We start from the raw sequence: 57,671 nt of genomic DNA, 5'->3' as shown, positions 1-57,671 counted from the left end.
CTTTGCGTTCAAATTCCGGCATTTCATCTAAAAATAAAAGTCCATTATGGGCCAATGAAATTTCTCCAGGTTTCGGCACTGAGCCACCACCAACTAAGGCCGCCATTGAACTGGAATGATGGGGAGTACGAAAGGGACGATTAAGCCAGTTACCTTGATGTAAAGATTGTTGGGTTAATGACGCAACCGCAGCGGTCTCAATCGCTTCTTGGTGGGTCATTGGCGGCAATAGATCTCGTAATCGAGATGCCAACATGGTTTTGCCGGTTCCCGGCGGCCCCAACAATAATAAATTATGGCTTCCTGCAGCCGCGATTTCTAATGCTCGCTTACCTTGTTGCTGCCCAATAATATCTTGCATATCACGCTGTTCATTTACTGCCGCTGTCGTTGCTGTTGAGCGTGGCTGCTGGTGTAATTGCAACTGTTGTTGGCCACATAAAAACCCGCAAACATCCAATAATGTTGGTGCTGATTTGTGTTTATTTTGCGCCACCAACGCCACTTGATCACCATTTTGATCGGGCACAATTAAACAACGTTTGGCTTTTAAAGCCGCTAATGCTGCTGGTAATGCACCTTTGACTGGCCGTAAATCACCTGATAGCGCCAGCTCACCAATAAACTCATGTTGCTCTAATCGCTGCGACGGAATTTGCCCTGATGCCGCTAAAATTCCCAATGCAATCGGCAAATCAAATCGCCCACCTTCTTTGGGTAAATCTGCTGGGGCTAAATTAACTGTGATTCGGCGCGATGGAAATTCAAATTGGGCATTAATAATTGCACTCCGCACGCGATCTTTGGCTTCTTTGACGGTGGTCTCTGGCAAACCGACTAAGGTAAAACTTGGCATCCCATTACTTAAATGAACCTCAACGGTTACAGCAGGGGCTTCAACGCCCACACAGGCTCGACTATGAACAATCGCAAGTGTCATTGGTGACTCCCCATTGACTGGTAATACATACCAGTGGGTTAATGAAATTTATCGAAGGTGTTACATCAAAGCCCCATTAATGCAGCGAGTTTGTCTATAAAACCAAATTTTTTTCTTGTCATGTGACGCAGATCTGTGTTACCACTTAGGTATAGCAACAACTAAACAATAAAAATTGGACAATTATGCGCACAACTGCAACATCCCTAATACTCATTATTAACGTCATCGTGGTGGTTATCTCACCGCGCAGGGGATTTGCAGGCGTAAGTTAACGCTACCAAGACACAGCAAAGCCCCCGCACTGAGAAGTTCGGGGGCTTTTTTAAATCAACTAATTTAGTGACAAAATCAGGATCGATTTTTATTTAAATTTTATGTCAACCACATACGCAAGGAGCAGCGATGACAGGGGCAGAGTTAGTCGTACAAGCGCTGCAACAGCAGGGTATAAAAACTATTTTTGGCTATCCCGGTGGCGCAATCATGCCCATCTACGATGCGCTTTATGATGGTAACGTTGAGCATATTTTATGTCGTCACGAGCAAGGGGCGGCAATGGCAGCCATTGGTATGGCACGTGCTACTCAAAAGGTTGCTGTGTGTATGGCAACATCAGGCCCGGGTGCGACCAATCTAGTCACCGGCTTAGCCGATGCATTTATGGATTCAGTGCCATTAGTCGCGATTACAGGTCAAGTAGCGAGCTCACACATAGGTACCGACGCCTTTCAAGAAATGGATGTGATTGGAATGTCATTGTCGTGTACCAAACACAGTTATTTAGTCACTGATATTAATGAACTTGCACCAACATTAGCCGAAGCGTTTGTGGTTGCTCAAACTGATCGTCCAGGGCCGGTCATCGTTGATATCGCCAAAGACGTCCAACTTGCAACAGCACCCACAGCCTTATTAGCACCGATTACCCCTCCCGCATTACCGATTGCTGACACTGCCGCGATAACGACCGCACAACAACTATTGCGTCAATGTCAGCGACCAGTATTGTATGTCGGTGGTGGCGTACAAATTGCGCAAGCAACCGCAACCTTACGCCAATTTCTACTCAATAATCCGATGCCGTCAGTCAGCACACTTAAAGGCTTAGGCTCTGTCGCTCGTCATGATCCCCATTACCTTGGCATGTTGGGAATGCATGGCACCAAAGCGGCGAACCTTATTGTTCAAGAAGCCGATTTATTGATTGTGGTTGGGGCCCGTTTTGACGATCGCGTTACAGGCAAACTTGATACTTTTGCTCCCCATGCCAAAGTGATCCACATTGATATCGATGCCGCAGAATTTAATAAGCTCCGCCATGCAAACGCGCCTTTACGTGGTGACATTAATACCATTTTGCCCCAACTCGAATTAGGTCAAGATATTAGCCGCTGGTTAACCCACAGTGAGCATTTACGCAAAATTGGTAAATGGCGCTATGACCATCCTGGTGAGTTAATTTATGCACCGTTACTGCTAAAACAGCTGTCTGACATGATGCCTGATAGCAGTATGGTATCAACCGATGTTGGCCAACATCAGATGTGGGCAGCGCAGCATATTCAACCACGTGAGCCACAGAACTACATTACTTCTGCCGGACTTGGCACCATGGGCTTTGGTTTACCAGCCGCGATGGGAGCCAGTGTTGCCCGTCCAGATGATCAATCGATTCTGATCTCCGGCGACGGCTCATTTATGATGAATGTTCAAGAACTAGGCACCCTTAAACGCCGCCAAATTCCAGTCAAAATGGTCCTGATTAATAACCAACGCTTAGGCATGGTACGTCAATGGCAATCACTGTTTTTTGATGGCCGCCATAGCGAGACCATTTTGGATGATAATCCAGATTTTGTGATGCTGGCACGGGCGTTTGATATTCCAGGAAAAACCATCACTCGCAAAGAAGAAGTCGCACCAGCATTGGCTGAAATGCTTGCCAGTAAAAGTGCCTATTTATTACATGTCGTGATAGATGAAGAACAAAACGTATGGCCATTAGTGCCACCGGGCGCCGCTAATCAAGATATGTTGGAGAACACCTGATCATGGAAAGATATTTACTCGACATCAAAGCTAACGACAAACCGGTGTTACTTGAGCGTATTTTACGGGTTATTCGCCACCGTGGATTTGTGATCAAGAAAGTGGATGCAACTCAAAATCACCATAGCAATATCGCCACTATCGCTATCATTGTTGATAGTGATCGTCCGATTAGCATTCTAATCAATCAAATAGAAAAACTCTGGGATGTAACCACGGTTACCACCTCACAAATCGACAATTTGGATACAATTTAAGAAGGGAACTCATCATGGCAAACACAGCTGATTATATTTGGTTTAACGGTAGTATCGTACCTTGGGCACAAGCCAATGTTCACGTTCTTACCCATGCAATGCACTATGGCACTTCTGTTTTTGAAGGTATTCGTTGTTACAACACTCCTAAGGGACCGGCCGTTTTTCGCCACCCAGAACACATGCAACGATTACTTAATTCGGCCAAAATTTATCGTTTTCCCATTCCTTATAGCTGCGATGAGCTAATGGAAATCTGCCGTGAAACCATTCGCGTCAACAAACTTGATTCAGCCTATATTCGACCATTAGGTTATGTGGGTAACGTTGGTTTAGGTGTTTGTCCTCCGGTTGATACCATCATGGATCTGATTGTTGCTGCATTCCCATGGGGCTCATACCTTGGTGAAGAAGCGTTAGAGAATGGGGTCGATGCGATGATTTCAAGCTGGAACCGTGCTGCACCCAACACCATTCCAACCGCAGCTAAAGCGGGGGGAAACTACTTATCATCACTACTGGTTGGTAGCGAAGCTCGTCGCCATGGTTACGCTGAAGGGATTGCGTTAAGTGTCGATGGTTACCTTTCAGAAGGTGCGGGTGAAAATATTTTTATCGTTCGTAACGGCATCCTATCAACGCCACCAACAACCAGCGCTATTTTGCCAGGCATCACCCGTGACACCATTATGACTCTAGCCAAAGAGCGTGGCTATGAGGTTCGTGAAGAAAATATTGCGCGTGAAGCGCTATACCTTGCCGATGAAATATTCATGACTGGCACTGCCGCTGAAATTGTTCCTGTACGTAGTGTGGATCAAATTACCGTAGGTTGCGGTAAACGCGGACCGATCACTCAACAGTTACAACGCGATTACTTTGGGCTATTTAACGGTGAAACCGACGACAAATGGGGTTGGCTAGACTACGTATACCCAGCTAAATAAGCGACACAGCTCAAGTTAATAAATAGCTTCAGCCATCACCATAAGGGCTGAACCAAAAAGGATTTTTATTTATGCCTAAGTACCGCTCAGCAACCACCACCCACGGCCGCAATATGGCAGGCGCACGTGCCTTATGGCGCGCAACTGGGGTTAAAGATCAAGATTTCGGGAAACCGATTATCGCCGTAGTAAACTCATTTACTCAATTTGTTCCCGGTCACGTTCACCTAAAAGATCTCGGTCAATTAGTTGCCGAACAAATTGAACAAGCAGGCGGTATCGCCAAAGAATTTAATACCATTGCGGTTGATGATGGCATTGCCATGGGTCACGGCGGGATGCTGTATTCATTGCCATCACGCGAATTAATTGCTGATTCTGTTGAATACATGGTCAATGCCCATTGTGCCGATGCGATGGTGTGTATTTCCAACTGTGACAAAATCACGCCAGGAATGTTAATGGCGTCATTACGATTAAATATTCCGGTAATTTTTGTTTCTGGTGGCCCAATGGAAGCTGGAAAAACCAAGCTTTCAGAGCAAGTGATCAAACTTGATTTAGTGGATGCGATGATCCAAGGTGCGGATCCGACGGTTTCTGATGAGCAAAGTGAGCAGATCGAACGTTCAGCATGTCCAACTTGCGGATCCTGCTCTGGAATGTTTACTGCCAACTCAATGAACTGTTTAACCGAAGCGCTAGGGTTAAGCCAGCCCGGTAATGGTTCAATGTTGGCCACACACGCCGATCGCGAGCAGCTATTTATTAATGCTGGTAAACGTATCGTTGCTTTAACTAAACGCTACTATGAACAAGACGATGACACCGCATTACCGCGTAATATTGCCAATAAACTCGCGTTTGAAAATGCGATGGCGCTGGATATTGCGATGGGCGGTTCAAGTAATACCGTATTGCACTTATTAGCAGCAGCACAAGAAGGTGAAATTGACTTCACCATGGCGGACATTGACCAAATGTCACGTCGCGTGCCGCAGTTATGTAAAGTCGCGCCTTCCACGCCTAAATACCATATGGAAGATGTTCACCGCGCAGGTGGCGTTTACGCGATTTTAGGAGAGCTTGATCGCGCCGGTTTATTACACAATCAATGCCATAATATTTTGAGTGAAACTTTTGCCGAAAGCCTGCGCCATTACGACATTATGCAAACCCAATCTCAAGCTGTAAAAGATTTCTTCCGCGCCGGTCCTGCGGGTATTCGCACCACCAAAGCATTCTCGCAAGATTGCCGTTGGGACACCCTTGATGATGATCGCCAACATGGCTGTATTCGTAGTCGAGAATTTGCGTTTAGTGATGAAGGCGGATTAGCTGTGCTATCAGGCAACATGGCCCTTGATGGCTGTATCGTTAAAACCGCAGGCGTTGATGAAAGCTGCTTAACCTTTACCGGCCCGGCGGTGGTATTTGAAAGCCAAGATACGGCTGTCGAAGGTATTCTTGGTGGAAAAGTCAACGCTGGTGATGTAGTCGTTATTCGTTATGAAGGACCAAAAGGCGGGCCGGGCATGCAAGAAATGCTCTATCCGACCACCTATTTAAAATCGATGGGGCTGGGTAAAGAGTGCGCCCTGATCACTGATGGCCGCTTCTCAGGCGGCACCTCAGGATTATCGATTGGTCATGTTTCACCAGAAGCTGCCAGTGGCGGTACTATTGGCTTAATTAATAGTGGCGATATGATCGCAATTGATATTCCTAATCGCAGTATCAAATTACTGGTTGATGATGCCACGCTCGCCACTCGCCGTGCAGAGGTTGCATTACGCGGCTGGAAACCTGTCGATCGCGTGCGTCAAGTGTCATTAGCACTTAAAGCCTATGCGCTACTTGCGACCAGTGCCGATAAAGGTGCTGTACGTGATAAATCCAAGTTAGAAGGATAATCGAATGGCCGAAGTGAACCCTGTCAGCGATCAATATTTACTTAGCGGTGCAGACTATCTGCGCAATATTTTACGCGCCCCAGTGTATGAGGTTGCGCAAGTTACTCCTCTACAAAATTTAGCTCGCCTCAGTGCTCGTATCGGCAATCAGGTGCAATTAAAGCGAGAAGATCGTCAGCCTGTACATTCGTTTAAATTGCGCGGCGCCTATAATATGATGACTCAACTGACAGCGCGTCAACGTCAGGCTGGTGTCATTGCTGCATCTGCAGGTAATCATGCCCAAGGATTAGCACTATCAAGCCAAAAGTTAGAAGTTAGCGCCACTATCGTCATGCCGCGTACCACACCCGATATTAAAGTCGATGCTGTACGTGGATTTGGCGCTAATGTGGTCTTGCACGGCAATAACTTTGATGAAGCCAAAATCCATGCTGAAATGCTGGCGCAGCAACATGGCTATACTTTTATCCCTCCGTTTGATCATCCAGCCATCATTGCCGGACAGGGCACGATTGGTATTGAACTGGTGCAACAAAATGGTCATCTTGAGTATGTGTTCGTTCCTGTTGGCGGTGGCGGTTTAGCCGCGGGCGTCTCGGTATTATTAAAACAACTGCTACCTGAAATTAAAGTTATCGGTGTCGAAGCCGAAGACTCGGCCTGTTTAAAGGCGGCTTTTGATGCCGGACAACCAGTAACACTTGATCAAGTGGGTATGTTTGCCGATGGCGTCGCAGTGAAACGTATTGGCAGTGAGACCTTTCGTTTATGTGAACAATATCTTGATGATGTGATCACCGTCAGTAGCGATGAAATTTGCGCGGCGGTGAAAGATATCTTTGAAGATACTCGCGCAATTGCTGAACCGTCAGGGGCATTATCATTGGCTGGTTTAAAAAAATATGCTGAGCAGCAGCAATTACAACAATGTCATTTAGCGGCAATTTTATCGGGAGCTAACCTTAACTTTCATGGACTGCGTTATGTGTCTGAACGCTGCGAATTAGGCGAGAAACGCGAAGGGCTATTAGCGGTGACGATTCCAGAACGTCCAGGGGCATTTCTAGACTTTTGTCACCTGATTGGTGGTCGTGCTGTGACCGAATTTAACTACCGCTATAATGATGACAAACTCGCCAATGTATTTGTCGGGGTACGATTACTTCAAGGCCAACAAGAGCTGGAACATATTATTGCTGATCTGCGTAAGGGCGGTTATCCGGTGATGGATTTATCCGATGATGAAATGGCTAAAGTGCATGTGCGCTATATGATTGGTGGCCGACCATCAAAACCATTGCAAGAACGATTATATAGCTTTGAATTTCCAGAATACCCAGGCGCACTGACTAAGTTTTTATCTACCTTAGGCGGTCAATGGAATATTAGCCTATTTAATTACCGTAACCATGGTGCTGATTATGGCCGAGTATTATGTGGGTTTGAATTAGCTGAACATGATTTGCTGTCGTTTACCAACCACCTGCGTAAACTGGGTTATCATTGGCATGATGAAACTGACAGCGCGGCATATAAGTTCTTTCTCGCCCAATAAGCTCAAATAGCTTTATTTTATCAAGCAGCGTTAACAACGCTGCTTTTTTATTACGATCACTGGCGATGAGTCAGGGTGCGAGTATATTCCGCCATATACTGCGCTAATTGAATGCTCTGTTGTAAAATTATTTGGCGAGCAGAGTGAGGAAGACAGCCAAAGCACTGAACTAATTTATCGATCTCTTCTTTGTATTCACTCTCGATAATATCGAGCCCTAAATCACCATAAATAAACCAGGTTAACGGCCGTTCGGTTAGCTCTGAAATCTCAACCAATAATCGTACTTTTGGCTCAGTTTTACCGGTTTCTAAATCTAAATAAGTTTGACGTGCAACTTTCAACTGTTGGGCCATATAAACTTGAGTTAAGCCTTTCCATTCACGCGCTTCTTTGATCCGTAGCGCCATTTGTTGTTTACGATCTGTCATCATCTACTCCAAAAAACCGTTGTAAGTATCAGTACTACAACAATCCCTTGCAGATGATGCGCCAAGTTTTTTAACCCATAGTTACGATAAAATCAGACAATTACTCTTTTAATGGTCGCTATTGTTTGTATTTTGAATTGCAGTTCGTCAGTTTGCATACTGCTATTTTTATTTCGCAAAAAAAATTAGTGATACATGTCAACATAACTAGGCTCAAAGATTCAATACTGACAACTAAAAAAGGTGCCTCAAATGGCACCTTTTTTGATATCGAGTAATCAGCTAATAACCTGTTTAATGGTTATTCAACCGTTACCGCTTTGGCCAGATTACGTGGCTGATCGACATCTGTACCTTTAATTAAAGCAACGTGATACGCCAATAACTGCATTGGAATGGTGTAAAAAATCGGTGCAATAATCTCATCAACTTTAGGCATGGTAATGATCTTCATACCATCACAATCATCAAAATCGGCTTCATTATCGGCAAAAACATACAATAACCCACCACGCGCACGCACTTCCTCAATGTTTGATTTTAGTTTCTCAAGCAAATCATTGGTCGGGGCCACCACAATCACTGGCATTTCAGCATCCACTAACGCTAATGGACCATGTTTAAGCTCACCAGCCGCATAAGCTTCAGCATGAATGTAAGAAATCTCTTTCAATTTCAATGATGCTTCAACTGCAATCGGATAAAACTCACCGCGACCTAAAAATAACGCATGCTGTTTATCGGCAAAATCTTCTGCTAATGCCTCAATCGGCTTATCAAACGCTAGCGCTTGTTCGATGTAGCTTGGCAGCTGCTGCAATGCTGCCACAATGTGTTGTTCTTGCACTCGATCTAACGTGGCTTGTTGCTTACCAATGGCTGTTACTAGCATCAATAGTGCCACCAGCTGAGTGGTAAACGCCTTAGTTGATGCCACCCCAATTTCAGCCCCCGCACGAGTCATAAAGGCTAAATCAGACTCACGTACTAACGATGAACCCGCAACATTGCAAATGGTCATTGCTGCCATATAGCCTTTTTGTTTAGCAAGGCGCAATGCTGCCAGTGTATCAGCCGTTTCACCTGATTGAGAAAGGGTGATCAGTAAGCTATTTGGACGGGTAACAAATTTACGATAACGGAACTCAGAGGCTATCTCGACATCACAGCTTATTCCAGCGATGGATTCAAACCAATACCGTGCCACCATGCCTGCATTATAAGAAGTACCGCAAGCAATGATCTGAATATGTTCAACTTTATCAAGGATCGTTGCCGCATCACTGCCGATACTTTCGATGATCACATGATCATCGCTAATTCGACCTTCCATGGTGTTGATCAATGCACTTGGCTGCTCAAAGATCTCTTTTTGCATATAATGACGATATTGGCCTTTATCTGCTGCATCATGCTCTACTGTTGATTCGCTCACTTTACGCTCAACGGCCTGACCTTGACTATCAAATACTGATATTTTACGTCGTGTCACTTCGGCAACATCACCTTCTTCTAAGAACATGAAGCGGCGAGTGACATTTAATAATGCCAGTTGATCAGAGGCGATAAAGTTTTCGCCAACCCCCAGTCCAATCACTAATGGGCTGCCAGAGCGCGCAACAACTACTCGTTCAGGATCGCGACTGTCCATCACAACGGTACCGTAAGCACCTTCAAGTTGAGTAACGCTATTCTGTACTGCCGTTAATAAACAATCCGCCGAACGCAGCTCCCAATCAACTAAATGGGCAATCACTTCAGTATCAGTCTGCGAGCTAAACACATAACCACGCTCACGCAATAACTCACGTAAAACCTGATGATTTTCAATAATACCGTTGTGAACAATGGCAATATGTTGACCAGAAATATGTGGATGGGCGTTAGCTTCTGATGGCTCACCATGGGTTGCCCAGCGAGTATGCGCAATGCCAGTACCACCGCATAAATCGATACTCTCAACCGCATCAGCCAACGCTTGCACCTTACCTAATTGACGCACGCGCTGCAAAGTATTATCAGCAGCCACCACCGCAATACCAGCAGAGTCATAACCGCGATATTCTAAACGGCGTAAGCCTTCAATCAGAATTTCAGCCACATCACGTTGTGCTACTGCACCCACTATTCCACACATAATAATTCCTTTACTACAGCTTTGGTTATTTCAAGATTACCCATTAACGACGGCACGAATCACTCGCACCCCATGTTGTTCAATACTGGCTTTATCGCTATCACTTAAGCCTTCATCAGTGATCAAAGTACTGATCCCTTGCCAGGCTAATTCAAGGTTGGGGATTTTGCGCCCGACTTTGTTTGATTCAACCATCACTACCACTTCACGCGAGACTTCAGCCATTACTCGACTTAACCCCATTAATTCATTAAAGGTGGTGGTACCACGGGCAACATCAATGCCATCAGCACCGATAAACAGCTGATCAAAATCGTACGAACGTAATACTGATTCTGCGACCTGACCTTGAAAGGATTCAGAATGGGGATCCCAAGTACCGCCAGTCATTAATAGCGTCGGTTCATTTTCAAGTGCATTGAGGGCATTAGCGACATGAAGCGCGTTGGTCATCACAATCAAGCCTTGCTTGTCACCCAATAACGTAATCAATGCGGCAGTGGTACTGCCACTATCAATAATAATGCGATGGTGATCGCGAATTTGCTCAGCGGCAGCTTGTGCGATCGCTAACTTACACACTGAAACTTGCTCGGTGTGCTCGGTCGTGACAATTTCGCTCGGCATCGCAATCGCACCACCATAGCGACGCAATAATGAACCAGTGATCTCTAAGGCAGCTAAATCCTTACGGATAGTAACTTCTGAGGTAGAAAAATGATGCGCTAAAACATCAACGCTAACCTCGCCTTGCTCACTGACCATAACGGCAATAGCATGACGACGCTGCTGAGTATTACGTTTCGACATGAAGGTTAAACAACAAAATAAGTTTCGATTTGAAACTAGTATAGCGTTACTAAAAACGATTCTGCAATACCCTTGAAATAATTTTCATCACAAAATAATGCAGCAGAGGGATAATATAGATAGCACTAAAATCGCAGTAAAAGACCAAAATTTAGCCATAAAAAAAGCAGAGCTTGCGCTCTGCTTAATAATATATCGCTCTTTAAACTGACATTTTTTCAGTTATAGAATAAGCCTATTTTTTGGTTGGGCGTTTCCAACCTTTAATCGTACGTGCTGGTGTACGAGTGATCACCAACTCATCTTCACCAACATTGCGGTTAATGGTTGAGCCTGCGCCAATGGTGGCACCACTTGCTACTTTTACAGGAGCAATAAGTTGAGTATCAGAGCCGACAAACACATCATCGCCGATTTCAGTCTTAAACTTATTGGCGCCATCGTAGTTACAAGTGATTGTCCCGGCACCAATATTTACATTAGTACCAATCTCAGCATCACCTAAATAGCTTAAATGACCTGCTTTAGAACCAACACCTAAACGGGCTTGCTTCATTTCAACGAAATTACCTACATGGGCTTGAGTCATTAACTCAGCACCAGGGCGTAAACGTGCAAATGGACCGACCGTACAAGATTCACCAACAATCGCGCCTTCAATCACACTGTAAGGACTAATAATACTGTTATCATCAATCTCACAGTTTTTCAGCACACAACCAGCACCAATAATCACGTTATCACCAATGCTAACACTGCCTTCGATAATAACGTTAACATCGATTTCAACATCAGTACCACATTGCAGTGAACCGCGTAAATCAAATCGAGCCGGATCACGCAGCATTACACCTTGCTCAAGTAAACGCTCCGCCTGCATCGATTGGAATGCTCGTTCTAGACGCGCTAACTGCACACGGTTATTGACCCCTTCAACTTCAATCGCTAACGCAGGGTGAACCGCTTCAACCGCACGACCTTCGTTATGGGCAATTTCAATAATGTCAGTTAGGTAATATTCGCCTTGCGCGTTCTCATTCTTAAGCGATGCTAACCAACGCTTAAGATCGCCGCCATTAGCCACCATCACGCCAGTATTGATTTCTTTAATCAACTTTTGTTCTTCTGTGGCGTCTTTTTCTTCAACGATCGCCACTACAGGGCCATTACGGCGCACGATACGGCCGTAGCCCATCGGGTTATTCAGAACGACAGTCAATAATGCAATACCGCCACTTGGCTGAGCATCAAGTAGATTCTCTAACGTTTGCGCGCTAATTAACGGCACATCACCATATAGGATCAACGCTTTCTCATCATCAGCAAGATTTGGCACTGCTTGGTTAACCGCATGCCCTGTACCTAATTGTTCAGCCTGTAGTACCCAATTAACATTTTCTTTGGCTAATACTTGCTGCATGGTATCGCCACCATGACCATAAACAAGATTGATACTGCTTGAACCAATATCATTACAGGTATCAATAACATGTTTAACCATCGGCTTACCTGCAAGGGTATGAAGCACCTTAGGTAAGTTAGAGTACATACGGGTGCCTTTTCCCGCGGCAAGAATCACAGCACTAAAGCTCATGATGAGTATTCCTCTGAATGCATATATAGTTTGTATATCCCTATTGTACCTGTAGATGCACATAGGTTTAAGATGAACTGCACATTTTAACTAAAAAATAACCAACCAAAAAACTCTGTATAGATAATATTTATTTATACATGAACAAAAATAGACCCTTTATCGCACTATCATCTATTGGAGTTATCGATAAGATAAAAAATACTATTCGGCCATAAAAAAAGCGACCCTAAGGTCGCTTTTTATGATGCTGCTATTAAATATGATTAACGTGAACGTTTGGTCAATTCAATAACGCGTAACTGAGCAATTGCTTTTGCTAGATCACTGGCTGCTTGGGCAAAATCGATATCGCCATGCTGATTATGAATTCTCTCTTCAGCTTGGCGCTTTGCTTCTTCAGCTTTCGCAGTATCTAAATCAATACCACGAATAGCGGTGTCAGCAAGTACGGTTACGATACCAGGTTGTACCTCAAGCATGCCGCCAGAAAGATAAATAACATCTTCTTCGCCACCTTGCTTGATAATGCGTACCATACCGGGAGTAATCGCACTCAACAACGGCGTGTGACCGGCATGAATACCAAGTTCACCTTCGCTACCTGTAACCTGAATACTTTCAGCACGACCAGAAAACAAACGTTTTTCAGCACTGACTACATCCAGATGAAAGGTTATCGCTGCCATATTGCCTCCTAATTAGCTTACAGTTTTTTGGCGTTTTCTAATACGTCTTCAATCGCACCACAGTACATAAATGCCTGCTCAGGGATATCGTCGTATTCACCAGCTAAAATACCTTTAAAGCTACGTAACGTATCTTTAAGTGATACGTAAATACCAGGAGAACCGGTAAATACTTCTGCTACGTGGTAAGGCTGTGTTAGGAAACGTTCAATCTTACGCGCACGAGATACAGCTTGCTTATCTTCTTCAGATAGCTCATCCATACCTAGGATTGCGATGATATCTTTCAGCTCTTTATAACGCTGCAGTAAGCTCTGAACACCACGCGCGATGTCGTAATGCTCTTGACCTACTACCAATGGATCAAGCATACGTGATGTTGAATCCAGTGGATCGATCGCAGGGTATAGACCTAGCGATGCGATTTGACGCGAAAGTACAACAGTTGCATCTAAGTGAGCAAAGGTTGTTGCTGGTGATGGATCCGTCAAGTCATCGGCTGGTACGTATACCGCCTGCACTGACGTGATAGAGCCAGACTTAGTTGACGTGATACGCTCCTGAAGTACACCCATTTCTTCTGCAAGTGTTGGCTGATAACCTACCGCAGATGGCATACGACCTAGCAATGCCGATACTTCAGTACCAGCAAGGGTGTAACGGTAGATGTTATCGATAAATAACAGTACGTCACGACCTTCGTCACGGAAACGCTCAGCCATTGTCAAACCAGTCAAAGCAACACGTAGACGGTTACCTGGTGGCTCGTTCATCTGACCGTAAACCATCGCTACTTTTGATTCTTCAGGCTTCTCAAGGTTAACAACCCCAGCTTCCTGCATTTCAAAGTAGAAATCGTTACCTTCACGTGTACGCTCACCAACACCGGCAAATACCGATAGGCCAGAGTGTTGCAGTGCGATGTTGTTGATAAGCTCCATCATGTTAACGGTCTTACCTACACCTGCACCACCAAATAGACCGATTTTACCACCCTTAGCAAACGGACAAATAAGGTCGATAACCTTAACGCCTGTTTCTAACAGTTCGGTTGCATTTGATTGTTCTTCGTAGCTTGGCGCTGGACGGTGAATAGCGTAACGCTCTTGCTCACCGATTTCACCACACTCATCAATGGGTTGACCTAGAACGTTCATGATACGTCCTAGAGTCGCTGTACCCACTGGTACTTCAATAGGGCGGCCTGTATTTTCAACAGACAAACCACGACGTAAGCCATCAGAAGTACCCATTGCGATACCACGCACAATACCGCCACCAAGTTGCTGCTGAACTTCCAGTACTAATGTACCGTTCTCTTTCGCATCAACATGTAGGGCATCATATACTTTGGGTACAGAGTCCTGTGGAAACTCTACGTCGACTACTGCACCAATGATCTGGACGATCTTACCTGTAGCCATCGTTAATCCTCTAAACTTATTAATTCTTTGCCTTAAACAGCAGATGCACCAGAAACGATTTCTGATAATTCTTGTGTAATCGCCGCCTGACGAGCTTTGTTGTACACAAGTTGCAAGTCATCAATTAGATCACCTGCGTTATCGGTTGCAGCTTTCATTGCCACCATTCGTGCCGCTTGCTCACTGGCAAGGTTCTCAACCACGCCTTGATACACTTGTGATTCGACATAACGAACCAATAAAGCATCAAGTAACGGTTGTGGCTCGGGCTCATAAATATAATCCCAAGAATGGTTGCGCTGCATCTCTTCGTCTTCTGACTTAGGCAAAGGCAACAATTGATCAATCACTGGTTCTTGAACCATGGTATTTACAAACTGGTTGTATACTAGGTACAAACGATCTAATTGACCTTCATCATATTTCTTCAGCATTACGCCAACAGTACCGATCAGCTCATCAACCGTTGGTGAATCACCAAGGCCTGATACTTGAGCCGTTACGTTGCCGCCGTAGTTATTAAAAAATGCCGTTGCTTTTGCGCCAATTAACGCAAGATCAACCTCTGCACCTTTTTCAGACCATGTTTGAATATCGTTAATGGCTTTTTTAAACAAGTTAATGTTTAAGCCACCACACAGACCACGGTCAGTAGAAACAATGATGTAACCGACGCGCTTGGCTTCACGCTCTTCAAGATAAGGATGCTTATACTCAAGGCTACCAAGGGCGATGTGACCGATCACTTTGCGCATAGTTTGTGCGTATGGACGTGATGACTCCATCGCTTCTTGCGTTTTACGCATTTTAGAAGCTGCCACCATTTCCATCGCTTTGGTGATCTTCTGTGTATTTTGAACACTGCCGATCTTGTTACGAATCTCTTTTGCGCTGGCCATCGTCACTCTCCGTTAGAAGGTGATCGCTAAGCGATCACCAACCAATTACCAAGTTTGGGTCGCTTTGAAATCTTGCAGCAGTTTTGAGAACTGCGCTTCGATATCATCGTTGTAAGCACCCGTTTCATCAATTTGAGCTACTAACTCAGCAAATTGACCTTTGGCAAATGAAAGCAACGCAGCTTCGAAATCAGCTAACTTGGCAAGTTCAATATCACCTAAGAAACCTTTTTCGGCAGCAAAAATAACAATCGCTTGCTCAAATACAGACATTGGCGAGTATTGCTTTTGCTTCATCAACTCAGTCACTTTCTGACCGTGATCAAGCTGCTTTTTAGTTGCATCATCAAGGTCTGACGAGAACTGAGCAAACGCTGCTAGTTCACGGTACTGTGCTAGGGCAGTACGAATACCACCTGAAAGCTTCTTGATAACTTTAGTTTGGGCAGCACCACCTACACGCGATACAGAAATACCTGGATCAACCGCAGGACGAATACCCGCGTTGAACAGTTCTGTTTGCAGGAAGATTTGACCATCGGTGATAGAGATAACGTTAGTCGGTACGAACGCCGATACGTCACCTGCTTGAGTTTCAATGATAGGTAGCGCGGTTAAAGAACCTGTTTTACCTGTCACTTCACCGTTCGTGAATTTCTCAACGTAGTGCTCACTAACACGTGATGCACGCTCAAGAAGACGAGAGTGAAGGTAGAAAACATCACCAGGGAATGCTTCACGACCCGGTGGGCGTTTTAGCAATAGTGAGATTTGACGATAAGCAACGGCTTGTTTAGACAAGTCATCGTATACGATCAGTGCATCTTCGCCACGGTCACGGAAGTATTCACCCATTGCACAACCTGAGTAGGGTGCAAGGTATTGTAGTGCAGCAGCTTCAGAAGCAGATGCAACCACAACAATGGTGTTTTCCAATGCGCCGTGCTCTTCAAGTTTACGAACCACGTTCGCAATCGTTGAAGCTTTTTGGCCAATAGCCACATACACAGAGTAGATACCAGAATTCTTCTGGTTGATGATGGCATCGATAGCCATCGCGGTTTTACCCGTTTGACGGTCACCGATAATCAGCTCACGCTGACCACGACCGATTGGAATCATCGCATCAACTGCTTTGTAGCCCGTTTGCACAGGTTGATCAACAGATTTACGATCGATTACGCCCGGTGCAATTACTTCAACAGGAGAGAATGTCTCTGTTTCAATTGAACCTTTACCATCGATAGGCTGACCCAGGGTGTTTACAACACGACCAAGTAGCGCAGGACCTACAGGTACTTCAAGAATACGACCAGTACCGGTTACCTTCATGCCTTCCTGTAGCGAAGCATAAGGGCCCATTACAACTGCACCAACCGAGTCACGCTCAAGGTTAAGTGCTAAAGCGAATAGTCCGCCTGGTAGTTCAATCATTTCACCTTGCATTACGTCAGCAAGGCCATGGATTCGAATAATACCGTCGCTTACAGAAACGATAGTACCTTCGTTACGCGCTTCACTTACAACGTTGAAGTTTTCAATACGTTGTTTGATCAGTGCGCTAATTTCCGTGGAATTAAGTTGCATGCACAATTCCCCAAATCAAGACAGCAAAGTATCGCTCAGACGGTTCAATTTTCCCCGTACAGAGTTATCGATAACAAGGTCTCCAGCTCTAATTACAACCCCAGCAATCAGGGTCTCGTCTACACTGCAGGTCAACATCACTTTACGTGCTAAACGCTGCTCAAGTTTGGCGCTGATCGCATCTAACTGGTTTTCATCAAGAGCAATGGCAGAGATCACCATAGCTTCGATGGTTTTTTCATGCTCATGTTTCATCAGCATGAATTCACCACAGACATCGGGTAGCGCATTGAGGCGTCCATTAACGGCCATGACTTTAATTAAGTTATGGCCGAATTCGTCGAGTTGCTCACCGCACACTGAAACAAATATTTCAGCGAGCTTGTCAGCGGCATAGCCACTATCAAGAATATCTTGCATAGTGTCATCAGTTGCCACAGCACCCGCAAAAGTTAGCATTTCTGCCCACTGTGCTAGTGCATTATTCTCGACCGCAAAGTCAAATGCTGCTTTAGCGTAGGGGCGTGCGATAGTAGTCATATCCGACATGTGCTTGCCCCTTTAATTACAGTTCTGCAGTGACTTTGTTAAGAATATCAGTTTGCGCTTCCATATCGATGGAACGCCCAATGATCTTCTCAGCACCAATCACAGCTAGAGTTGCAACTTGTTTTCTTAACTCATCACGAGCACGATTACGTTCAGCTTCAATTTCAGCCATACCTTGAGCAAGAATTTTCTCACGCTCAGCTTGGGCTTCAATTTTCGCATCATCGACAATTTGAGCTTTACGCTTATTTGCCTGTTCAATCAGCTCACTCGCGGCGCGTTTCGCTTCTTTTAATTGATCAGAAGCATTAGCTTGTGCAAGGTCCAGGTCTTTGGCAGCGCGATCTGCAGCTGCCAAGCCGTCAGCAATTTTTTTCTGACGTTCTTCAATCGCTTCCATAATTGGCGGCCATACATATTTCATGCAGAACACGACAAAGAAGAAGAAAGCGATAGCCTGACCCAGCAAAGTTGCATTCATATTCACAACGCATCTCCTTAAAAAGGGTTGCTAGGGTCCATTTACTCTGGAGTCAGCCTTCTTGAGAAAGGCTGATCACAGCGGTTTATTAGCCAGCTAGTTGGCCAACAAATGGGTTTGCGAATGTGAATAGCAACGCGATTACGATACCGATCATTGGAACCGCATCCAGTAGACCTGCGATGATGAACATCTTAACTTGCAGCATTGGCGCCATTTCAGGTTGACGTGCAGCGCCCTCAAGGAATTTACCACCAAGAATTGCGAAGCCGATCGCTGTACCAAGGGAAGCAAGACCTACAATGATGCCCACGGCAATTGCAGAAAAGCTTAGTAAAGTTTCCATCACTATCTCCAGTTTATAGTTGTCGGCTAAAGTGCCAATAAAAAATATAAAAGTTACAAATAATCGTTAATGATTGTCTTCATGTGCCTGAGACAGGTACACGATAGTTAACATCATGAATACGAATGCTTGAATTGTAATGACTAGGATGTGGAAAATAGCCCACGGTACCGAGCCTAGCCATTGAGCCCACCACGGCATCAACGCCGCGATAAGGATAAACACCACTTCACCAGCAAACATGTTACCGAATAAACGCATACCTAATGAAATTGGCTTCGCAATCAGCGATACCACTTCAAGCAGTAAGTTAAACGGAATCATAATTGGGTGATTGAACGGGTGAAGAGCCAGTTCTTTTGCAAAGCCGAGTAGACCTTTCACTTTGATGCTGTAGTAAATCATCAATGCGAATACACCTAACGCCATTGCCATAGTGATGTTAACGTCAGCACTTGGAACCACTTTTAAATAAGGAATTCCAACACTTTGTGCGGCATACGGAAGAAAATCAATTGGCACAAGGTCCATGATGTTCATCAGTAAAATCCAACAGAAAATGGTTAGTGCTAACGGAGCAACAAGTGGATTGCGGCCATGGAAAGTATCTTTAACGTTGGTATCAACGAATTCAACTACCATTTCAACAAAACATTGTAACTTGCTTGGTACTCCTGATGACGCCTGTTTTGCTACCTTGCGGAATACCCATAAAAAGAATAATCCGGTCAGGACAGAAAAAATAAGGCTGTCGATATTTACCGTCCAAAAACTTCCTTCACTCGCCAAACCAAGCTTATCAGTTGATAAGTTAGTAAGGTGGTGAGTGATGTAGCTTGACGGCGTTAGCGCTTCACCTGGCGCAGCCATAACTGATCCTATTTGTTGTTGTTAATGAATAAAACCGGTCCAAAAATATTAATACCAAGGACCAGCAAATAGGTTAGTTGGAGGGGAACAAGTTCCACCCCTTTATACAGGTAAGCTGCGGCAAAAAGGATGACTGTTATGAGGATTTTGAGCACTTCTCCGCCATAAAATGACGCCATGACTAGTCGTGCCTTCCTGGCACCACTAAACATAAACGCACACATAGCAAATACAGTGTTGGCAATTACAAAAATGCCGCCCCCGATAAGTGCAGATATTCCCCAGTCAACATTGACAGCGAAGACTGCCGTTAATGCCGTAGCTACTACGACGCCAGATTGTAGTAACAGCAACCGTTTTGCCAATTGGCGTCCCGGTTTCACTAGCGCCGATACCATGTATTCGTTCCTCGAGTCCATTCCTCGACACATGAGTGCGGGAAATACAGCGAAAATTATACGGCTGAATAGATTGAATGCAATCTTATTGCAGCAAAAAAAACATTTATATTTTACAACAAAATAACCTAACTACCACAGGGTAATCGTCTAATCAAAAATTACCGCTAGCAGATCACAGTTCGTGGCCTAACATTGCAAGAATTTGCGCTAATTTATCTTGTTGGTCGTAATTAATAACAATTTTACCTTTACCATTTTTATTTTGATTAATGGCAACTTTGGTACCAAAACGCTCACTCAAACTTAATTGTAATGCGACAGTTTGTGGCTGTGGTGCCGACTTGGCTGGCGTTGCGGTTGGATTTAATAGTGTTTTAACTAGCTTTTCAGCCTCACGCACAGTTAACAACTTATTGATGATAATTTGTGCTGTAGCTAACTGTTGCTGCTCATCTAAGGCTAATAAAGCCCTTGCATGACCCATTTCTAACTGTTTTTGTTCAACCAGTTGTTTGACGGCATCAGACAATTGATTCAAACGCAGTAAGTTAGAAACAGCAGCACGTGATTTACCCACAGCATCAGCAACTTGCTGGTGGGTTAATGAAAACTCTTGCTGCAAACGTTCTAAAGCACGCGCTTCTTCGATGGCATTAAGATCTTCACGTTGAATATTCTCAATCAATGCGATAGCAACGGTGGCACGATCATCAACATTTTTGATAATACAAGGAACGGTTTGTAATCCTGCTTGACGCGCTGCTTGCCAACGACGCTCACCGGCAATAATTTCATAACGCTGGTTATCAATACGGCGCACAACAATTGGCTGAATAACACCTTGAGCACGAATCGAATCCGCTAATTCCGTTAATGCATCAGCAGCCATTGTTTTACGAGGTTGATATTGACCAGAGCTCAATGCTGATACTGCAATTTGGCATAACTCACCATCAATAGCTGTTTGCTGTGAGGTATGCTGATCACTTTGTTGTTTCTTTGCTTGAGCAACATTGCTGGTGGCTAGTAGGGCATCAAGGCCTTTGCCCAAGCCTCTTTTATTGAAATTCATGGAAAACCTTACGCTTCAACCGGAGTGGCTTGCAGTGCTAATTCATCACGGCGAATCATTTCACCGGCTAACGCTAAATACGCCTTAGCACCACTAGAATATTTGTCGTAATACATTGCTGGACGACCATGACTTGGAGCCTCAGCAAGACGCACATTACGTGGAATAACTGTACGATATACTTTATCACCAAAATGCTTTTTAAGCTGCTGTGATACCTCATTTGAAAGTCGGTTACGAGGATCAAACATCGTCCGTAACAAGCCCTCAATTTTAAGATCACTGTTAACAACGGCGGTTAACTTACTGATGGTATCCATCAATGCGGTTAAACCTTCAAGGGCAAAATATTCACACTGCATTGGTACTAATACCGAATCAGCAGCAGTCATTGCATTGATAGTTAACAAGTTTAAAGATGGTGGACAGTCAATAAAAATATAATCGTAATTATCACGAACCGAAGCTAACGCATTGCGTAACCGCGTTTCGCGAGCAAACACTTCCATTAATTTAATTTCAGCGGCAGTGACATCGCCATTGGCAGCTATCAAATGATAGCCACCCGTCGTTTCGTTAATAACAACTTGATTAAAAGGAGTCTCATCAACTAAAAGATCATAAGCGCTGGCTTCAACTTGGTATTTGTCGACGCCACTGGCCATGGTCGCGTTACCTTGAGGATCAAGATCGATCACCAATATTTTACGCTGAGTAGCAGCCAATGAAGCAGCCAGATTGACACACGATGTTGTTTTACCAACACCACCTTTCTGATTTGCAACAGCTATGATTCTTCCCACAAAAACCTCAACAATTAATCTTTGGCTGTTAATACAACTAAATGACGCTCGCCTTCGAGATCAGGAACCTGTAACGATTTAACTTCAACAACAGTACACCACTCAGGAAGCTCTGCTGCTTCATCTTGATTATACTGGCCTTTCAGCGCGAAGAATTGACCACCTTGTTTCGGTAAATGGTGACACCAATTAACCATGTCAGACATTGAGGCAAAAGCACGGCTTAGCACCGCATCAAAACCTTCACCGGGATCAAATTCTTCAACACGACTTTGAACAGCAGTCACATTAGTAATTTTTAGCTCATGGATCACTTGACGTATAAATCGAATCCGTTTACCTAAGCTATCAAGCAACGTAAATGATTTATTCGGGCACATAATCGCTAACGGAATGCCAGGTAACCCCGGCCCCGTACCAACATCAATGTAACGCTCACCGTCTAAATATTGGCTAACCACAATACTATCCATAATGTGTTTAACTAACATTTCATTCGGATCGCGCACAGAAGTCAGATTATACGCTTTATTCCATTTGTGCAGCAGTTGCACGTAACCGATCAATTGATCAAGTTGTTGTTCTGTGACCTGAAGATCAGTTTGAGCGATAAGTTCTATCAAACGTTGTTTCATTATCTAACCCTTATTCGCCTTTTTTAAGCAAGCCATGTTTTTTCAAATAAACTAATAGCAATGAAATCGCCGCAGGCGTAATACCAGAGATACGAGATGCCATACCAACAGATTCAGGCTTGGCATCATTAAGCTTAATCACCACTTCATTTGATAAGCCTTTCACCAAGCTATAATCAAGATCAAACGGTAGTTTAGTGGTTTCATGACGTAATGATTTTTCTACTTCATCACGCTGACGGTCAATATAACCTTGGTATTTAATTTGCGTTTCAACTTGCTCACGCGCTTCAATATCATCGTGGGCAGGCGCAAAAGTTTCAATACTGGTTAATTGCTCATAAGTCACTTCAGGGCGACGAAGAAGATCTTCACCATTGGCTTCACGCACGATCGGTGATTTAAGGATCTTGTTTAAACTTTCAATATGATCAGAGTTTGGATTAACCCAAATATCTTTCAAGCGCTGGCGCTCTTGTTCCATATTTTCTAATTTTTGATTAAAACGCGCCCAGCGTTCATCATCAACGAGACCTAACTCACGACCCATTGGGGTTAAACGTAAATCAGCATTATCTTCACGTAACAACAAGCGGTATTCCGCGCGTGACGTAAACATACGGTAAGGTTCTTTAGTACCAATGGTTGATAGATCGTCAATCAATACGCCCATGTAAGCTTGATCGCGACGTGGGCTCCAACCTTCTTTGTCTTGCGTTTGAAGAGCGGCGTTCATACCCGCCATTAGGCCTTGTGCGGCAGCTTCTTCATAACCGGTAGTACCGTTAATTTGGCCCGCAAAGAATAACCCATCAATGTATTTATTTTCATAGGTTTGCTTAAGGTCGCGCGGATCAAAGAAATCATACTCAATCGCATAACCTGGACGCATAATGGTCGCATTTTCAAAGCCTTTCATTGAACGTACAATTTGCATTTGAACGTCAAAAGGTAAGCTGGTTGAAATACCATTCGGATAAAGTTCATTAGTGGTTAAGCCTTCAGGCTCAATGAAAATTTGGTGGCTATTTTTATCCGCAAAACGCATCACTTTATCTTCAATCGAAGGACAGTAACGCGGACCAATACCTTCAATCACACCAGCATACATTGGGCTACGATCAAGGTTATTACGAATCACTTCATGAGTACGCTCATTGGTGTAAGTAATAAAACATGGAATTTGACGTGGGTGATCAGATTGCTTACCCATGAACGAAAACGTTGGGGTTGGGTTATCACCGTGTTGAGTTTCAAGCACGCTAAAATCAACACTACGCGCATCAATGCGTGGTGGAGTACCAGTTTTCAAGCGATCAACACGCAATGGTAATTCACGTAGGCGATCAGCTAAGGCATTTGATGCCGGATCGCCCGTACGACCACCGCTATAATTTTCTAAGCCAATGTGAATTTTGCCGCCAAGGAATGTACCTACGGTCAATACCACGGCTTTAGCATGGAATTTTAATCCCATTTCAGTAACCACGCCTGTGGCGCGATTATTTTCAACAATAAGATCAGTTACAGCTTGCTGGAAAATCATTAAATTTTGCTGATTTTCTAATACGTTACGTACTGCTGCTTTGTACAGTGCACGGTCAGCTTGTGCACGTGTTGCCCGTACTGCTGGGCCTTTGGAAGAGTTGAGGGTGCGGAACTGAATACCGCCTTTATCGATGGCACGCGCCATCAAGCCGCCAAGGGCATCAACTTCTTTAACCAGGTGTCCTTTCCCGATCCCGCCGATAGCTGGGTTGCACGACATTTGGCCCAACGTATCGATATTATGGGTCAACAGTAAGGTTTTTTGTCCCATTCGGGCTGCTGCCAGTGCCGCTTCTGTACCGGCATGACCGCCACCCACAACGATGACATCAAATTTTTCCTGGTAAAACATGAAACTTCCTCAGGTATTTAAATAGCCAGTGAGTTAACTCGAGCAAAGGGCGGACATTCTATCCTGTTTCTTGGCAAGAGAGAATCTTTCATCAAGATCATTTGATCGGCCATTTTGGTTGTTTAAATATATATAAGATCTTTTTAAAGAGATCTTCTATTAGATCTACTATTAGGATCCACTGATCGTGTGGATAACCGCTAAATGATCCTTATGATCATGCATTTAATGAAGATCATTTACTGTGGAGTAGCTTGGATCTTTCAGAGGATAGGCTGGGATCAAAATAGCTACTTATACACAGGGCACGTCGGCCATATAAGTTATTAAATGGATAACTATGGGTTGATCACCGTTTAGATCCATAGTTATCCACAGAAAAAACCATTAAAGAACAGGAATAATTGAGTAACTATTGACCGTTTTTTAACCGTTAAAGCAATTTTGCCACTCTTCAAGCCAGATTTCAGCTGGTTCTTCAGGTACAGGTGTCATCGATACATCAATATCCAGTCGTTGAGCGATGGGTGTAGCACCTAATTGAACCAATAACGCTTCAATATTTTTGCCTGCAGCACAAAAAGTGTCGTAGTTACTGTCTCCAAGTCCAATAACAGCAAACTTTAACGCCTCTAGCGTAGGTTTTTGATCATTGAGCGCATTAGCAAAGGCAATAAAGTTATCTGGGTAATCACCCGCACCATGGGTAGAGCAAATAATTAGCCAAATAGAATCTTGATTTAGCTGCTCAAGTTGAGGTTGGTTGATGATATTGGTTTGATGGCCTTGTGCTGTTAATAATTCAGCGACATGATCGGCGACATATTCAGCACCACCAAGAGTGCTGCCTGTGATCAGAGTAATAGTTGACATAATTATCCTTAGAGTGAGCGCTTTGATGGGATCATCGACATCAAACGAAATACCTAGCGAATATTGTACTGAGATCAAACCCTATAAAGATAGCCTTTATGGTATATGAAGGCCGTTTTATTCACTGAAAGGCTATTATTTTTATCCACCAGCTAAGAATGGGGATGAAAGTGGGAGAAATTGTGGGTATTTGTGACTAAATAGCAGTAATTATAATGGCTAACACGATCATTATAGAGTTGTCATCACAAGAGTTTGTGATGATTAGAGATGATCTTACCCACATGATCCCCTTATCATTCACACAGAGTTATGATCGTTGTTTTTCCTGATCCAAACGTTGATCGCGTTGCTCAGGGGATCGAGTGGCGTTGCGGTAAAATAACCAGTTTTTGGTTGTCTGGATAGTGAGTGACACTAACGTGGTGTTGATAAAGCGCGGTGATTTGTTGCGGGGTTAATACCTTTTGAGGGTTATCAAAGGCAATTTGCTGGCCGTGTTCTAGTAATAATAAGCGGTCGCAAAAGGTGATCGCGGTATTAAGATTATGAATGGCGATTAAGGCACTTTTACCTTGCTGGCAATGGTGGCTGAGAATATTAAGTAATAATGATTCATGACCAATATCGAGGCTGGCAGTTGGTTCATCAAGTAGCATGACAGCGGCATTTTGAATTAATAAACGGGCAAAATGAACCCGTTGTTGTTCGCCGCCAGAGAGCTGGTTTATCGGTCTATTTAATAGAGGCTCTATCTGTAACTGATTAATAATATTATTTATTTTGTGTTGTGATAGTGCTGCTGATTGGTGATGACCGTAATGAATAATATCGTTAACCACAAATCCAAATGCAGGTTCTGTGTATTGCGGTAAATAACTTAATTGTTGAGCTCGCTGTTGATGACTATAGCTGTTAAGTGGCTGGTCAAATAAACGAATGCAGCCTTTAGTGGGTGTGATAAACCCACTGAGACATTTAAGCAGGGTACTTTTACCTGCGCCGTTAGGGCCAATAATACCCACTAATTCGCCTGGATTAATGGCAAAGTTAATATTTTGCAATAACGGCTGTGATCCTTGATGGTAACTTAATTGGCTGATCACAAGTGGTAGGATCATGATTGTAATCCTTTATATTGGCTACGAATTAATAAAATAATAAAATAGATCCCGCCAATAATCGCGGTAATAATTCCAGTTTTTAATTCGTTAGGGGCAATGACGGTACGCGCAATAAGATCACACCCCAAGAGGAACATTGCGCCAAATAAGGCCGAAAATGGCAGTAAAATACGATTATTGGGCCCGACTAAGAGTCGAGCTAAATGGGGCACGATTAAGCCAATAAAGCCAATTGGACCCGCTACAGCAATTGCCATCGCAGTGAGTAAGGTGGTGAGTAGCAATAATAAGCGGCGGCTGTGACTGACATTGACGCCCATGCCATGGGCATTTTGTTCACCTAAAGCGAGCAGGTTTAACGTTTGTCCGTGGCGTAACAATACCCACGCAGCAATAATAATTATGGGGGTTGGCCATAGTAATTGTTGCCAAGTACGCGCATCTAGGCCGCCCATGGTCCAGAATACAAATTCACTGACTTCATATTGCTGAGCTGTTAATAATACTCCCATGGTTAATCCGCCCAATAAACTTGATACTGCTAAGCCCGCTAAAATGATGAACAAGCCATGTTGCTGGGTTTGACGGGCAATCAGATACACGATAGTAGCAGTAATCAAAGCTCCAACTGCGGTGACAGCAGGCAATAAAGCGGGATTAACCACGGTTAAGCCACTGACGATGGCGACCACGGCGGCAAAACTACTACCGGCACTAATGCCTAAGATATCGGGGCTAGCAAGGGGGTTTCTAAATAATCCTTGGCTACAGGCCCCCGCTAACGCTAACGCACTACCTGCTAATATAGCGGCACAAGCACGCGGTAAGCGGATCTGTAATATGATCGCCGAGGCGAGAGGATATTGTTGTTGGGCTAACGCCTCGCCACCATGGATATAGCTGTTGAACATGGCAAAAATGTCATCAATAGGGATCGAAACTGAGCCAAGACTAAGGTAAATAATTAGCAGCACTAATAATCCGATTAATGCTGTAATACCTTGTAGTGGTTTAATGTATTGATGACTGAGCATGGGGCTGATAAACCTTATGATTAAGGTAGATGATAGCGTCGGCAATATATTGGCTATCAGTTGAACGCAGTGAATGTGGCAAACTGATCACGCGGCGATCACGAATAGCGGTTAATGTTTGCAGGGCAGGATCATGGAGTAACTGTTGCTTAAAACCATCACTGTCCACCCCTGGTATGATAATCACATCAGGGTTAAGCACTAATAGTTGTTCTTTAGCAATCGGTACTTGGCCAAATTTATCGCCACTGGAATACGCAATCACATTTTTGAGTTGAGCGTGACTAATAATGGTATTGATAGTGGAGTTATGGTTACTGGACGCTCCCCACGAAGTGTATTCAATCGCGGTTAGTGGCTGTTTAGGAACAATAACCTGTTGCTTAAGTTTTTGCTGCATCGTTTCAACTAATGCTGCTGCGGCAGTATTTTGATTAACCAGTTTACCGACTAATAAGATGTTTTTTTCAATATTTTTAAGGCTATAAACCGTTTTAATCACAAATACCGTAATACCCGCTGCTCGTAGTTGAGCTATTTTAGGGCTATCACTCCAACTGGCGACGAGAACTAAATCTGGGTGCTCGGCAATAATACGTTCAACATTAAGATCGCGTAACGCTAGGGTAGCTGGAATTTTGTTAGCAATAATGGAATAAGTGCCATCCTTGCTTAAGCGGCTTAAACTGGTGATATGTTGGAGTGGTAGCAATGCCATGATAACTTGATCGCTAAACATGCTTTTAGAATCGACTCGAGTCGGCATTTTCGTCAATGTAACTGCGTGATTACTGGCATCTATAACCGTTATTGGGTAGACAGTTTCAGCCCCAAAGCTGATTGAACTACGGCATAAACAGCCAATGAAAAATAAATATTTACATAGTTGGTACATAATTTTCCATACGTCGTAGATGATGAGCTTGCAACATCCCTAGCAAGCAAAATTTGCGGACATAGTTAGTGATTTTTGGAACGCTGTCAATGACAGTCTACTGGTAGAATTGGCCATATTTAGTAAGGACGAATAAAGTCATGGTATTAAAGTTTTCTGGCGATATTGACGAACTCGCTTATCCGTTCATTTTTGAAGATTCACCCTTGTGTGATTTTGAAATTCTCACTGATGAATTGTGTACCTATATTGGCTTGGTGATCTCACAATTAGACGATGGGGACATGCAACAATCATTACTCTGGCTGCAACCACGAATTTTTCATTTGAACGGTTCGATTCGAGGTAAATGCGGTATTTTTGAGGCTGATATTAGTAAGCTTAAAGCGGACTATCATTACTTTCGCGATCAAGTAACAGACAGCAATAAACGGTTTGTATTACCGCGAGGGGTTGGGGCGGTGGTGCAATTACACCAATGCCGAAGTTTAGCTAAAAAGGTAGTAAGGCAATTGGTTAAGGTCGATGCAGTGGGTAAAAAAGTGCCACCCACATTGCCAAGATTCAGTAATTTGTTAGTGAATTATTTGTTTGCGTTAACGCGAGTACTTAATCAGCAGGCTGGGGTTGAAGAGCCTGAATATATCAGCATAAATTACCCTAAACCAGTATCTAAAAAATAATAAAAACGCCACATATCAATAATATGTGGCGTTTTTGTAGCGTAACCATCAATGTGAGTGCAATGTTAGTCGTTACTTACCAATACAGAATGAGGTAAAGATACGCCCCAGTAAATCGTCCGAGGTAAACTCACCGGTGATCTCACTTAAGTGCTGTTGAGCAAGACGTAATTCTTCGGCCAGAATTTCACCCGCCATAAAACCTTCAAGCTGTTGTTTACCGATCTCTAAATGTTCGGCTGCACGCTCTAGCGCATCTAAGTGACGACGACGCGCCATAAAGCCGCCCTCGGTCGTACCTGCAAATCCCATACATTGCTTTAGATGTTCACGTAAGTCGTCGACACCTTCACCTGTACGTGCAGAAAGGCGAATTAAGGTTGGGTTATTAACATGACATATACCGGCTGGCTCACCTGTTAGTTCTGTTTTATTACGAATAACAGTTAGACCCATATCAGCAGGTAGGCGCTCAATAAAGTCTGGCCAAATCTCTTTAGGATCGGTGGCGTCGGTGGTGGTGCTATCAACCATGAATAACACTCGATCGGCATGTTCAATTTCAGCCCATGCGCGTTCAATACCTATTCGTTCTACTTCGTCGGTTGCTTCACGTAAGCCGGCGGTATCAATGATGTGCAGTGGCATGCCATCAATGTGAATATGTTCGCGTAACACGTCACGGGTGGTGCCAGCAATGTCGGTCACAATTGCACTGTCTTTACCCGATAACGCGTTGAGTAAGCTTGATTTACCGGCATTAGGGCGACCAGCAATCACCACTTTCATACCTTCACGCATGATCGCGCCTTGATTGGCTTGTTTGCGTACATCTGCTAAGCGAGCCATGATGTTATTGAGATCACCACTGACTTTGCCGTCAGATAGGAAATCTATTTCCTCTTCAGGGAAATCAATCGCAGCTTCGACATAAATACGTAAATGAATTAAGGCTTCAACTAATTCATTCACTTTGTTTGAGAATACACCTTGTAGTGATTTAAAGGCACTTTTGGCGGCCTCTTCTGAGCTGGCATCAATTAAATCAGCAATGGCCTCTGCCTGGGCTAAATCAAGCTTATCGTTCATAAACGCCCGTTCAGAGAACTCACCAGGACGGGCTGGACGAATACCATCAATATTAAGAATACGACGGATCATCATATCCATTAATACTGGGCCACCGTGGCCTTGAAGTTCTAATACATCTTCGCCGGTAAATGAATTGGGGCCTTTAAAAAACAGCGCGATCCCCTGATCAAGGGCGGTTCCATCTTCATTTTTAAATGGCAGGTATTCAGCGTAACGGGTTTTTAACTCACGACCAGCAACGGCAAGGGCTACTTCTTTCGCTTTAGGACCTGAAACGCGAATGATGCCGACGCCGCCACGGCCCGGTGGTGTTGCTTGTGCAACGATAGTATCGATATGTTGATTCATAACCTTGGCTTTGCTTTAAAATGACTTGATGATTGTAAACCACTGTGAGGGCTTACGCCTAATCTGCCCCATAAAAAAAGGCGACCCTAAGGTCGCCTTTCATTCACAGGCAGTGCTTATTTAGCTTTGCTGTGTAAACCTTTCTTTTCCAACGCGCGGAAAATAATAGTTTGTTGAATCAGGGTCACAACGTTTGATACTAACCAGTACAGAACTAGACCTGATGGGAACCATAGGAAGAAGAAAGTAAACATAACCGGCATAAAGGTCATGATTTTCTGCTGCATTGGATCCGTGACTGTCGATGGGCTGTTCTTCTGAATCAGGAACATTGATACACCCATAAGAACAGGTAGGATGTAGTACGGGTCTTGTGCTGACAGATCCTGAATCCAACCGAAGAATGGCGCATGACGCAATTCAACTGATCCCATTAGTGCCCAGTACAGTGCAATGAAAATTGGCATCTGGAGCATGATAGGTAAACAACCACCAAGTGGGTTTACTTTCTCTTTTTTGTACAGCTCCATCATTTCTTGGCTTTGACGTTGACGGTCATCACCTAAACGCTCACGCATCGCCTGAATCTTAGGCTGTAGCATGCGCATTTTCGCCATTGAGGTGTACTGTGCTTTTGTTAGTGGGTACATCGCACCACGAACAATTAGCGTTAGGATGATAATTGCTACACCCCAGTTACCTACAATACCGTGAATGAAAGAAAGCAATTTATGCAATGGGCTTGCAATGAACCATAACCAACCATAATCAACCGTAAGGTTTAGGTTCGTTGCTGTTGCTGCCATTTCTTTTTGCAACTTAGGACCAAGCCAAAGTGTTGCTTTGATTTCTTTTGTTTGACCAGGAGCTACAGTCTCTAACGGCATACGTACGCCGATGTAACCTACACCGTTGTTATCGCTGCTGTAGACTTGAGATGTCTGATCTGCGCCATCACGAGGGATCCATGCTGATACGAAGTAGTTCTCCATGATCGCAACCCAGCCGTCATTTGCTGACTGGTTAAGGTTCTTCTCTTTGATGTCATCAAAACTGTATTTTTTGTACTTAGTATCGTTAGCTGAGTATGCCGCACCGTTGTAGGTGTGCATTGCCATGCCTTGAATACCGCCGCCAGTTTTGCTTTCTAGGCGGTGACGTAGCTGTGCGTACATTTGTACTGTTGCTGCTTTGTCAGTTTTGTTGTCGACAGTGTAGTCAACGTTAACCGCATAATCGTTGCGCTTGAAAACAAACGTTTTAATGTAGCTAATGCCATCTTTAGTAAATGTCATTGGTACACGTAGTTCGTTTTGATCAGGTGCCATCACAAAGCTTTTTGCTGTCACGGCGTATTGTGCGCGGCCATGTGTTTGTGAATCAGAACCGTTAGTGCCAATTAAGCCTGATTGCGCGATATAATCACGGCCATCAGTATCACTTAATAAAACAAACGGGTCTTTAGAACCGAGAGTATTGTCGTATTTAAGTAGTTTTGCATTGATAACATCACCACCAAGCGTGTCGACTGTTAATTCCAGTACATCCGTTTTAATGGTAATTAAGTTAGTTGAAGTTTTCTGGTCAGTCAGTGGTTGATTATCACTTGAATGTGATGGAATACCACTATTGTTATTGACTTGCTGCGCTACACCCGGCTTCGTTGGTTGCTGGTTCTTGTCGCCATGCCATTGCTGAAATAGCAAGAATGAGACAAACAGTAGGGCAATTAACAGAATATTACGTTGGGAACCCATGGTTAATGTTCTCTGTCGTTATGCTTGGTTGGCGGAACGGGGTCGTAACCACCGTCATTTAAAGGGTGACATTTTAATAGACGTTTCGCCGCTAACCAACAACCTTTTCGCGCTCCATGCGTTTTTACAGCTTCGATCGCATATTGAGAACATGTAGGGGTGAACCGACAGCGTGGCCCAAGAAGCGGGCTGATTGCCAGTTGGTAAAAGCGGACTAGTCTTACGACTAGCCACGCGACGGGCGAGACAGGCGATGCCATAACTTATCTAACAACGTAAATAGTTCTTCGTTACTCAAATCATTGGCTGATTTCTTAGCGATGACTACGAAGTCACAGGCTGGAAGCTGATGTTGTTTTAAACGGAAACTTTCGCGAACAACGCGTTTGAAGCGGTTTCTGTCGACAGCAGTTTTAATCTGTTTTTTAGGAACAGCCAGACCGAGACGGGGGTGGTCGAATTCGTTAGAACGGGCAAGAATAGTCAAGTGAGGAGAGCCAGCACGATGAGCTTGCTGGAAGACAGTTTTGTAATGTTCGGGAGTTAACAAACGTAACTCCCGAGAAAAAGCGTACTTATTCAAAATAATCGTCGATGATTACTTAGAAAGACGCTTACGGCCTTTAGCGCGACGTGCATTGATTGTTGCACGACCGTTCTTAGTTGCCATACGAGCACGGAAGCCGTGACTACGCTTACGCTTAAGAACAGAAGGTTGGAATGTGCGTTTCATGGTTTTACCTTAAATTAACTGATCAGTTTTTAAGTTTGTTAGATGTAATTGGCCATAATTGGACAATTACCACGAACAAAGAGGCGGAATTGTAATCACTGACCAACAAAGAGTCAATAATTATACCCACATCTAATGACGGGCGCTGCATTATACGTTTTATAGCGCGAAGTTCAAGGATCCTTATTGGATCCCTATTTGAGTCAAAAAAGCCTTTAGTCGCGGATCGTTAGGGTGATTAAAGATCTGCTGTGGCGGTCCTTGCTCTACAAATTGACCGTCGGCCATGAAGATCACTCTGTCGGCGACTTCGCGCGCAAACTGTAATTCATGGGTGACGATCAACATGGTTTGTTGCTGCTGTGCCAATTGTTTGATCAAGTTTAGCACTTCATTTACCCACAGTGGATCCAGCGCTGATGTGGGCTCATCTAGCAACAGTAATTCTGCATCTAACGCCATTGCACGACCAATACCTACTCGCTGTTGTTGACCACCAGAAAGGGCTGCGGGGTAATGATTGGCTTTATCAGCTAAGCCAATATCGGTCAAAATACTCAGTGCTCGCTGTTGTGCTTGTTGATTGTCGAGTCCTTTAACAACTTTTAGCCCCTCACTAATATTTTGTTGGGCGGTAAGGTGATTAAATAACGCGTAATTTTGAAACACAAATCCGGTTTGGCGGCGCAGGGCTAAAATGTCATTTTTGTTAGGTTGTTGGCAATTAACCTCGACATTATTAATAGCAATAGTGCCGCTGTTGGCACTATCAAGATAATTAAGGCAACGTAAAAAGGTTGATTTTCCTGTCCCTGATGGACCGATAATCGCCACGATTTCGCCCTGGTTAATCTGCAGATCGAGATCGCTAAAAACCGTGTGTTCGCCAAAGCGCTTAGTAAGTTTTTTTATATTTATCATCGTACATAGGCCCTGTCTAAACGGGTTTCAGCTAGCTGTTGTAAGCGAGTAAGCACTATCACTACAGCCCAGTATATTATTGCAACAGCAAGGAAAGCTTCAAAGAATTTAAAGCTTGATGAGGCTTCCATTTGTGCTTTTGCCATGATTTCAGGCACCCCAAGCGTGAAGGCAAGTGAGGTTGATTTGATCATATCAATGAAATAATTCATCAATGAGGGTAACGCGATACGGGTCGCTTGCGGCAATATAATTCGGCGCATGGTTTGCGATTCTGTCATACCAATCGCCAAGCTGGCTTCTCGTTGGCTACGATCTACGCCAATAATGGCGGCGCGAATGCTTTCTGCCATGTAAGCGGCAAAATGGAGGCTAAGACCAATCACTGCAGCGCTAAAGGCATTCAGTCCTACCAAGCTCGGCATCACTTGTGGTAAGCCGTAATAGAGTAAAAATAGCTGCACCAGTAACGGTGTACCACGGAAAAAACTGATATAAAGCTGCGTTAGCGAGTTCAGCACTGGCAGCTGATAAATACGAATTAAAGCGAGAATTAAGCCAAGTATCAGGGCAAAAACAGCCCCAAGTGCAGCCATAGATAATGTCGTTGGTAGGTATTTCAACAAAATAGGCATCAACGACAACATATAATTAAAATCAAAACCCATAATGGTGATCCGTTTTACTGATTAAGCAAGGTGAGACAGACTCCACCAGTGACAATTATTATCAATGGTGGAGTGAAGATTATTGAGTGATATCGCTATGGAACCATTTGGTTGAGATCGTTTTTAAGGTGCCATCATCACGCATAGCCGTTAATGCCTTATTTACTTGTTGTTGTAATAACTCACCTTTGGCGTTATTTAAAAATGGCCATGCATTTTCAATGGTAGCAAAGGGTTTTCCGGCTAATTGTAACGGTAGTGGTTTACTATTAATGATCGCTAGTGACGATAAACGATCCATTACAAAGGCATCTGTGCGACCTAACGCCACATCTTGTTCAATACCACTGTCATAGGTTTTGATATTAATTTGCTTAGCATTGGGTAACTGGCGCAATAACTGCTCATAGTTGGAACCGAGATTAACCCCTACTGTTTTTCCATCTAAATCTGCAGGTGAGTGGATGCTCGTATTACCTTTACGAACCACAAGTTGTGCACCGTCAATGACATAAGGTTGGCTGAATAAAAATTTGGCTTGGCGGGCTGGTGTAATAGTAATTTGGTTAGAAATAGTATCAATTCGTCCTGTTTCTAGTTGACCAAATAAACCCGAAAAACTCGCAGTAACAAATTCAACTTGGTAATCGTTACGTTTGCCGATTTCATTCCATAGGTCGACTTCAAACCCCTGTAATTTATCTTTACTTACAAACGTGAATGGAAAATAACGACCAGACATGCCCACTTTAACTGTGGTTGCTGCCATGACACTCGTCGTTGTACAAGCAAGTAGTGTACTTGCAATCACAAGAGGTTTTATCCAGTTTTTCATTCGGTACATTCCTTACCTTGATAGATATTTATTTGGTGAGGCTATCCTACCTTGGTATTAAATGATAAACATAATAATTAACAGTTATTTGAAATAACCATTTGTTTGGCGTATGACATATTACACTTCAATGTCATGCTTTTTTCGGCATACAGAAAGCGTGTAATTGGCATAAAAGGTTACCCACAACGATGAGTTTTCTCTGTGGATGATAATTGATGGTGATTAAATGGACATTATTAAGCAAAAACAGCATTAAACGGGGAATGAGCGACTTATATTTGTGATAGCTGTGTTAATATAGCTGTGGGTAAAGGTGGGTTAAATTGTGCTGATCTTGCATTTTATTGTGCGATCTATGTGCATAAGTTCGATCTTATTCACTGGATCTGCGATCTCTTTACTGGTGATCCTTGTTCAGCACGTATAAAATTATCCTCCTTTTATGTTTTGTTTATTCAGTGTGGAGTCTACCTTGTCATCTTCGCTATGGTTGCAGTGCCTTCAACGCCTTCAGGAAGAACTCCCTGCGACAGAATTCAGTATGTGGCTGCGTCCGCTTCAGGCTGAATTAAATGATCATACCTTGACATTATTTGCCCCTAATCGATTTGTATTAGATTGGGTGCGTGATAAATATCTTAATAACATTAATCGACTGCTGAATGAATTCTGCGGTGCTGATGCGCCGAGCCTGCGATTTGAAGTCGGTAGTAAACCGGTTGCGGCACCGCCACAACATGTTGCGCCGCCAGTATTCACTTTGCCACAATCAAAACCGCGTACAGAGCCAGAACCGGTGCATTACGAGCCTGCGCCGTCACCGGTACAAGCTGAATCGCCAGGGGGCTATCGTTCAAATGTAAATCCTAAGCATAATTTTAATAATTTTGTTGAAGGTAAATCGAACCAGTTAGGCCTTGCTGCATGCCGTCAGGTATCTGATAACCCAGGTGCAGCGTATAACCCATTATTTTTATATGGTGGTACCGGTTTAGGTAAAACGCACTTATTGCATGCGGTGGGTAATGCTATCGCTAATCGTAAACCCAATGCTAAAGTGGTTTACATGCATTCAGAGCGTTTTGTGCAAGATATGGTGAAAGCGCTGCAAAATAACGCCATTGAAGAATTTAAGCGTTATTACCGCAGTGTCGATGCATTATTGATTGATGATATTCAATTTTTTGCTAATAAAGAACGTTCACAAGAAGAATTTTTTCATACCTTTAATGCGTTATTAGAAGGTAATCAACAAATAATTCTTACTTCTGATCGTTACCCGCGTGAAATTAACGGGGTAGAGGATCGCTTAAAATCGCGTTTTGGGTGGGGATTAACGGTAGCGATTGAACCGCCCGAGCTTGAAACTCGCGTTGCTATTCTAATGAAGAAAGCCGAAGATCATAATATTCGATTGGCTGATGAAGTCGCGTTCTTTATCGCTAAGCGCTTACGTTCTAATGTGCGAGAGTTAGAAGGGGCGTTGAATCGCGTTATTGCCAATGCTAATTTTACTGGACGTGCAATTACGATTGATTTTGTGCGTGAAGCGTTGCGCGACTTGCTCGCATTACAAGAAAAGTTGGTAACCATTGATAATATTCAGAAGACGGTTGCTGAATATTATAAAATAAAGATGGCAGATATGCTGTCTAAGCGTCGTTCTCGTAGTGTTGCTCGTCCACGTCAAATGGCGATGGCACTGGCGAAAGAGCTGACAAACCACAGTCTTCCTGAGATTGGCGATGCCTTTGGCGGTCGCGATCACACTACCGTGCTCCATGCTTGTCGTAAGATCGAGCAATTACGTGAAGAAAGCCACGATATTAAAGAAGATTATTCAAACCTAATTAGAACGTTGTCGTCTTAATATGAAATTTACTGTTGAACGTGAACATTTATTAAAACCTTTGCAACAGGTAACTGGTGCATTAGGTGGTCGTCCATCATTACCGATTCTAGGTAATATTCTGCTGCAAGTTGACAATGGCTGTTTGTCGATGACAGGCACCGATCTTGAAGTCGAATTGATCGCTAAGATTGCATTGGAAGGCGATTTTGAAGCTGGTGCAGTAACAGTACCGTCACGTAAATTTTTAGATATCTGCCGTGGTTTGCCTGATAGCGCCACCATTGCGGTTATCTATGAAGGTGATCGCGTTTTAATTCGCTCTGGTCGTAGTCGTTATACGTTAACAACTTTACCAGCTGCTGATTTTCCCAATATTGAAGATTGGCAAAGTGAGGTTGAGTTTACCCTTGAGCAAGGGCGTATGCGCCAACTGATCGACAGTACTCAGTTTTCAATGGCAAACCAAGATGTACGTTACTACTTAAACGGAATGTTATTTGAAACCGATGGTCAACATTTGCGTTCTGTTGCAACTGATGGTCACCGTATGGCGGTATGTGCGATTAATACCGGTCATGATTTACCCACCAAACAAATTATTGTGCCGCGTAAAGGGGTACTTGAATTGGTGCGGTTGTTTGATAACCCTGAAGCCTTAGTCAATATTCAAATTGGTCATTCAAATTTACGCGCGACAGTGGGTAATTTTGTGTTTACCTCAAAGCTAGTTGATGGCCGCTTCCCTGATTATCGTCGTGTAATGCCCCAAAATAGCACCAAATTTGTGGAAGCAAATTGTGATGAGATGCGTAAAGCATTTGCGCGAGCGGCTATTTTATCTAATGAAAAATTCCGGGGTGTTAGAGTTGGCTTGTCCAACGGTGAAATGCGGATCACGGCTAATAACCCTGAACAGGAAGAAGCAGAAGAGTTTCTTGATGTTGATTATGAAGGTGACAGCTTAGAGATTGGTTTCAACGTTAGTTATGTACTTGATGTATTGAATACACTTAAATGTGATCAAGTACGGTTGTCATTATCAGATGCCAATGCACCGTCATTAATTGAAGATGCAACCAATGATGAAGCTATGTATGTAGTAATGCCAATTAGATTGTAATTATGGCACTTACTCGATTATTGGTGCAGGATTTTCGCAATATAGCCCAGTGTGATATTGCGTTAGCCAGTGGGTTTAATTTTTTAGTTGGTGCCAATGGCAGCGGTAAAACCAGTGTTCTTGAAGCAATTCATTATTTAGGGCACGGACGTTCATTCCGCAGCCATTTAACCAGTCGTGTGATTCGTCATGAACAGCAACAGTTATTTATTCATGGTCGAGTAACCGATAATAATGACCTCACTTTACCGGTGGGGATCAGTAAACAGCGCGATGGCAGTACTGAAGTTAAAATTGGTGGAGAGGGCAATCAAAAGCTCGCTCAGCTGGCGCAAATTTTGCCACTTCAGTTAATTACTCCTGAAGGGTTCGATTTATTAATTGGCGGACCTAAATTTCGGCGGGCTTTTATTGATTGGGGTGTGTTTCATGTTGAACCAAAGTTCTATAATGCATGGAGCCGCTTAAAAAGACTGACGAAACAGCGTAATGCATTATTAAAGCAAGCGCGTAGCTATCGTGAACTCAGTTATTGGGATCAAGAACTGGCATTACTTGCTGAGCAAATTAGTGTGTGGCGCCAAGACTATATTAATGCCGTTAAAATCAAAGCGGCTGAGATATGTCAGGTGTTTTTACCTGAGTTTGATATTCAGCTCGGTTTTTACCGTGGCTGGGAAAAAGAGACACCGTATGCTGAGCTGCTACAACGTAATTTTGAACGTGACTGTCAGCTTGGCTATACCGTAAGTGGGCCCCATAAGGCTGATTTACGGATCAAAGTTGCTGGAACACCGGTTGAGGACGTATTGTCCCGCGGTCAGTTAAAGTTAATGGTGTGTGCGTTGCGTTTAGCGCAAGGTTTACATCTAACCGAGACCACCGGCAAACAGTGTATTTACCTAATTGATGATTTTGCTTCCGAATTGGATAGCCATAGGCGAGCGTTGCTTGCGCAGCGATTAAAGGAAACTAACGCCCAAGTGTTCATTAGTGCTATTAGTCGCGAGCAAGTGGTTGATATGCTTGATGAAAATGGTAAGTTGTTCATGGTTGAACACGGTAAGATAACACAGGATAATTAAAGCGAGAGTAACTCAATGTCCAACAATTACGATTCATCAAGCATTAAGGTGCTTAAAGGCCTCGATGCGGTACGTAAGCGCCCAGGAATGTACATCGGTGATACTGATGATGGTACTGGCTTGCACCACATGGTTTTTGAGGTTGTCGATAACTCTATCGATGAGGCTCTTGCAGGTCACTGTGAAGATATTATTGTAACGATCCACGAAGATGGTTCGGTTTCGGTAAGCGATGACGGTCGTGGTATTCCGACTGAACTTCACGAAGAAGAAGGTGTGTCAGCAGCCGAAGTTATCATGACGGTACTCCACGCTGGTGGTAAGTTCGATGATAATTCTTACAAAGTGTCTGGTGGCCTTCACGGCGTAGGTGTTTCGGTTGTAAACGCCTTGTCTGAAAAAGTTGAGTTAACCATTAATCGTAAAGGTCATATTCACCAGCAAACTTACCAACATGGTGTACCTGATGCACCATTGGCTGTAGTGGGTGATACTGACAAAACCGGTACCCGTTTACGTTTCTGGCCAAGCGAAGAAACTTTTACCAACAATATTGAATTTCATTATGAAATTTTAGCTAAACGTCTGCGTGAATTGTCATTCTTGAACTCTGGCGTTTCTATCAAGTTAATTGATGAGCGTGAAGAAGGTAAGCAAGATCACTTTATGTATGAAGGTGGTATTCGCGCCTTTGTAGAACACTTGAACCGCAACAAAACGCCGATTCACCAGAAAGTATTTCACTTTGATAGTGAGCGTGAAGACGGTATTACTGTTGAAGTGGCAATGCAGTGGAATGACGGTTTCCAAGAAGGCGTTTACTGCTTTACTAACAACATCCCTCAACGTGATGGTGGTACCCACTTAGCCGGTTTCCGTGGCGCTTTAACGCGTACTCTTAATTCATTTATGGATAAAGAAGGCTACTCAAAGAAAGCCAAAGCGGCAACCTCAGGTGATGATGCTCGTGAAGGTTTGGTGGCGGTTGTTTCGGTAAAAGTACCTGATCCTAAGTTCTCTAGCCAAACCAAAGATAAATTGGTTTCAAGCGAAGTGAAGAGCGCAGTTGAATCAGCAATGAACGAGAAGTTTGCCGAGTTCTTATTAGAAAGTCCGGCTGATGCAAAGATCATTTGTACTAAAATTATCGATGCCTCTCGTGCGCGTGAAGCGGCGCGTAAAGCACGTGAAATGACTCGTCGTAAAGGCGCATTAGATTTAGCGGGTCTTCCAGGTAAACTTGCTGACTGTCAGGAAAAAGATCCTGCATTGTCTGAACTTTACATTGTGGAAGGGGACTCTGCTGGCGGTTCAGCCAAGCAGGGGCGTAACCGTAAAAACCAAGCGATTCTGCCACTAAAAGGTAAAATCCTAAACGTTGAAAAAGCCCGTTTCGACAAGATGCTATCTTCACAAGAAGTGGCAACGCTGATCACAGCTATGGGTTGTGGTATTGGTCGTGACGAGTACAACCCAGATAAATTGCGTTACCACAATATCATCATCATGACCGATGCCGATGTCGATGGTTCGCACATTCGTACGTTACTATTGACCTTCTTCTATCGTCAAATGCCAGAGCTTATTGAGCGTGGCCACATCTATATTGCTCAGCCACCACTTTACAAAGTGAAGAAAGGCAAACAAGAGCAATACATCAAAGATGACGAAGAGATGAACCAGTACCAAACGTCATTGGCACTGGATAATGCTTCTTTGTTTGCTAATGATGGTGCGCCAGCGATGACGGGTATGGCACTTGAAACACTAGTAACGCAATACAATGGGGCGATGAAACTGATCGAACGTATGAGCCGTCGTTACCCAGCACTAATGCTTAATGAGTTAGTTTATCAACCTCGTTTAAGCACTGAAATGCTAGCTGATAGCGCACAAGTTGAAGCATGGTTAACAACTTTAACTGCTGCTCTAAATGCCAAGCAATCAGGCGAAAGCCAGTTTACGTTTGAAATCTTACGTGATGAAGAGAACAATGTCTTCGTACCTAAGGTTGTGGTACGTACTCACGGTGTTGATCATGAGTACCCATTAAGCTTCGATCTACTAAATTCAAAAGAGTACGCTAAATTAGCCGATCTTTCAGAAGCACTCGATGGCTTATTAGATGAGACGGCTTTTGTTCAACGTGGTGAGCGTAAACAACCGGTTTCAAGCTTTAAAGAAGTGCTTGAGTGGCTAAACAAAGAATCACGTCGTGGCTTATCTTTACAACGCTATAAAGGTCTGGGTGAAATGAACCCGAACCAGTTGTGGGAAACAACCATGGATCCTGATGTACGTCGTATGCTGCAAGTAACCATTAATGATGCTGTTGCAGCGGATGAATTGTTTACTTGTTTGATGGGTGATCAGGTTGAACCGCGTCGTAACTTCATTGAAGAAAACGCACTAAAAGTTGCTAACCTTGACGTCTAGTTTGTTGTTAGGTTAATACTTATAAAAGCGCCGCTATTATTAGCGGCGTTTTTTTATGGGTAATATTTGTCATCTACGTTGTATTTTATCTCGATAGTAATAGGGGAGGGCAGCGTTAGCCTGCCGCATAAGCTCGTGTGATTTCTTCAGCTATTATCTTTATTCCTTGTTCCATCTGCTCATCACTTTGAACGTAGTTCATCCGTAAACATTGCTGACTATGTTGCCATGGTTGTTGTAAACCAATAAAGAAATATTCGCCAGGGACAATCAATACGCCGCGGGCTTTTAAGCGTTGATATAGCGCTTTAGTGGTGATTGGTAATTCATCACACCATAGCCATAGGAATATTGCCCCTTCAGGCTTATGGATTCGAAACCGTTCATCCTTGATATAGTGCTGTAATAAACTCACTGCATGCTGAGCTTTACGGTGGTAATAAGGACGAATCACTTCATGGCTTAGCCGTAATAGATCATTACGACTAATTAATTTGTCGGCAATCGCAGGCCCTAAACTGCCAGGAGCAAGATTGATAATGCCATTGATATTAGTGAGCGCGGTAATTATCTCTTTTTTAGCAATGACGATACCACAGCGAATTCCTGGTAATCCCAACTTAGATAAGCTCATACATAAGATAGTATTGTAGTTCCAAAATGGAGTGACATCAGCAAAGATAATATCAGGGAAAGGCATGCCGTAGGCGTTATCGATAATCAGCGGAATATTGTGCGCTTGGGCAAGGGTATCGAGTTGTTTAATCTCATCATCAGTGAGTACATTACCGGTTGGGTTAGTCGGACGTGATGCACAAATAGCACCAATAGTGTCATCAATCACCAATTGGCTAAAATCGATATGGTATTTAAACAGGCCATTATCCAACACACTGATTGTCGGTTGGTAAGAGATAAACATATTTGGCTCAAGGCCAGCATCGGCATAGCCAATATATTCAGGCGATAGCGGTAACAGAATTTTTTTATGGCTGCCATCCTGGCATTTTCCGGCTAATAAATTAAATAAATTAAAGAAGGCACTTTGACTGCCATTGGTTAGGGTGATGTTGTCATTACTGATATCCCAACCATAATGGTGTTTAAGAAGTGTCGCGAGGGCAGCAATAAAACGGTCTTTTCCTTGCGGGCCATCGTAGTTGGTGATCGATGCGGTTAACTCTCCAGTCGCAGCCATCTCGCCTAGCAGTTGATTAAAATAGTCGACCATCGCCGGAATTTGAGCCGGGTTACCACCGCCAAGCATAATGGCATCAGGGTTCGTTAGACCATCATTTAGATCGTGCATGAGTTGGGTAATGCCTGAATCGCCTGCGAACTTATCGCCAAAGATAGAATATGCCATAGTGCTATTGACCTCTATATCAGTGCCAATGTTAGCACTTTAAATCCCGCGATGTCTGGCGGGGAATAGGTCAAAATACCTGATTGCGATTTGAAGCGAAAGTCTTAGTTTGTACATCGAGTAGTGGTCGGCTGTGTGGAATGTTTCACGTGGAACAAGGTTAACCCTTAAAGAATCAAGCTATAAAAAAACCACGCCGAAGCGTGGTTAGTCATTATTATTAACCAGAGTTAAGTTACTTTTGCAGTAATGAAATATCTGCTACTTGTAAGAACTGGTTACGCAGTAGGTTAAGCAGTGCTAGACGGTTAACTTTAAGTTTTTCGTCTTCAGCCATTACCATTACGTTATCAAAGAACGCATCAACCGCTTCGCGTAGTGATGCTAGCTCTGTCAGTGCTTGCTGGTAATCGCCAGCAGCAAAGACGGGTGCTAGGGTTGCAACAACAGTTTCAACTTTAGCTGCGAGCTCTTTTTCAGCCGCTTCAACTAATAAGCTGTTATCAACCGAAGTTGGTAGCTCACCGTCAAATTTAGCTAGAATATTACCCACACGTTTATTTGCCGCTGCTAGTGATTCAGCTGCGTCTAAGTCACGGAAATGACTTACCGCTTTAACACGCTTATCAAAGTCAGACGGTTGAGTTGGGTGCATTGCTAGCACTGCTTGAATAACATCAATGCTGAAACCTGCATCTTGATACCATGCACGGAAACGACCAAGCATGAATTCAATGACATCTGAATCAACGTTAGCGTTCGTCAGTTTGTCACCAAACAATGCGTGCGCTTTAGCAACTAAGTCAATAAGATCTAAGTCGTAACCGTTTTCAACGATGATACGTAATACACCTAAAGAAGCACGACGCAATGCAAATGGGTCGCTGCCTTTTGGTGCTTGGCCAATACCAAAGATACCTACGATAGTATCTAGTTTATCAGCCATTGCTACTGCAGAAGACACACCGGTGCTTGGTAGTTGGTCACCAGCAAAACGAGGCATATATTGCTCGTTAAGAGCTAGTGCTACATCTTCAGCTTCGCCATCATGACGAGCATAGTGCATGCCCATCACGCCTTGGGTTTCGGTGAATTCAAATACCATTGAGGTCATTAAATCACACTTTGCCAGTAGACCGGCGCGTTTAGCGTTAGTGACATCAGCGCCGATCTTGTCAGCAATGTAGCCTGCAAGCTCAGTGATGCGATCAGTTTTGTCTTTAATAGTACCCAGCTGCTTTTGGAAGATAGCTGTCTCAAGTTGAGGCAGACGATCAACTAACTTGCTCTTAAGGTCGGTATTAAAGAAGAACTCAGCATCTGCTAAACGAGGACGAACCACTTTCTCGTTACCCGAGATAACTTGGCTTGGATCGTTAGAGATAATGTTTGATACGAAGATGAACTTAGGCACTAGCTTGCCTTCAGTATCGTAAACAGGGAAGTACTTCTGGTCACCTTTCATGGTGTAAACCAAGGCTTCAGAAGGTACTTTTAAGAACTCTTCTTCAAATGAAGCGGTTAGTACAACCGGCCACTCAACTAGCGACGTTACTTCTTCAACAAGATCATCATCAAGATCAGCAATACCGCCTACCGCTTGAGCCGCTTTTTGAGCATCAGCTAAAATGATCGCTTTACGCGCTTCATAATCAGCCATTACTTTACCGCGCTCTTCTAGAATAGCAGGGTATTGGTCAGCGTTGTCGATAGTAAATTCAGCTTCACCCATGAAACGGTGACCGCGAATAGTACGTGCTGAAGCGACACCTAAGATAGTGCCTTCAATTAGCTCATCACCCAATAGCATCGTCAGTGTTTTTACTGGACGAATGAATTGAGTGTCTTTGTCACCCCAGCGCATAGGGCGCGGGATCGGTAGCTTAGCCAGTGCACTCGCTGCAAGTTCAGGCAGTAACGTTTGGGCTGGTTGGCCTTTCACTTCTTGCTTGAACAGTAGCCATTCACCTTTATCGGTAACCATGCGCTCAGCTTGATCAACGGTAATACCATTACCACGAGCCCAACCTTGAGCCGCTTTAGTTGGATTACCGTCAGCATCAAAAGCGGCTGCAATTGCAGGTCCGCGCTTTTCGACGACTTTATCAGGCTGGTTTTCAGCAAGTGCCGTTACTTTAAGTGCTAGGCGACGTGGGGCCGCATACCACTTAATACCTTGGTGAGGTAAGTCAGCGGCTTTTAGCTCCGCTTCAAAGTTGGCTGCAAACGCTTCAGCTAGAGTGCGAAGTGCCTTGGGTGGCAACTCTTCAGTACCTAGCTCAATTAAGAAATTCTTATCTGTCATGGCTATCCCTTACTTATCTTTTTTACACATTGGGAAGCCTAGTGCTTCACGTGATGCGTAGTAAGCTTCAGCGACTTGTTTGGTTACATTACGAATACGTAGAATGTAACGTTGACGCTCTGTCACTGAGATTGCTTTACGGGCATCAAGTAGGTTGAAAGCATGTGCTGCTTTCAAAATACGCTCGTAAGCCGGTAGTGGCAGTGGTTGCTCAAGGGCTAATAGCTTAAGTGATTCTTTCTCGCACTGGTCAAAGAAAGTAAATAGGAAATCAACATCAGCGTGTTCAAAGTTGTAAGTTGATTGCTCAACTTCGTTTTGATGGAAGATGTCACCGTAGGTTACTTTACCTAGTGGGCCATCTGTCCAAACTAAATCATAAACTGAGTCAACGTTTTGAATGTACATTGCTAGACGTTCAATACCGTAAGTGATCTCACCGGTAACCGGTTTACACTCAAGGCCGCCAACTTGTTGGAAGTAAGTGAACTGCGTTACTTCCATACCGTTAAGCCAAACTTCCCAGCCAAGACCCCAAGCACCCAAGGTTGGGTTTTCCCAGTTGTCTTCTACAAAACGGATGTCATGAACTTTGGTATCAACACCTAGTACTTCTAATGAGCCTAAGTACAGTTCCTGAATATTATCTGGAGACGGCTTAAGCATTACTTGGAACTGGTAGTAGTGCTGAAGACGGTTAGGGTTTTCACCGTAACGACCGTCAGTTGGACGGCGAGATGGTTGTACATACGCTGCTGCAATTGGTTCTGGACCTAGAGCTCGTAGACATGTCATTGGGTGCGAGGTGCCCGCGCCTACTTCCATGTCAAGAGGTTGCACAATAGTACAGCCTTGTTGGCCCCAGTAATCCTGCAGCGCGAGGATCATGCCCTGAAAGGTTTTAATATCGTATTTCTGCATTGTCAGCTTCGCGAGATTAGTGGATTAAATAGAGTAATTATCAGTATACCTTGCCTATCCATAGCCGAGTAGGGGAAGTGAGTGTTTTTTATCCATCTAAGACGAGATTAAATAAAATACCTTAATATAACGGTATCAATGGCGAGAGCTGCGAAGGTATTTGACATTATTTTGATGGCGTAAATACAATGGATGATTACAATAGCGTAAACAAATGACTCGTGGGTATAAATGTCCATTGAGCTTTATTCGATGTGCAATATGTATATCAATAACATAGGTATTTTAATTAAATGGCTCAAAATCAAGTGATGGCGTCAAAAACGTGGGTGAGAGCAGCAGTAATTTCTGTTGTTGCAGCAGTGACTCTTGCTGGTTGTTCAACGGTGAATCCTTACACGGGTGAATCACAAACAGCGAAAGGTTCTGGCGGTTCAATCATCGGTGCATTAGCAGGTGCTGCAATTGGTGTGGCTTCTTCAAGTAAACACGACCGTGGTAAAGGCGCACTGATTGGTGCTGCTGCTGGCGCTGCATTGGGTGGTGGTATTGGTTACTACATGGATGTTCAAGAAGCAAAACTACGTCAGCAGTTGGCATCTTCAGGCATCAGCGTGACACGTAATGGTAATAACATCATTTTAAATATGCCAAATGAAATTACGTTTGGTGTTGATCAGTCTTCATTAAATGGTCGTGCGATGGAAGCGTTACATAATGTAGCGTTAGTTGCTAAAGAGTACCCTAAAACCCAGCTTAACGTATTAGGTTTTACTGATAGCTCTGGTGCTGCTGCTTATAACCAGCGTCTATCACAAGTGCGTGCTGGTGAAGTAGGTAACTACCTTATTCGTCAAGGTGTGAATGTAAACCGTGTTGTTTCTCAAGGTCGTGGTGAAAATAGCCCGATTGCAACCAACAGTACTTCTCAAGGACGTGCCCAAAACCGTCGTGTAGAGATTATTCTTTCTCCACTGGGTTAATATTGTTGTATCAATAATATTATTATGTGTAATGACATATAAAAACCATGGGCTTAGGCGCATGGTTTTTTTTGTAAATGATAGTGGGAGTGCCGATTCGTTTCATGTGAAACTTAGGTGGTATTGGGAGTGTTACATCGCTTGAAATGACGAATATTAAGCCAAGAATTGTGATTTTGGTGTCAGATAGTCGCAGGGGGTCGTGCTAGGGTAAAGCAATATATTACTCAGTGATGCACGATATATAGGCGACTTGAGGTTGCCGTAGGAGGTTTGAATGACACGATTTTTAGCAATATCTCCCCAAAGTCAATGTTGGTTATTTCATATCGCATTAGTACTGAATATTATCGGAATGATGCTGACTGACATGTGGTTACCAATGGTCGTTGGAGCCATTATTACCGCCTATTTATCTGTCGATGCATGGGTTCGTTTGCGTTATGTGTTACCACTTAAAAAAGAGCTTCAGCAGTTACACCATCAACTTGATGAACTGCGTCAACAACAACATGATCAATAATAACAACAAGCAGCGCGATGAAACGCTGCTTGATGGTTGATTAATTCGTTGTGCCTTTTTGAATCAGAAACCGATAAGGCAGGGCTTCTGTTTCAGAGGCAAGTAGGGTGTGATCCATAAAGCGACAAAAACTCGGAATATCACGAGTGGTTGATGGATCATCAGCTACGACTAATAAGGTCTCATTGGCAGCCATTTTTCTGACAGTTTTACGCACCATCATTACTGGCTCTGGACAACGAAGCCCTTGAGCATCGAGGCTGTGGGTCGGATTTTCAAAAATTGCAGTCATAATTTACACGTATTATTGGAGACGTTGTGATCATACTGATGGATAAGAATTAATCAATAACGCTTGGCAAATCAAGATAAACTGTGTAACGTTATTAACAAGCTATTAACTTTCTTTCTAATGGATTAGGGGGATATTATGTTGACATCAATTGACCGAGTAATGATTTATGCCGTGTTGTGTATTATTTCATTCAGTACCATTATGCTTACCAGTCACCATTCGACAGGGTTATTTTCGATGGGCGGCTTACTGGCTGCGATTATCGGTTTGTGGGTTGAGCTTTCCAATAAAACACAATTAGAGCAACAAAAAAAACAGCCTTAATGTTGGCTTGTATTGCTGATGATGAAATGTTCCCGCTTTAAAAAGGCGGGATTTTTTTTATCTATCCCGCCATACTGGAGCCATATTGAATTCATTGTCAGCAGTAGAGATGTAAAACATGGAGCTTGAAGAAGTTTATCGTCGTGACTTAAATTTGCTGGTTGCGTTAAAAGTGTTGTTGGAAGAATGCAGCGTCAGTAAAGCCGCAGTAAGGCTAAACCTGAGTCAATCAGCAATGAGTCGAGTGCTGGGACGATTACGTGATTTACTCGGGGATCCTCTCTTTACTCGTCAAGGACAATCATTACTACCGACTCAACGGGCATTAGAATTAAATGCACAACTGAATGAGCCGTTAGAATCACTACGTATATTACTGACCCCAAGTGATTTTGAGCCAGCAGCTTGCGAACAAACATTTAAAATTGCTACTACCGATTATGCAATACAGACTATTTTGCCGTTTGCACTGCCGCGTATTTATCAAGAAGCGCCACATATTTCACTAGAGTTCAGTCCGTTACAACATGATAATTTGTTGTCACAGTTAACCACTGGTGGCTGTGATATGGCAATTTGTCGCCCAAGTGCAGATATGGAACCCTTATGCCATCAGCTTTTAGGGCAAGTGAGCGTGTTTTGTTTGGTGAGTAAAAATCATCCACTGGCCAATAAAACGCTTACCTTTCAGGATTACTTGTCTTACCCACATGCAATGATTGCGGTGAGCGATGGCGTTAAGGCATTAATTGATGAGCAATTACGAGGGCATCCTCAGCCGAAAATGGTGTTACGGGCTTATCATCTAGAAGCAGCATTGGCGATCATTGATCAAATGCCATTAATTATTACCGTCCCAGCAGACTTGGCCTATTTGGTGGCAGAGCGTTATCAGTTAATTGTGAAGCCATTACCGTTTGAGTTTAAGCCATTTGATTATTCATTATTATGGCATGCACGTTGTGAGCATTCAGCATCACAACTATGGTTACGTAATATTATAAAAGAAGAGTGTGGTCGACTGATTAACTCACGTGTTCATGATATTGGTTTATTGTAGCTAACAAAAAGGCCAGCACTTGGCTGACCTAAATCATTAACTAACAACGTTATTGAATAGTTATAGCTTGATCACGACACGACCTGTGATTTGACCATTAGTGATCGCTTCAGCACATTCTGCTACTTGCTCAAGCGATACTTCACGACATGCTTGCTCAAAGTAACTTGCAGGCAGCAATTCTGTTAGACGTTGCCATGCTTGTTGACGTTTTTCAAATGGGCACATTACAGAATCGATACCTTGTAAACGTACATTACGTAGAATGAAAGGCATTACCGTGGTTGGTAAATCAAAACCGCCAGCAAGACCACAGATAGCAACTGCGCCGTTGTAGTTAATTTGGCTCAGTACTTTGGCCAATACTTTGCTACCTACTGTATCAATCGCGCCAGCCCATAATTGCTTATCAAGTGGACGAGCAGGCTCTTCAAACACACTACGATCAATAATCGTGGTTGCGCCTAGTTGCTTCAGTAATGGACCGTTAGTTTCAGCGCGGCCTGTTACTGCAGCGACTTTATAACCTAGTTGTGCCAGTAATGTGACTGCAACTGAGCCAACACCACCACTTGCACCAGTAACCAGAATTTCGCCTGCATCAGGAGTTACACCGGCATCGACAATAGCCTGTACACATAACATCGCTGTGAGACCAGCAGTACCGACCATCATTGCTTGCTTACCGTCAAGATTGGTTGGTAATGGTACTAACCAATCTGCTTTTAGACGCGCTTTTTCAGCCATGCCACCCCAATGGCCTTCACCAACACCCCAGCCAGTAAGTACCACTTTATCGCCAACGTGATAGCGATCATCACTTGATTCAGCCACAGTACCAGTAAGGTCAACACCTGGAACCATTGGGAATTGACGCACAATACGACCTTTACCTGTAATTGCTAAGCCATCTTTGTAGTTTAATGAAGAGTAATCGACATCAATTAATACATCACCTTCAGGTAATTCAGATGTTGCCACTTGGCGAATAGTTGCTAGTGTTTTTTTATCTTCTTGTTCTAGTACTAGTGCTTTAAACATTGCAATACTCCGGAAAAAAATCATGATTAGCAATCAATATAAACTTGAGTGTAGACGGCTTATGTTGATCAAGAAAATGAAACTTACTCATTGTATCTATGTGTAAGTTGCATATCTTATAAGTCATCATGCCGCCAACCGCAATTCTCTTTATATTAAGAACAATATTCACTTATCTCAGTCAGAGTGAGTATCATTATTCTACGCGCTCAAAGATAGTCGCAATGCCTTGCCCTAAACCGATACACATGGTGGCTAACCCAAATTGAGCGTGTTTTTGTTCCATAAGGTTAATTAGCGTTGTTGAAATTCGAGCACCTGAACAGCCTAATGGATGCCCCAGCGCAATCGCACCGCCATTAAGATTGATTTTGTCATCAAGTTGGTCCATTAACCCCAATGCTTTAATGCATGGCAGTGTTTGAGCGGCAAAGGCTTCGTTGAGTTCGATAACACCAATATCATCGAGGTGTAATCCTGCCCGTTGTAATGCTTTTTGAGTGGCTGGCACAGGACCAAATCCCATCAGTGATGGCTCACAGCCCGCAATTGCCATGGCTTTAATACGCGCGCGAATCGGCAGTTCTAAGTTGCGTGCTTGTTGTTCATCCATTAATAACATTGCCGCCGCACCGTCAGATAATGCCGATGAGGTGCCTGCAGTAACGGTGCCATTAACGGGATCAAAGATAGGCCGTAATTGACTTAATCCGGCGACGGTTGTGTCAGGCCGAATAACCTCATCAGTAACATAGTTTGTTAAAACACCCTCGCTGTCATGGCCTTCTGTTGCAAATATTTCATTACTAAAGCGAGCTTCGGTTGTGGCAGCATAAGCACGTTGATGAGAACGAGCGCCAAATTGATCCTGAAGCTCACGACTAATCGCATATTTTTTGGCCAGCATTTCGGCGGTGAGTCCCATCATGGCTGCTGCTTTTGCCACGGTTTTAGACAGTTGAGGGTGAAAATCAACCCCATGATTCATAGGTACATGGCCCATGTGTTCAACGCCGCCAACCAAACAGCTTTGAGCATCCCCGACCATTATTGCACGAGTGGCATCATGCAGCGCTTGCATAGATGAACCACAAAGACGATTTACGGTCGTTGCGCCAACAGTACTCGGAATGCCTGCGAGTAAGGCTGCATTGCGGCCAATATTAAATCCTTGCTCTAACGTTTGTTGCACGCAGCCCCAATAAATATCTTCTAGATTATTCGAATCTAATTGAGGGTTACGACTCAGTAATCCTCGCATTAAATGTGCCGATAAATCTTCAGCACGAATATGGCGAAATGCGCCACCTTTTGAGCGCCCCATTGGAGTACGGATACAGTCAACAATCACAACGTTATTCATAATCAAACTCCTTAATGGTGGGCCATCGTGACCGCAGTTGGTGCGGGGTAGTAGCATTCATCGGCAGCGGCTTTTGCTCTTAATCCTGCGGGTACTTGATATAACGCACCGAGTGATTGGTAGCGTTCAGCTAATGCGACATAGTTGGCTAAACCTATCTGATCTAAGTAACGGAATACACCACCTCTAAAAGGAGGGAAGCCTAAACCGTAAACCAGAGCCATATCCGCCTCAGCAGGGGTGGCGATAATATTTTCTTCTAAACAACGTACTACTTCATTAATCATCGGGATCAGCATGCGGTCGATGACAACAGTGCTATCAAAGTCAGTAGGTGCTGCCGCTATGGGCTGGAGTAATGTTGCGGTTTGTGGATCAAATGTTTTTTGGGGTTTGCCTTTTTTATCCGTGCTGTAACTAAAAAATCCAGCCCCGGTTTTTTGGCCGAAACGCTGGTGTTGGTATAGCACATCAACGGCATCGGTATAGTGTTTTGCCATCCGTTGCGGAAAGCCTTGCGCCATGACTTTTTGAGCGTGGTGAGCGGTATCAATACCAACCACATCTAATAGATAAGCCGGCCCCATTGGCCAGCCAAAATCTTGCTCCATAATGGTATCAATTTGAACGTAATCACCGCCATCACGCAGTAACAAACTAAATGCAGCCAAATAAGGAAATAAAACGCGATTAACGAAAAATCCTGGGCAATCATTGACGACGATGGGTGTTTTTCCCATTTTGGCAGCGTAAGCCACCACACGATCAATGGTTTCATTGGCGGTATGTTGACCGCGAATGATCTCAACTAAGGGCATTTTGTGGACAGGATTAAAAAAGTGCATACCACAAAAATTTTGGGGGCGTTGTAATGCTTGAGCCAGTAAATTAATCGGAATGGTTGAAGTGTTTGATGTTAGTACAGTAGTAGTATCAACTTGCTGCTCAACTTCAGCCAATACCGTGGCTTTTATGGTTGGGTTTTCAATCACCGCTTCAATAACAATATCAACATGACAACTATCACTATAAGTTAATGTTGGCGTGATGGTGGCTAAGGTTGCTGCCATCTGTAAGCCATCGATACGGCCGCGAGTTAACTTTTTATTGAGTAACTTTGCTGCTTGCTCCATACCGAGTGTTAACGCGTCTGTTGCAATATCTTTCATTATTACGGGCACATGATGAGTCGCTGATTGGTAAGCAATACCTCCTCCCATAATGCCAGCGCCAAGTACCATTGCTTGTTGTGTTGCTGGCGCTGTTTTTATCGCTTGTTTAGCTTGGTTTTTGATGTATTGATCATTAAGGAAAATCCCCACCAATGCTTGAGCAATATCTGTTTTAGCAAGGGTAACAAAGTGTTTGTTTTCAATTGTAAGTGCTGATTCACGGTTACAACTTGCTGCTGTTTCTATGGCGGTTACTGCCGCCATTGGAGCAAGGTAATGTTTACCGGCAATGTTTGCTACCATCGCTTTAACCGTCGTAAAGCTCATTAAGGCTTCAGTAGTACTTAATCGTAAAGGGATTTGTTTTTGATGGCGACGTTGTTGCCAATCTAAATCACCCGTAATCGCTTGTTTGATCATCGTTAATGCTGCGGTTGGTAATATATCCGTCGCTACCACGGCATCGATTAAGCCTATTTTTAATGCCGCTGCTGCGGTTTTATCTTTACCGGCAGTGATTATTTCCATCGCACTGTCGGCCCCAATTAAACGTGGTAAACGTACAGTGCCTCCAAAGCCAGGCATGATACCAAGTTTGGTTTCTGGTAGCCCAATTCGCGCTTGGTGATCAGCAATTCTAAAATCAGTGGCAAGTACACATTCGCAACCACCACCAAGGGCATAACCATTAATGGCTGCAATGGTTGGGACTGGCAGGTCTTCTAATTTATTAAAGATAGTATTGGCGTGATGAAGCCACTTGGAAAGTTGATCGGCAGGCAGAGCAAACAAGCCTAGAAACTCAGTAATATCAGCACCAACAATAAAAGCGGCTTTGGTTGAGCGTAATATTACCCCCTTGAGCTTAGGTTGCTGATAAAGCGCATCAAGTGCCAAGTTAAAACTTTCAAGAGTAGCAAGGTCAAACTTATTGACCGGGGATGGCGCATCAAAAATAATTTCAGCAATGCCATCTTCGAGATAATCAACTGTGACTGTTTCACCGTGGTAAATCATGTTCTATCTCCATATATTCCATTTTATGACGGATTAGGTGTGATTTAACTGGTTTGACCTGTGTGGTAATATTTAGTCTGAACCGCAATCGGTACAAATTCAATAATTAATTTAAACATTTGTTTAACATTGTCGACTAGTGCATCATCTTTAATACAAAGACTGCTTTGGCAGCATGCGCAATGGTCAATAATGGAGATTACTTTGGTCGTGGTAGGAATATGTTATGCTGCCACTCTTTTTTTTGATGATGGGAGCGGTTTTATGTCAACTTCTGAGCCTTATTTAATCCCACTGCAAGCAGTCACTTTTGAAGAAGAAATAAAGAAAAGCCACTTTATAACCTATTTGGCACATACCGATTCAATTGATGCTGCAAAACAGTTTATTACTGAAATAAAGTCAGCTCACGCCTCTGCCAATCATCATTGCTGGGGATTTGTTGCTGGCAGACCCACAGATTCAATGTTGTGGGGCTTTAGTGATGATGGTGAGCCATCTGGTACTGCGGGTAAACCAATACTCGCACAATTAACCGGCAGTGGTGTCGGTGAATTGACGGCAGTCGTTGTGCGCTATTTCGGTGGTATTCATTTAGGGACTGGTGGGTTAGTTAAAGCCTATGGTGGTGGTGTGCAACGGGCATTAACGTTACTGACCACACAACAAAAGATCATCACCAGTGAGTTGTATTTATGTTGCGATTATAATCAAATTTCATTAGTTGAAGCCTTATTAGAGGAATATAACGCTACTCAACTTGAAGCTGATTATGGTCAACAAGTGCATATGCATTTAGCACTTGATAGTCGAATTGTGACCGAGTTTAGAACCAAATTAATTAATCGCAGTGGTGGACGGATCGTCGCAACAGCAACACCAGAGAGTTAACCACTATTTATTATGTATATTAAAATGAGGGCCGATTAAGGCCATGCAGTTTCGTTCAATTACTCGTATTGTTGGGCTATTGCTCGCTTTATTTAGTGTCACGATGTTAATTCCTGCACTGGTAGCGTTGATCTACCGTGATGGTGCAGGGTTTCCTTTTATGGTGACGTTCTTTTTATTATTAGCGGGAGGGTCATCACTATGGTTTCCTAACCGTTACCAAAAACATGAACTAAAAGCCCGTGATGGCTTTTTGATAGTAGTGTTATTTTGGGGGGTTATTGGCAGTGCAGGTGCGGTGCCTTTTCTATTATCTAAAAATCCTGACTTGTCGGTTGCTGACTCCTTTTTTGAATCATTTTCTGCACTAACGACAACCGGTGCAACAGTTATTGTTGGGCTTGATCATTTACCCAAAGCGATTTTATTTTACCGCCAGTTACTACAATGGTTTGGTGGCATGGGGATCATTGTTTTGGCTGTTGCGATATTACCGGTTTTAGGTGTCGGTGGTATGCAGCTTTACCGTGCCGAAACGCCAGGGCCTGTCAAAGACAGTAAGATGACACCGCGAATAGCAGAAACGGCTAAAACATTGTGGTACATCTACCTCGCGTTAACTATTGCTTGTGCATTAGCGTTTTGGCTTGCAGGTATGACAGGCTTTGATGCTATATCACACAGTTTCTCAACCATTGCGATAGGTGGCTTCTCAACCCATGATGCCAGTATTGGTTATTTTAATAGTCCGGCGATTAATATCATCACGGTCTGTTTCCTTTTAATCTCGGCTTGTAACTTCTCACTTCACTTTGCCGCGTTTGGTAATGGCAATATAAACCTTAAAACCTATTGGCGAGATCCTGAGTTTCGAGCGTTTTTTGTGGTGCAATTTATTTTATTTGCGATTTGTTTTGGAATGTTATTAAAGCATCACTCCTACGACAGTGCTTTTGACTCTTTTGATCAAGCATTATTCCAAACCGTATCGATATCAACCACTGCCGGGTTTACCACGACTGGTTTTTCAGACTGGCCATTATTTTTACCTGTGCTATTACTATTTTCCTCTTTTATAGGTGGCTGTGCTGGCTCGACGGGCGGTGGCATGAAAGTTATTCGTATGCTGTTACTTTCATTACAAGGGGTGCGAGAGTTAAAACGCTTGGTGCATCCACGTGCGGTGTACACCATTAAATTAGGTCGTAAAGCATTACCACAACGAGTTGTTGATGCTGTGTGGGGGTTCTTCTCGGCTTATGCGCTGGTGTTTGTGGTGTGTATGCTGGCATTGATAGCAACAGGTATTGATGAGTTAACTGCATTTTCTGCCGTGGCCGCGACACTTAATAATTTAGGCCCCGGGTTGGGAGAAGTTGCGGTGCATTTTGGCCAAATAAATGATTCAGCGAAATGGATCCTCATTATTGCTATGCTGTTCGGGCGTTTAGAAGTGTTTACATTATTAGTTTTATTTACACCGACCTTTTGGCGTAATTAAAGGAGCGATCATGGAAAAGGTATTATTACTGCATTCTAGTTGTGAAGGACAAACGATTAAAATCCTTAATCACATAGAGCAGAACCTAGGAGAGCAGTATCAATGTGATTATGCTGATATTCATCTAAAGCCAACAATTGATTTCAGTAGTTATGATCGCGTACTTATTGGTGCTTCTGTGCGTTATGGACATTTAAACAAAAAGCTCTATCAATTTATTGATAGTAACCATGAAAATCTTGAGCAAACAAAGGTCGCTTTTTTTTGCGTGAACTTAACCGCTCGTAAAGAAGGCAAAGATACGCCAGCAACGAGTGCTTATGTGAAGAAGTTTTTATTGAAATCACCATGGCACCCGAAAATGATGGCAGTGTTTGCTGGTGCGTTACGTTATCCACGGTATAACTTTTTTGATCGCACTATGATTAAGCTCATAATGAAGTTAACTGGCGGTGAAACGGATACTACCAAAGAAGTGGAATATACCGATTGGCAAAAAGTATCTAATTTTAGTCAGCAATTTAGAACGCTATAATTGGATTATTGAACGCTTTGTTTGCTTTTTGATCTAACGGGCCGTTTTTATTAATAAATTACATAAAGTAGTTGCGAAGACGGCAGTTGTCTTTATACTGCTGCTCTATCGAAACAGTGAGCGGCTTATAAATAAGGCGTTATGCTTCAATCGATTGGATAATGAGTCAGATGAAATAAATTTAAAAAAGTGGTTGACACTTTATGTTATTTCGCTAGAATGGCCGTCCACTTCAACGATAACGAATAAGCAGTTAAATGTTTAGTCTGTCGAAGAAGAATGTTCTTTAACAATTTGACCATGCAATCTGTGTGGGCACTCGTTGAATAGTTAAGTCGAAAGATTTATCAATGAACTGAGTGACCAATACAAATAACTACGGTTATTTGGCACAGTCAATTCATTATCGTTCTGTTGGAACGATAATAGCTTTAAAATTACTAAGGTAGTTTTGAAGTCAGTATTCATTGAGCCGTCTCGAAAGAGACAACAAAACTTTAATTGAAGAGTTTGATCATGGCTCAGATTGAACGCTGGCGGCAGGCCTAACACATGCAAGTCGAGCGGTAACAGATTGATAGCTTGCTATCAATGCTGACGAGCGGCGGACGGGTGAGTAA

At 43.4% G+C, this 57,671-nt stretch carries 54 protein-coding genes and 1 rRNA gene (1 of these 55 running past the window's edge); 18 read left to right on the top strand and 37 right to left on the bottom strand.

The window, feature by feature from the left end:
- A protein-coding gene (locus tag G6R09_RS19245) for a YifB family Mg chelatase-like AAA ATPase (protein ID WP_163924053.1) crosses the window boundary here: on the bottom strand, window positions 1-940 show its 5' portion. Its footprint begins 593 nt before the window's first position; the window shows 940 of its 1,533 coding nt (coding positions 1-940); its start codon is at window positions 938-940; the stop codon falls past the left edge of the window.
- A gap of 405 nt (window positions 941-1,345) precedes the next feature.
- Here G6R09_RS19245 and ilvG point away from each other — a divergent pair, with 405 nt between their 5' ends.
- The 5 genes from ilvG to ilvA all read left to right on the top strand — a co-directional run bounded on the left by ilvG (window position 1,346) and on the right by ilvA (window position 7,667).
- Window positions 1,346-2,992, top strand: coding sequence for an acetolactate synthase 2 catalytic subunit (gene ilvG, locus G6R09_RS19240; RefSeq protein ID WP_163924051.1), 1,647 nt, complete (start codon window positions 1,346-1,348; stop codon window positions 2,990-2,992).
- A 2-nt stretch (window positions 2,993-2,994) separates the two neighbouring features.
- Window positions 2,995-3,249 (top strand): acetolactate synthase 2 small subunit, encoded by a 255-nt coding sequence (ilvM, locus tag G6R09_RS19235; protein WP_045029730.1) that lies wholly within the window; start codon window positions 2,995-2,997, stop codon window positions 3,247-3,249.
- 11 nt (window positions 3,250-3,260) lie between these two features.
- Entirely contained in the window at window positions 3,261-4,196 is a 936-nt protein-coding gene (locus G6R09_RS19230; RefSeq protein WP_181315020.1) for a branched-chain amino acid transaminase, read from the top strand.
- A gap of 71 nt (window positions 4,197-4,267) precedes the next feature.
- A complete protein-coding gene (gene ilvD / locus G6R09_RS19225) occupies window positions 4,268-6,109 on the top strand; it encodes a dihydroxy-acid dehydratase (RefSeq protein ID WP_065167714.1) in 1,842 nt (613 codons plus the stop codon).
- A 4-nt stretch (window positions 6,110-6,113) separates the two neighbouring features.
- Window positions 6,114-7,667, top strand: a complete 1,554-nt coding sequence (gene ilvA / locus G6R09_RS19220; protein ID WP_065167715.1) for a threonine ammonia-lyase, biosynthetic — start codon at window positions 6,114-6,116, stop codon at window positions 7,665-7,667.
- 56 nt (window positions 7,668-7,723) lie between these two features.
- Here ilvA and G6R09_RS19215 read toward each other — a convergent pair whose 3' ends face one another.
- The 21 genes from G6R09_RS19215 to G6R09_RS19115 form a co-directional block, all read right to left on the bottom strand.
- On the bottom strand, window positions 7,724-8,098 hold the full coding sequence (locus G6R09_RS19215; protein ID WP_065167716.1) for a helix-turn-helix transcriptional regulator: 375 nt from the start codon (window positions 8,096-8,098) through the stop codon (window positions 7,724-7,726).
- A 301-nt stretch (window positions 8,099-8,399) separates the two neighbouring features.
- Window positions 8,400-10,235 carry a glutamine--fructose-6-phosphate transaminase (isomerizing) gene (gene glmS, locus G6R09_RS19210; RefSeq protein ID WP_163924049.1) on the bottom strand — a complete coding sequence of 612 codons (1,836 nt, stop codon included), beginning with the start codon at window positions 10,233-10,235 and terminating at the stop codon, window positions 8,400-8,402.
- Between the two features lie 36 nt (window positions 10,236-10,271).
- Window positions 10,272-11,045 carry a DeoR family transcriptional regulator gene (locus G6R09_RS19205; protein ID WP_065167717.1) on the bottom strand — a complete coding sequence of 258 codons (774 nt, stop codon included), beginning with the start codon at window positions 11,043-11,045 and terminating at the stop codon, window positions 10,272-10,274.
- Window positions 11,046-11,280: 235 nt separating this feature from the next.
- Complete coding sequence (gene glmU / locus G6R09_RS19200; RefSeq protein ID WP_163924047.1) at window positions 11,281-12,639, bottom strand: bifunctional UDP-N-acetylglucosamine diphosphorylase/glucosamine-1-phosphate N-acetyltransferase GlmU; 1,359 nt, start codon at window positions 12,637-12,639, stop codon at window positions 11,281-11,283.
- Window positions 12,640-12,905: 266 nt separating this feature from the next.
- Window positions 12,906-13,328, bottom strand: coding sequence for a F0F1 ATP synthase subunit epsilon (locus G6R09_RS19195; RefSeq protein ID WP_060999292.1), 423 nt, complete (start codon window positions 13,326-13,328; stop codon window positions 12,906-12,908).
- A 17-nt stretch (window positions 13,329-13,345) separates the two neighbouring features.
- Complete coding sequence (gene atpD / locus G6R09_RS19190; RefSeq protein ID WP_065167719.1) at window positions 13,346-14,752, bottom strand: F0F1 ATP synthase subunit beta; 1,407 nt, start codon at window positions 14,750-14,752, stop codon at window positions 13,346-13,348.
- A gap of 32 nt (window positions 14,753-14,784) precedes the next feature.
- A complete protein-coding gene (gene atpG, locus G6R09_RS19185) occupies window positions 14,785-15,651 on the bottom strand; it encodes a F0F1 ATP synthase subunit gamma (protein ID WP_065167720.1) in 867 nt (288 codons plus the stop codon).
- A gap of 45 nt (window positions 15,652-15,696) precedes the next feature.
- The gene (atpA, locus tag G6R09_RS19180) at window positions 15,697-17,238 is read right to left on the bottom strand and encodes a F0F1 ATP synthase subunit alpha (protein ID WP_065167721.1); all 1,542 of its coding nucleotides are present in this window, start codon (window positions 17,236-17,238) and stop codon (window positions 15,697-15,699) included.
- 15 nt (window positions 17,239-17,253) lie between these two features.
- Window positions 17,254-17,787 carry a F0F1 ATP synthase subunit delta gene (atpH, locus tag G6R09_RS19175; RefSeq protein ID WP_065167722.1) on the bottom strand — a complete coding sequence of 178 codons (534 nt, stop codon included), beginning with the start codon at window positions 17,785-17,787 and terminating at the stop codon, window positions 17,254-17,256.
- Between the two features lie 16 nt (window positions 17,788-17,803).
- Window positions 17,804-18,274 carry a F0F1 ATP synthase subunit B gene (gene atpF / locus G6R09_RS19170; protein WP_060999284.1) on the bottom strand — a complete coding sequence of 157 codons (471 nt, stop codon included), beginning with the start codon at window positions 18,272-18,274 and terminating at the stop codon, window positions 17,804-17,806.
- 82 nt (window positions 18,275-18,356) lie between these two features.
- A complete protein-coding gene (atpE, locus tag G6R09_RS19165; protein WP_012551447.1) occupies window positions 18,357-18,614 on the bottom strand; it encodes a F0F1 ATP synthase subunit C in 258 nt (85 codons plus the stop codon).
- A 66-nt stretch (window positions 18,615-18,680) separates the two neighbouring features.
- Window positions 18,681-19,484, bottom strand: a complete 804-nt coding sequence (gene atpB, locus G6R09_RS19160) for a F0F1 ATP synthase subunit A (RefSeq protein WP_045037212.1) — start codon at window positions 19,482-19,484, stop codon at window positions 18,681-18,683.
- 8 nt (window positions 19,485-19,492) lie between these two features.
- On the bottom strand, window positions 19,493-19,882 hold the full coding sequence (locus G6R09_RS19155) for a F0F1 ATP synthase subunit I (RefSeq protein ID WP_060999279.1): 390 nt from the start codon (window positions 19,880-19,882) through the stop codon (window positions 19,493-19,495).
- 175 nt (window positions 19,883-20,057) lie between these two features.
- Window positions 20,058-20,957 (bottom strand): ParB/RepB/Spo0J family partition protein, encoded by a 900-nt coding sequence (locus G6R09_RS19150; RefSeq protein ID WP_065167723.1) that lies wholly within the window; start codon window positions 20,955-20,957, stop codon window positions 20,058-20,060.
- Between the two features lie 8 nt (window positions 20,958-20,965).
- Window positions 20,966-21,760, bottom strand: a complete 795-nt coding sequence (locus G6R09_RS19145; protein ID WP_060999276.1) for a ParA family protein — start codon at window positions 21,758-21,760, stop codon at window positions 20,966-20,968.
- Window positions 21,761-21,774: 14 nt separating this feature from the next.
- A complete protein-coding gene (gene rsmG, locus G6R09_RS19140; protein WP_065167724.1) occupies window positions 21,775-22,395 on the bottom strand; it encodes a 16S rRNA (guanine(527)-N(7))-methyltransferase RsmG in 621 nt (206 codons plus the stop codon).
- Window positions 22,396-22,405: 10 nt separating this feature from the next.
- Complete coding sequence (mnmG, locus tag G6R09_RS19135; protein ID WP_065167725.1) at window positions 22,406-24,295, bottom strand: tRNA uridine-5-carboxymethylaminomethyl(34) synthesis enzyme MnmG; 1,890 nt, start codon at window positions 24,293-24,295, stop codon at window positions 22,406-22,408.
- Between the two features lie 426 nt (window positions 24,296-24,721).
- On the bottom strand, window positions 24,722-25,168 hold the full coding sequence (gene mioC, locus G6R09_RS19130) for an FMN-binding protein MioC (RefSeq protein ID WP_163924045.1): 447 nt from the start codon (window positions 25,166-25,168) through the stop codon (window positions 24,722-24,724).
- A 353-nt stretch (window positions 25,169-25,521) separates the two neighbouring features.
- Window positions 25,522-26,289: an ABC transporter ATP-binding protein gene (locus G6R09_RS19125; RefSeq protein ID WP_163924043.1), complete on the bottom strand. Its 768-nt coding sequence runs from the start codon at window positions 26,287-26,289 to the stop codon at window positions 25,522-25,524.
- Window positions 26,286-27,326, bottom strand: a complete 1,041-nt coding sequence (locus G6R09_RS19120; RefSeq protein ID WP_163924042.1) for an iron ABC transporter permease — start codon at window positions 27,324-27,326, stop codon at window positions 26,286-26,288. Before G6R09_RS19120 ends, G6R09_RS19125 begins: the two co-directional genes overlap by 4 nt.
- Window positions 27,304-28,221: an ABC transporter substrate-binding protein gene (locus tag G6R09_RS19115; RefSeq protein WP_065167729.1), complete on the bottom strand. Its 918-nt coding sequence runs from the start codon at window positions 28,219-28,221 to the stop codon at window positions 27,304-27,306. The genes G6R09_RS19120 and G6R09_RS19115 overlap by 23 nt, the downstream gene beginning before the upstream one ends.
- A gap of 140 nt (window positions 28,222-28,361) precedes the next feature.
- Here G6R09_RS19115 and G6R09_RS19110 point away from each other — a divergent pair, with 140 nt between their 5' ends.
- The gene (locus tag G6R09_RS19110) at window positions 28,362-28,904 is read left to right on the top strand and encodes a cobalamin adenosyltransferase (RefSeq protein ID WP_065167730.1); all 543 of its coding nucleotides are present in this window, start codon (window positions 28,362-28,364) and stop codon (window positions 28,902-28,904) included.
- Window positions 28,905-28,976: 72 nt separating this feature from the next.
- Here G6R09_RS19110 and mnmE read toward each other — a convergent pair whose 3' ends face one another.
- The 8 genes from mnmE to G6R09_RS19070 form a co-directional block, all read right to left on the bottom strand.
- Window positions 28,977-30,344, bottom strand: a complete 1,368-nt coding sequence (gene mnmE, locus G6R09_RS19105; RefSeq protein WP_163924041.1) for a tRNA uridine-5-carboxymethylaminomethyl(34) synthesis GTPase MnmE — start codon at window positions 30,342-30,344, stop codon at window positions 28,977-28,979.
- A gap of 116 nt (window positions 30,345-30,460) precedes the next feature.
- The gene (gene yidC, locus G6R09_RS19100) at window positions 30,461-32,101 is read right to left on the bottom strand and encodes a membrane protein insertase YidC (RefSeq protein WP_065167732.1); all 1,641 of its coding nucleotides are present in this window, start codon (window positions 32,099-32,101) and stop codon (window positions 30,461-30,463) included.
- 2 nt (window positions 32,102-32,103) lie between these two features.
- Entirely contained in the window at window positions 32,104-32,361 is a 258-nt protein-coding gene (yidD, locus tag G6R09_RS19095) for a membrane protein insertion efficiency factor YidD (protein WP_080159046.1), read from the bottom strand.
- Window positions 32,328-32,684: a ribonuclease P protein component gene (rnpA, locus tag G6R09_RS19090; protein ID WP_082732189.1), complete on the bottom strand. Its 357-nt coding sequence runs from the start codon at window positions 32,682-32,684 to the stop codon at window positions 32,328-32,330. Before rnpA ends, yidD begins: the two co-directional genes overlap by 34 nt.
- Before the next feature lie 15 nt (window positions 32,685-32,699).
- Window positions 32,700-32,834: a 50S ribosomal protein L34 gene (rpmH, locus tag G6R09_RS19085; RefSeq protein ID WP_006233350.1), complete on the bottom strand. Its 135-nt coding sequence runs from the start codon at window positions 32,832-32,834 to the stop codon at window positions 32,700-32,702.
- Between the two features lie 183 nt (window positions 32,835-33,017).
- Complete coding sequence (locus G6R09_RS19080) at window positions 33,018-33,755, bottom strand: amino acid ABC transporter ATP-binding protein (protein ID WP_065167733.1); 738 nt, start codon at window positions 33,753-33,755, stop codon at window positions 33,018-33,020.
- Window positions 33,752-34,423: an amino acid ABC transporter permease gene (locus tag G6R09_RS19075; RefSeq protein ID WP_163924040.1), complete on the bottom strand. Its 672-nt coding sequence runs from the start codon at window positions 34,421-34,423 to the stop codon at window positions 33,752-33,754. The genes G6R09_RS19080 and G6R09_RS19075 overlap by 4 nt, the downstream gene beginning before the upstream one ends.
- 79 nt (window positions 34,424-34,502) lie before the next feature.
- On the bottom strand, window positions 34,503-35,258 hold the full coding sequence (locus G6R09_RS19070) for an amino acid ABC transporter substrate-binding protein (protein WP_065167735.1): 756 nt from the start codon (window positions 35,256-35,258) through the stop codon (window positions 34,503-34,505).
- Between the two features lie 475 nt (window positions 35,259-35,733).
- Here G6R09_RS19070 and dnaA point away from each other — a divergent pair, with 475 nt between their 5' ends.
- Genes dnaA through gyrB form a run of 4 tightly spaced genes read left to right on the top strand, consistent with a single transcriptional unit; the run spans window position 35,734 to window position 41,754 of the window.
- Window positions 35,734-37,131 carry a chromosomal replication initiator protein DnaA gene (gene dnaA / locus G6R09_RS19065; protein WP_060999246.1) on the top strand — a complete coding sequence of 466 codons (1,398 nt, stop codon included), beginning with the start codon at window positions 35,734-35,736 and terminating at the stop codon, window positions 37,129-37,131.
- A gap of 1 nt (window position 37,132) precedes the next feature.
- Complete coding sequence (dnaN, locus tag G6R09_RS19060; RefSeq protein ID WP_065167736.1) at window positions 37,133-38,233, top strand: DNA polymerase III subunit beta; 1,101 nt, start codon at window positions 37,133-37,135, stop codon at window positions 38,231-38,233.
- A 2-nt stretch (window positions 38,234-38,235) separates the two neighbouring features.
- Entirely contained in the window at window positions 38,236-39,318 is a 1,083-nt protein-coding gene (recF, locus tag G6R09_RS19055) for a DNA replication/repair protein RecF (protein ID WP_065167737.1), read from the top strand.
- A 15-nt stretch (window positions 39,319-39,333) separates the two neighbouring features.
- Window positions 39,334-41,754, top strand: a complete 2,421-nt coding sequence (gene gyrB / locus G6R09_RS19050; RefSeq protein ID WP_065167738.1) for a DNA topoisomerase (ATP-hydrolyzing) subunit B — start codon at window positions 39,334-39,336, stop codon at window positions 41,752-41,754.
- A gap of 115 nt (window positions 41,755-41,869) precedes the next feature.
- On the opposite strand, the gene G6R09_RS19045 is transcribed toward gyrB, so the two are convergent.
- The 3 genes from G6R09_RS19045 to glyQ form a co-directional block, all read right to left on the bottom strand.
- Window positions 41,870-43,120 carry a valine--pyruvate transaminase gene (locus G6R09_RS19045; RefSeq protein ID WP_163924039.1) on the bottom strand — a complete coding sequence of 417 codons (1,251 nt, stop codon included), beginning with the start codon at window positions 43,118-43,120 and terminating at the stop codon, window positions 41,870-41,872.
- A gap of 235 nt (window positions 43,121-43,355) precedes the next feature.
- Window positions 43,356-45,425 carry a glycine--tRNA ligase subunit beta gene (gene glyS, locus G6R09_RS19040; protein WP_065167740.1) on the bottom strand — a complete coding sequence of 690 codons (2,070 nt, stop codon included), beginning with the start codon at window positions 45,423-45,425 and terminating at the stop codon, window positions 43,356-43,358.
- 9 nt (window positions 45,426-45,434) lie between these two features.
- On the bottom strand, window positions 45,435-46,346 hold the full coding sequence (gene glyQ, locus G6R09_RS19035) for a glycine--tRNA ligase subunit alpha (RefSeq protein ID WP_036789134.1): 912 nt from the start codon (window positions 46,344-46,346) through the stop codon (window positions 45,435-45,437).
- A gap of 293 nt (window positions 46,347-46,639) precedes the next feature.
- Here glyQ and G6R09_RS19030 point away from each other — a divergent pair, with 293 nt between their 5' ends.
- Window positions 46,640-47,329, top strand: a complete 690-nt coding sequence (locus G6R09_RS19030; RefSeq protein ID WP_065167741.1) for an OmpA family protein — start codon at window positions 46,640-46,642, stop codon at window positions 47,327-47,329.
- Between the two features lie 277 nt (window positions 47,330-47,606).
- A complete protein-coding gene (locus G6R09_RS19025; protein WP_065167742.1) occupies window positions 47,607-47,852 on the top strand; it encodes a hypothetical protein in 246 nt (81 codons plus the stop codon).
- Between the two features lie 40 nt (window positions 47,853-47,892).
- On the opposite strand, the gene tusA is transcribed toward G6R09_RS19025, so the two are convergent.
- Window positions 47,893-48,144 (bottom strand): sulfurtransferase TusA, encoded by a 252-nt coding sequence (gene tusA / locus G6R09_RS19020; protein WP_065167743.1) that lies wholly within the window; start codon window positions 48,142-48,144, stop codon window positions 47,893-47,895.
- Between the two features lie 138 nt (window positions 48,145-48,282).
- On the opposite strand from tusA, the gene G6R09_RS19015 reads away from it, so the two are divergent.
- Both G6R09_RS19015 and G6R09_RS19010 read left to right on the top strand, forming a co-directional pair.
- Complete coding sequence (locus G6R09_RS19015) at window positions 48,283-48,471, top strand: hypothetical protein (RefSeq protein ID WP_065167744.1); 189 nt, start codon at window positions 48,283-48,285, stop codon at window positions 48,469-48,471.
- Window positions 48,472-48,589: 118 nt separating this feature from the next.
- Window positions 48,590-49,531 (top strand): LysR family transcriptional regulator, encoded by a 942-nt coding sequence (locus tag G6R09_RS19010; RefSeq protein ID WP_163924038.1) that lies wholly within the window; start codon window positions 48,590-48,592, stop codon window positions 49,529-49,531.
- Window positions 49,532-49,591: 60 nt separating this feature from the next.
- Here G6R09_RS19010 and G6R09_RS19005 read toward each other — a convergent pair whose 3' ends face one another.
- The 3 genes from G6R09_RS19005 to fadB all read right to left on the bottom strand — a co-directional run bounded on the left by G6R09_RS19005 (window position 49,592) and on the right by fadB (window position 54,124).
- Window positions 49,592-50,572 carry an MDR family oxidoreductase gene (locus G6R09_RS19005; protein WP_065167746.1) on the bottom strand — a complete coding sequence of 327 codons (981 nt, stop codon included), beginning with the start codon at window positions 50,570-50,572 and terminating at the stop codon, window positions 49,592-49,594.
- A 196-nt stretch (window positions 50,573-50,768) separates the two neighbouring features.
- Window positions 50,769-51,935, bottom strand: a complete 1,167-nt coding sequence (fadA, locus tag G6R09_RS19000) for an acetyl-CoA C-acyltransferase FadA (RefSeq protein WP_163924037.1) — start codon at window positions 51,933-51,935, stop codon at window positions 50,769-50,771.
- 11 nt (window positions 51,936-51,946) lie between these two features.
- The gene (fadB, locus tag G6R09_RS18995; RefSeq protein ID WP_163924036.1) at window positions 51,947-54,124 is read right to left on the bottom strand and encodes a fatty acid oxidation complex subunit alpha FadB; all 2,178 of its coding nucleotides are present in this window, start codon (window positions 54,122-54,124) and stop codon (window positions 51,947-51,949) included.
- A gap of 264 nt (window positions 54,125-54,388) precedes the next feature.
- Between fadB and G6R09_RS18990 the strand changes: the two genes are divergently transcribed.
- The 4 genes from G6R09_RS18990 to G6R09_RS18975 all read left to right on the top strand — a co-directional run.
- Window positions 54,389-55,015 (top strand): YigZ family protein, encoded by a 627-nt coding sequence (locus G6R09_RS18990; protein ID WP_065167751.1) that lies wholly within the window; start codon window positions 54,389-54,391, stop codon window positions 55,013-55,015.
- 43 nt (window positions 55,016-55,058) lie between these two features.
- Window positions 55,059-56,516 (top strand): TrkH family potassium uptake protein, encoded by a 1,458-nt coding sequence (locus G6R09_RS18985; RefSeq protein WP_163924035.1) that lies wholly within the window; start codon window positions 55,059-55,061, stop codon window positions 56,514-56,516.
- A 10-nt stretch (window positions 56,517-56,526) separates the two neighbouring features.
- A complete protein-coding gene (gene hemG / locus G6R09_RS18980; protein ID WP_163924034.1) occupies window positions 56,527-57,051 on the top strand; it encodes a menaquinone-dependent protoporphyrinogen IX dehydrogenase in 525 nt (174 codons plus the stop codon).
- Window positions 57,052-57,549: 498 nt separating this feature from the next.
- Window positions 57,550-57,671: ribosomal RNA gene (locus G6R09_RS18975) — 16S ribosomal RNA — on the top strand; the annotation flags it as partial.

It is taken from the genome of Photobacterium sp. Alg240-V54, assembly GCF_900537155.1.
In the GTDB taxonomy this organism is placed as follows: domain Bacteria; phylum Pseudomonadota; class Gammaproteobacteria; order Enterobacterales; family Vibrionaceae; genus Photobacterium.
Note: the sequence above shows the minus strand (reverse complement) of the source record. Positions and strands in the feature narration are given on the sequence as shown.

Coding starts and splice junctions, on each gene's coding strand:
- tusA (WP_065167743.1), bottom strand. CDS start 48,144: ATGACTGCAATTTTTGAAAATCCGACCCACAGCCTCGATGCTCAAGGG.
- recF (WP_065167737.1), top strand. CDS start 38,236: ATGGCACTTACTCGATTATTGGTGCAGGATTTTCGCAATATAGCCCAG.
- rpmH (WP_006233350.1), bottom strand. CDS start 32,834: ATGAAACGCACATTCCAACCTTCTGTTCTTAAGCGTAAGCGTAGTCAC.
- dnaN (WP_065167736.1), top strand. CDS start 37,133: ATGAAATTTACTGTTGAACGTGAACATTTATTAAAACCTTTGCAACAG.
- G6R09_RS19070 (WP_065167735.1), bottom strand. CDS start 35,258: ATGAAAAACTGGATAAAACCTCTTGTGATTGCAAGTACACTACTTGCT.
- G6R09_RS19115 (WP_065167729.1), bottom strand. CDS start 28,221: ATGTACCAACTATGTAAATATTTATTTTTCATTGGCTGTTTATGCCGT.
- G6R09_RS19030 (WP_065167741.1), top strand. CDS start 46,640: ATGGCTCAAAATCAAGTGATGGCGTCAAAAACGTGGGTGAGAGCAGCA.
- yidD (WP_080159046.1), bottom strand. CDS start 32,361: ATGGCATCGCCTGTCTCGCCCGTCGCGTGGCTAGTCGTAAGACTAGTC.
- glmU (WP_163924047.1), bottom strand. CDS start 12,639: ATGAGCTTTAGTGCTGTGATTCTTGCCGCGGGAAAAGGCACCCGTATG.
- atpD (WP_065167719.1), bottom strand. CDS start 14,752: ATGGCTACAGGTAAGATCGTCCAGATCATTGGTGCAGTAGTCGACGTA.
- glyQ (WP_036789134.1), bottom strand. CDS start 46,346: ATGCAGAAATACGATATTAAAACCTTTCAGGGCATGATCCTCGCGCTG.
- yidC (WP_065167732.1), bottom strand. CDS start 32,101: ATGGGTTCCCAACGTAATATTCTGTTAATTGCCCTACTGTTTGTCTCA.
- glmS (WP_163924049.1), bottom strand. CDS start 10,235: ATGTGTGGAATAGTGGGTGCAGTAGCACAACGTGATGTGGCTGAAATT.
- glyS (WP_065167740.1), bottom strand. CDS start 45,425: ATGACAGATAAGAATTTCTTAATTGAGCTAGGTACTGAAGAGTTGCCA.
- G6R09_RS19215 (WP_065167716.1), bottom strand. CDS start 8,098: ATGACAGATCGTAAACAACAAATGGCGCTACGGATCAAAGAAGCGCGT.
- ilvA (WP_065167715.1), top strand. CDS start 6,114: ATGGCCGAAGTGAACCCTGTCAGCGATCAATATTTACTTAGCGGTGCA.
- atpE (WP_012551447.1), bottom strand. CDS start 18,614: ATGGAAACTTTACTAAGCTTTTCTGCAATTGCCGTGGGCATCATTGTA.
- G6R09_RS19075 (WP_163924040.1), bottom strand. CDS start 34,423: ATGGGTTTTGATTTTAATTATATGTTGTCGTTGATGCCTATTTTGTTG.
- atpG (WP_065167720.1), bottom strand. CDS start 15,651: ATGGCCAGCGCAAAAGAGATTCGTAACAAGATCGGCAGTGTTCAAAAT.
- G6R09_RS19110 (WP_065167730.1), top strand. CDS start 28,362: ATGGTATTAAAGTTTTCTGGCGATATTGACGAACTCGCTTATCCGTTC.
- G6R09_RS18990 (WP_065167751.1), top strand. CDS start 54,389: ATGTCAACTTCTGAGCCTTATTTAATCCCACTGCAAGCAGTCACTTTT.
- ilvG (WP_163924051.1), top strand. CDS start 1,346: ATGACAGGGGCAGAGTTAGTCGTACAAGCGCTGCAACAGCAGGGTATA.
- G6R09_RS19025 (WP_065167742.1), top strand. CDS start 47,607: ATGACACGATTTTTAGCAATATCTCCCCAAAGTCAATGTTGGTTATTT.
- G6R09_RS19120 (WP_163924042.1), bottom strand. CDS start 27,326: ATGCTCAGTCATCAATACATTAAACCACTACAAGGTATTACAGCATTA.
- G6R09_RS19045 (WP_163924039.1), bottom strand. CDS start 43,120: ATGGCATATTCTATCTTTGGCGATAAGTTCGCAGGCGATTCAGGCATT.
- ilvD (WP_065167714.1), top strand. CDS start 4,268: ATGCCTAAGTACCGCTCAGCAACCACCACCCACGGCCGCAATATGGCA.
- G6R09_RS19155 (WP_060999279.1), bottom strand. CDS start 19,882: ATGGTATCGGCGCTAGTGAAACCGGGACGCCAATTGGCAAAACGGTTG.
- G6R09_RS19125 (WP_163924043.1), bottom strand. CDS start 26,289: ATGATCCTACCACTTGTGATCAGCCAATTAAGTTACCATCAAGGATCA.
- gyrB (WP_065167738.1), top strand. CDS start 39,334: ATGTCCAACAATTACGATTCATCAAGCATTAAGGTGCTTAAAGGCCTC.
- mioC (WP_163924045.1), bottom strand. CDS start 25,168: ATGTCAACTATTACTCTGATCACAGGCAGCACTCTTGGTGGTGCTGAA.
- fadA (WP_163924037.1), bottom strand. CDS start 51,935: ATGAATAACGTTGTGATTGTTGACTGTATCCGTACTCCAATGGGGCGC.
- atpA (WP_065167721.1), bottom strand. CDS start 17,238: ATGCAACTTAATTCCACGGAAATTAGCGCACTGATCAAACAACGTATT.
- G6R09_RS19195 (WP_060999292.1), bottom strand. CDS start 13,328: ATGGCAGCGATAACCTTTCATCTGGATGTAGTCAGTGCTGAAAAACGT.
- G6R09_RS19015 (WP_065167744.1), top strand. CDS start 48,283: ATGTTGACATCAATTGACCGAGTAATGATTTATGCCGTGTTGTGTATT.
- mnmG (WP_065167725.1), bottom strand. CDS start 24,295: ATGTTTTACCAGGAAAAATTTGATGTCATCGTTGTGGGTGGCGGTCAT.
- ilvM (WP_045029730.1), top strand. CDS start 2,995: ATGGAAAGATATTTACTCGACATCAAAGCTAACGACAAACCGGTGTTA.
- mnmE (WP_163924041.1), bottom strand. CDS start 30,344: ATGAATCAACATATCGATACTATCGTTGCACAAGCAACACCACCGGGC.
- G6R09_RS19080 (WP_065167733.1), bottom strand. CDS start 33,755: ATGATAAATATAAAAAAACTTACTAAGCGCTTTGGCGAACACACGGTT.
- G6R09_RS19205 (WP_065167717.1), bottom strand. CDS start 11,045: ATGTCGAAACGTAATACTCAGCAGCGTCGTCATGCTATTGCCGTTATG.
- atpH (WP_065167722.1), bottom strand. CDS start 17,787: ATGTCGGATATGACTACTATCGCACGCCCCTACGCTAAAGCAGCATTT.
- atpB (WP_045037212.1), bottom strand. CDS start 19,484: ATGGCTGCGCCAGGTGAAGCGCTAACGCCGTCAAGCTACATCACTCAC.
- rsmG (WP_065167724.1), bottom strand. CDS start 22,395: ATGAAACAACGTTTGATAGAACTTATCGCTCAAACTGATCTTCAGGTC.
- G6R09_RS18985 (WP_163924035.1), top strand. CDS start 55,059: ATGCAGTTTCGTTCAATTACTCGTATTGTTGGGCTATTGCTCGCTTTA.
- G6R09_RS19150 (WP_065167723.1), bottom strand. CDS start 20,957: ATGAATTTCAATAAAAGAGGCTTGGGCAAAGGCCTTGATGCCCTACTA.
- G6R09_RS19005 (WP_065167746.1), bottom strand. CDS start 50,572: ATGTTTAAAGCACTAGTACTAGAACAAGAAGATAAAAAAACACTAGCA.
- fadB (WP_163924036.1), bottom strand. CDS start 54,124: ATGATTTACCACGGTGAAACAGTCACAGTTGATTATCTCGAAGATGGC.
- hemG (WP_163924034.1), top strand. CDS start 56,527: ATGGAAAAGGTATTATTACTGCATTCTAGTTGTGAAGGACAAACGATT.
- G6R09_RS19010 (WP_163924038.1), top strand. CDS start 48,590: ATGGAGCTTGAAGAAGTTTATCGTCGTGACTTAAATTTGCTGGTTGCG.